This window comes from Serratia sp. CY81684 (assembly GCF_052166595.1).
Classification (GTDB): domain Bacteria; phylum Pseudomonadota; class Gammaproteobacteria; order Enterobacterales; family Enterobacteriaceae; genus Serratia; species Serratia nematodiphila.
This window is the reverse complement of sequence record NZ_JBJNOO010000009.1, coordinates 1-55,642: the sequence shown is the minus strand read 5'-3', so window position 1 is coordinate 55,642 and position 55,642 is coordinate 1. Positions and strand designations below refer to the sequence as shown.

At 59.0% G+C, this 55,642-nt stretch carries 54 protein-coding genes (1 of these 54 cut by a window edge); 30 read left to right on the top strand and 24 right to left on the bottom strand.

What is annotated here, in order from left to right:
* The 3 genes in view from ACJ8QF_RS23395 to ACJ8QF_RS23385 are tightly spaced (at most 28 nt apart) and all read left to right on the top strand, a layout consistent with a single transcriptional unit that may run on beyond the window.
* Positions 1-1,047 carry the 3' portion of a glycosyltransferase gene (locus ACJ8QF_RS23395; RefSeq protein ID WP_004931162.1) on the top strand. It extends 120 nt beyond the left edge of the window, so the window shows 1,047 of its 1,167 coding nt (coding positions 121-1,167); the start codon falls outside the window, past its left edge; it ends in the stop codon at positions 1,045-1,047.
* Positions 1,048-1,075: 28 nt separating this feature from the next.
* Complete coding sequence (locus ACJ8QF_RS23390; protein WP_004931164.1) at positions 1,076-2,317, top strand: O-antigen ligase family protein; 1,242 nt, start codon at positions 1,076-1,078, stop codon at positions 2,315-2,317.
* Positions 2,314-3,291, top strand: a complete 978-nt coding sequence (locus ACJ8QF_RS23385) for a glycosyltransferase (protein ID WP_442537893.1) — start codon at positions 2,314-2,316, stop codon at positions 3,289-3,291. Before ACJ8QF_RS23390 ends, ACJ8QF_RS23385 begins: the two co-directional genes overlap by 4 nt.
* Before the next feature lie 36 nt (positions 3,292-3,327).
* Here the strand turns inward: ACJ8QF_RS23385 and ACJ8QF_RS23380 are convergent, their stop codons facing one another.
* Together ACJ8QF_RS23380 and ACJ8QF_RS23375 are read right to left on the bottom strand one after the other, a co-directional pair.
* The gene (locus tag ACJ8QF_RS23380) at positions 3,328-4,422 is read right to left on the bottom strand and encodes a glycosyltransferase family 9 protein (RefSeq protein WP_154871568.1); all 1,095 of its coding nucleotides are present in this window, start codon (positions 4,420-4,422) and stop codon (positions 3,328-3,330) included.
* Between the two features lie 8 nt (positions 4,423-4,430).
* Positions 4,431-5,387 carry a polysaccharide deacetylase family protein gene (locus tag ACJ8QF_RS23375; RefSeq protein ID WP_442537892.1) on the bottom strand — a complete coding sequence of 319 codons (957 nt, stop codon included), beginning with the start codon at positions 5,385-5,387 and terminating at the stop codon, positions 4,431-4,433.
* Positions 5,388-5,597: 210 nt separating this feature from the next.
* Between ACJ8QF_RS23375 and rfaQ the strand changes: the two genes are divergently transcribed.
* Genes rfaQ through ACJ8QF_RS23360 form a run of 3 tightly spaced genes read left to right on the top strand, consistent with a single transcriptional unit; the run spans position 5,598 to position 8,910 of the window.
* Entirely contained in the window at positions 5,598-6,680 is a 1,083-nt protein-coding gene (rfaQ, locus tag ACJ8QF_RS23370) for a putative lipopolysaccharide heptosyltransferase III (protein ID WP_325962838.1), read from the top strand.
* Complete coding sequence (locus tag ACJ8QF_RS23365) at positions 6,677-7,804, top strand: glycosyltransferase family 4 protein (protein WP_325962839.1); 1,128 nt, start codon at positions 6,677-6,679, stop codon at positions 7,802-7,804. The genes rfaQ and ACJ8QF_RS23365 overlap by 4 nt, the downstream gene beginning before the upstream one ends.
* Positions 7,805-7,806: 2 nt before the next feature.
* The gene (locus ACJ8QF_RS23360; RefSeq protein ID WP_325962840.1) at positions 7,807-8,910 is read left to right on the top strand and encodes a glycosyltransferase; all 1,104 of its coding nucleotides are present in this window, start codon (positions 7,807-7,809) and stop codon (positions 8,908-8,910) included.
* 41 nt (positions 8,911-8,951) lie between these two features.
* Here the strand turns inward: ACJ8QF_RS23360 and ACJ8QF_RS23355 are convergent, their stop codons facing one another.
* Positions 8,952-9,965 (bottom strand): glycosyltransferase family 9 protein, encoded by a 1,014-nt coding sequence (locus ACJ8QF_RS23355; RefSeq protein ID WP_060557971.1) that lies wholly within the window; start codon positions 9,963-9,965, stop codon positions 8,952-8,954.
* A gap of 125 nt (positions 9,966-10,090) precedes the next feature.
* On the opposite strand from ACJ8QF_RS23355, the gene waaA reads away from it, so the two are divergent.
* Genes waaA through coaD form a run of 3 tightly spaced genes read left to right on the top strand, consistent with a single transcriptional unit; the run spans position 10,091 to position 12,631 of the window.
* The gene (waaA, locus tag ACJ8QF_RS23350; RefSeq protein ID WP_325962841.1) at positions 10,091-11,368 is read left to right on the top strand and encodes a lipid IV(A) 3-deoxy-D-manno-octulosonic acid transferase; all 1,278 of its coding nucleotides are present in this window, start codon (positions 10,091-10,093) and stop codon (positions 11,366-11,368) included.
* Complete coding sequence (locus tag ACJ8QF_RS23345; RefSeq protein ID WP_015379437.1) at positions 11,369-12,142, top strand: glycosyltransferase family 2 protein; 774 nt, start codon at positions 11,369-11,371, stop codon at positions 12,140-12,142.
* Positions 12,143-12,145: 3 nt separating this feature from the next.
* Positions 12,146-12,631, top strand: a complete 486-nt coding sequence (gene coaD, locus ACJ8QF_RS23340; RefSeq protein ID WP_004931181.1) for a pantetheine-phosphate adenylyltransferase — start codon at positions 12,146-12,148, stop codon at positions 12,629-12,631.
* A gap of 3 nt (positions 12,632-12,634) precedes the next feature.
* On the opposite strand, the gene mutM is transcribed toward coaD, so the two are convergent.
* The 4 genes from mutM to radC all read right to left on the bottom strand — a co-directional run bounded on the left by mutM (position 12,635) and on the right by radC (position 14,893).
* The gene (mutM, locus tag ACJ8QF_RS23335) at positions 12,635-13,450 is read right to left on the bottom strand and encodes a bifunctional DNA-formamidopyrimidine glycosylase/DNA-(apurinic or apyrimidinic site) lyase (protein WP_015379438.1); all 816 of its coding nucleotides are present in this window, start codon (positions 13,448-13,450) and stop codon (positions 12,635-12,637) included.
* A gap of 81 nt (positions 13,451-13,531) precedes the next feature.
* Positions 13,532-13,699, bottom strand: a complete 168-nt coding sequence (rpmG, locus tag ACJ8QF_RS23330) for a 50S ribosomal protein L33 (RefSeq protein ID WP_002442576.1) — start codon at positions 13,697-13,699, stop codon at positions 13,532-13,534.
* Positions 13,700-13,710: 11 nt separating this feature from the next.
* Positions 13,711-13,947 (bottom strand): 50S ribosomal protein L28, encoded by a 237-nt coding sequence (gene rpmB / locus ACJ8QF_RS23325; protein ID WP_004931195.1) that lies wholly within the window; start codon positions 13,945-13,947, stop codon positions 13,711-13,713.
* A 262-nt stretch (positions 13,948-14,209) separates the two neighbouring features.
* Entirely contained in the window at positions 14,210-14,893 is a 684-nt protein-coding gene (radC, locus tag ACJ8QF_RS23320; RefSeq protein ID WP_004931197.1) for a RadC family protein, read from the bottom strand.
* A 183-nt stretch (positions 14,894-15,076) separates the two neighbouring features.
* Between radC and coaBC the strand changes: the two genes are divergently transcribed.
* From coaBC to slmA, 3 genes are all read left to right on the top strand, one after another.
* On the top strand, positions 15,077-16,294 hold the full coding sequence (coaBC, locus tag ACJ8QF_RS23315; protein WP_043129414.1) for a bifunctional phosphopantothenoylcysteine decarboxylase/phosphopantothenate--cysteine ligase CoaBC: 1,218 nt from the start codon (positions 15,077-15,079) through the stop codon (positions 16,292-16,294).
* The gene (gene dut, locus ACJ8QF_RS23310) at positions 16,272-16,730 is read left to right on the top strand and encodes a dUTP diphosphatase (RefSeq protein ID WP_015379440.1); all 459 of its coding nucleotides are present in this window, start codon (positions 16,272-16,274) and stop codon (positions 16,728-16,730) included. Before coaBC ends, dut begins: the two co-directional genes overlap by 23 nt.
* Positions 16,731-16,981: 251 nt before the next feature.
* Positions 16,982-17,578, top strand: coding sequence for a nucleoid occlusion factor SlmA (gene slmA / locus ACJ8QF_RS23305; protein ID WP_004931203.1), 597 nt, complete (start codon positions 16,982-16,984; stop codon positions 17,576-17,578).
* Between the two features lie 31 nt (positions 17,579-17,609).
* Here slmA and pyrE read toward each other — a convergent pair whose 3' ends face one another.
* Complete coding sequence (pyrE, locus tag ACJ8QF_RS23300) at positions 17,610-18,251, bottom strand: orotate phosphoribosyltransferase (RefSeq protein WP_004931204.1); 642 nt, start codon at positions 18,249-18,251, stop codon at positions 17,610-17,612.
* A gap of 96 nt (positions 18,252-18,347) precedes the next feature.
* On the bottom strand, positions 18,348-19,064 hold the full coding sequence (rph, locus tag ACJ8QF_RS23295; protein WP_025160305.1) for a ribonuclease PH: 717 nt from the start codon (positions 19,062-19,064) through the stop codon (positions 18,348-18,350).
* A gap of 126 nt (positions 19,065-19,190) precedes the next feature.
* Between rph and ACJ8QF_RS23290 the strand changes: the two genes are divergently transcribed.
* On the top strand, positions 19,191-20,054 hold the full coding sequence (locus tag ACJ8QF_RS23290; protein WP_015379441.1) for a YicC/YloC family endoribonuclease: 864 nt from the start codon (positions 19,191-19,193) through the stop codon (positions 20,052-20,054).
* A gap of 55 nt (positions 20,055-20,109) precedes the next feature.
* Here ACJ8QF_RS23290 and ACJ8QF_RS23285 read toward each other — a convergent pair whose 3' ends face one another.
* Complete coding sequence (locus ACJ8QF_RS23285; RefSeq protein WP_325962843.1) at positions 20,110-20,499, bottom strand: hypothetical protein; 390 nt, start codon at positions 20,497-20,499, stop codon at positions 20,110-20,112.
* A 371-nt stretch (positions 20,500-20,870) separates the two neighbouring features.
* Between ACJ8QF_RS23285 and ACJ8QF_RS23280 the strand changes: the two genes are divergently transcribed.
* Positions 20,871-22,055: a NupC/NupG family nucleoside CNT transporter gene (locus tag ACJ8QF_RS23280; RefSeq protein WP_004931212.1), complete on the top strand. Its 1,185-nt coding sequence runs from the start codon at positions 20,871-20,873 to the stop codon at positions 22,053-22,055.
* A gap of 34 nt (positions 22,056-22,089) precedes the next feature.
* On the opposite strand, the gene ACJ8QF_RS23275 is transcribed toward ACJ8QF_RS23280, so the two are convergent.
* Positions 22,090-22,527 carry a DUF3574 domain-containing protein gene (locus tag ACJ8QF_RS23275; RefSeq protein ID WP_004931215.1) on the bottom strand — a complete coding sequence of 146 codons (438 nt, stop codon included), beginning with the start codon at positions 22,525-22,527 and terminating at the stop codon, positions 22,090-22,092.
* Between the two features lie 253 nt (positions 22,528-22,780).
* Between ACJ8QF_RS23275 and ACJ8QF_RS23270 the strand changes: the two genes are divergently transcribed.
* From ACJ8QF_RS23270 to recG, 6 genes are all read left to right on the top strand, one after another.
* Positions 22,781-23,398 carry a trimeric intracellular cation channel family protein gene (locus tag ACJ8QF_RS23270; protein ID WP_025304704.1) on the top strand — a complete coding sequence of 206 codons (618 nt, stop codon included), beginning with the start codon at positions 22,781-22,783 and terminating at the stop codon, positions 23,396-23,398.
* Between the two features lie 210 nt (positions 23,399-23,608).
* Positions 23,609-24,232: a guanylate kinase gene (gmk, locus tag ACJ8QF_RS23265; RefSeq protein WP_004931218.1), complete on the top strand. Its 624-nt coding sequence runs from the start codon at positions 23,609-23,611 to the stop codon at positions 24,230-24,232.
* 54 nt (positions 24,233-24,286) lie between these two features.
* Positions 24,287-24,562, top strand: a complete 276-nt coding sequence (gene rpoZ, locus ACJ8QF_RS23260; protein ID WP_004931221.1) for a DNA-directed RNA polymerase subunit omega — start codon at positions 24,287-24,289, stop codon at positions 24,560-24,562.
* Positions 24,563-24,580: 18 nt separating this feature from the next.
* Complete coding sequence (gene spoT, locus ACJ8QF_RS23255; protein ID WP_004931224.1) at positions 24,581-26,692, top strand: bifunctional GTP diphosphokinase/guanosine-3',5'-bis pyrophosphate 3'-pyrophosphohydrolase; 2,112 nt, start codon at positions 24,581-24,583, stop codon at positions 26,690-26,692.
* 5 nt (positions 26,693-26,697) lie between these two features.
* The gene (gene trmH, locus ACJ8QF_RS23250) at positions 26,698-27,393 is read left to right on the top strand and encodes a tRNA (guanosine(18)-2'-O)-methyltransferase TrmH (protein WP_041037384.1); all 696 of its coding nucleotides are present in this window, start codon (positions 26,698-26,700) and stop codon (positions 27,391-27,393) included.
* A complete protein-coding gene (gene recG, locus ACJ8QF_RS23245) occupies positions 27,390-29,471 on the top strand; it encodes an ATP-dependent DNA helicase RecG (RefSeq protein WP_015379447.1) in 2,082 nt (693 codons plus the stop codon). The genes trmH and recG overlap by 4 nt, the downstream gene beginning before the upstream one ends.
* A gap of 46 nt (positions 29,472-29,517) precedes the next feature.
* Here the strand turns inward: recG and gltS are convergent, their stop codons facing one another.
* Complete coding sequence (gltS, locus tag ACJ8QF_RS23240) at positions 29,518-30,729, bottom strand: sodium/glutamate symporter (protein WP_442537891.1); 1,212 nt, start codon at positions 30,727-30,729, stop codon at positions 29,518-29,520.
* Between the two features lie 240 nt (positions 30,730-30,969).
* Between gltS and ACJ8QF_RS23235 the strand changes: the two genes are divergently transcribed.
* Positions 30,970-32,370 carry a nucleobase:cation symporter-2 family protein gene (locus ACJ8QF_RS23235; protein ID WP_049278597.1) on the top strand — a complete coding sequence of 467 codons (1,401 nt, stop codon included), beginning with the start codon at positions 30,970-30,972 and terminating at the stop codon, positions 32,368-32,370.
* A gap of 128 nt (positions 32,371-32,498) precedes the next feature.
* Positions 32,499-34,160 (top strand): AsmA family protein, encoded by a 1,662-nt coding sequence (locus ACJ8QF_RS23230; protein WP_442537890.1) that lies wholly within the window; start codon positions 32,499-32,501, stop codon positions 34,158-34,160.
* Positions 34,161-34,197: 37 nt separating this feature from the next.
* On the opposite strand, the gene fabY is transcribed toward ACJ8QF_RS23230, so the two are convergent.
* The 5 genes from fabY to typA form a co-directional block, all read right to left on the bottom strand.
* Entirely contained in the window at positions 34,198-35,145 is a 948-nt protein-coding gene (fabY, locus tag ACJ8QF_RS23225) for a fatty acid biosynthesis protein FabY (RefSeq protein ID WP_004931235.1), read from the bottom strand.
* A 21-nt stretch (positions 35,146-35,166) separates the two neighbouring features.
* A complete protein-coding gene (gene dtd / locus ACJ8QF_RS23220) occupies positions 35,167-35,604 on the bottom strand; it encodes a D-aminoacyl-tRNA deacylase (protein WP_015379450.1) in 438 nt (145 codons plus the stop codon).
* Entirely contained in the window at positions 35,601-36,494 is an 894-nt protein-coding gene (locus ACJ8QF_RS23215) for a virulence factor BrkB family protein (protein ID WP_021504485.1), read from the bottom strand. Before ACJ8QF_RS23215 ends, dtd begins: the two co-directional genes overlap by 4 nt.
* Before the next feature lie 51 nt (positions 36,495-36,545).
* Positions 36,546-37,136, bottom strand: a complete 591-nt coding sequence (gene yihX / locus ACJ8QF_RS23210; RefSeq protein ID WP_004931242.1) for a glucose-1-phosphatase — start codon at positions 37,134-37,136, stop codon at positions 36,546-36,548.
* A 166-nt stretch (positions 37,137-37,302) separates the two neighbouring features.
* Positions 37,303-39,126 (bottom strand): ribosome-dependent GTPase TypA, encoded by a 1,824-nt coding sequence (typA, locus tag ACJ8QF_RS23205; RefSeq protein WP_004931243.1) that lies wholly within the window; start codon positions 39,124-39,126, stop codon positions 37,303-37,305.
* Positions 39,127-39,496: 370 nt separating this feature from the next.
* On the opposite strand from typA, the gene glnA reads away from it, so the two are divergent.
* From glnA to ACJ8QF_RS23185, 4 genes are all read left to right on the top strand, one after another.
* Positions 39,497-40,906 carry a glutamate--ammonia ligase gene (gene glnA, locus ACJ8QF_RS23200; RefSeq protein WP_025304715.1) on the top strand — a complete coding sequence of 470 codons (1,410 nt, stop codon included), beginning with the start codon at positions 39,497-39,499 and terminating at the stop codon, positions 40,904-40,906.
* Positions 40,907-41,100: 194 nt separating this feature from the next.
* On the top strand, positions 41,101-42,150 hold the full coding sequence (glnL, locus tag ACJ8QF_RS23195) for a nitrogen regulation protein NR(II) (RefSeq protein WP_004931246.1): 1,050 nt from the start codon (positions 41,101-41,103) through the stop codon (positions 42,148-42,150).
* Between the two features lie 8 nt (positions 42,151-42,158).
* The gene (glnG, locus tag ACJ8QF_RS23190) at positions 42,159-43,571 is read left to right on the top strand and encodes a nitrogen regulation protein NR(I) (RefSeq protein WP_015379452.1); all 1,413 of its coding nucleotides are present in this window, start codon (positions 42,159-42,161) and stop codon (positions 43,569-43,571) included.
* 112 nt (positions 43,572-43,683) lie between these two features.
* Positions 43,684-43,806 (top strand): YshB family small membrane protein, encoded by a 123-nt coding sequence (locus ACJ8QF_RS23185; RefSeq protein WP_015379453.1) that lies wholly within the window; start codon positions 43,684-43,686, stop codon positions 43,804-43,806.
* A 34-nt stretch (positions 43,807-43,840) separates the two neighbouring features.
* On the opposite strand, the gene hemN is transcribed toward ACJ8QF_RS23185, so the two are convergent.
* Both hemN and yihI read right to left on the bottom strand, forming a co-directional pair.
* Positions 43,841-45,214, bottom strand: a complete 1,374-nt coding sequence (gene hemN, locus ACJ8QF_RS23180; protein WP_280631092.1) for an oxygen-independent coproporphyrinogen III oxidase — start codon at positions 45,212-45,214, stop codon at positions 43,841-43,843.
* 182 nt (positions 45,215-45,396) lie between these two features.
* The gene (gene yihI / locus ACJ8QF_RS23175) at positions 45,397-45,939 is read right to left on the bottom strand and encodes a Der GTPase-activating protein YihI (protein ID WP_015379455.1); all 543 of its coding nucleotides are present in this window, start codon (positions 45,937-45,939) and stop codon (positions 45,397-45,399) included.
* 734 nt (positions 45,940-46,673) lie between these two features.
* On the opposite strand from yihI, the gene yihA reads away from it, so the two are divergent.
* Complete coding sequence (gene yihA / locus ACJ8QF_RS23170; protein WP_004931258.1) at positions 46,674-47,318, top strand: ribosome biogenesis GTP-binding protein YihA/YsxC; 645 nt, start codon at positions 46,674-46,676, stop codon at positions 47,316-47,318.
* A gap of 278 nt (positions 47,319-47,596) precedes the next feature.
* Here the strand turns inward: yihA and ACJ8QF_RS23165 are convergent, their stop codons facing one another.
* Together ACJ8QF_RS23165 and polA are read right to left on the bottom strand one after the other, a co-directional pair.
* A complete protein-coding gene (locus ACJ8QF_RS23165) occupies positions 47,597-47,644 on the bottom strand; it encodes a spot 42 RNA, inhibition of DNA synthesis (RefSeq protein ID WP_071892919.1) in 48 nt (15 codons plus the stop codon).
* Between the two features lie 191 nt (positions 47,645-47,835).
* On the bottom strand, positions 47,836-50,634 hold the full coding sequence (gene polA, locus ACJ8QF_RS23160) for a DNA polymerase I (RefSeq protein ID WP_442537889.1): 2,799 nt from the start codon (positions 50,632-50,634) through the stop codon (positions 47,836-47,838).
* A 497-nt stretch (positions 50,635-51,131) separates the two neighbouring features.
* Between polA and ACJ8QF_RS23155 the strand changes: the two genes are divergently transcribed.
* Positions 51,132-52,028, top strand: a complete 897-nt coding sequence (locus tag ACJ8QF_RS23155) for an acyltransferase (RefSeq protein ID WP_015379457.1) — start codon at positions 51,132-51,134, stop codon at positions 52,026-52,028.
* A 42-nt stretch (positions 52,029-52,070) separates the two neighbouring features.
* On the opposite strand, the gene dsbA is transcribed toward ACJ8QF_RS23155, so the two are convergent.
* The 3 genes from dsbA to ACJ8QF_RS23140 form a co-directional block, all read right to left on the bottom strand.
* Positions 52,071-52,694, bottom strand: coding sequence for a thiol:disulfide interchange protein DsbA (gene dsbA, locus ACJ8QF_RS23150; RefSeq protein WP_004931264.1), 624 nt, complete (start codon positions 52,692-52,694; stop codon positions 52,071-52,073).
* Between the two features lie 29 nt (positions 52,695-52,723).
* Positions 52,724-53,710 (bottom strand): serine/threonine protein kinase, encoded by a 987-nt coding sequence (locus tag ACJ8QF_RS23145; RefSeq protein ID WP_265261681.1) that lies wholly within the window; start codon positions 53,708-53,710, stop codon positions 52,724-52,726.
* A gap of 98 nt (positions 53,711-53,808) precedes the next feature.
* Positions 53,809-54,078 carry a YihD family protein gene (locus ACJ8QF_RS23140; RefSeq protein ID WP_004931268.1) on the bottom strand — a complete coding sequence of 90 codons (270 nt, stop codon included), beginning with the start codon at positions 54,076-54,078 and terminating at the stop codon, positions 53,809-53,811.
* A gap of 148 nt (positions 54,079-54,226) precedes the next feature.
* Here ACJ8QF_RS23140 and mobA point away from each other — a divergent pair, with 148 nt between their 5' ends.
* Both mobA and mobB read left to right on the top strand, forming a co-directional pair.
* A complete protein-coding gene (gene mobA, locus ACJ8QF_RS23135; protein WP_004931270.1) occupies positions 54,227-54,817 on the top strand; it encodes a molybdenum cofactor guanylyltransferase MobA in 591 nt (196 codons plus the stop codon).
* Positions 54,814-55,332: a molybdopterin-guanine dinucleotide biosynthesis protein MobB gene (gene mobB, locus ACJ8QF_RS23130; RefSeq protein WP_033645632.1), complete on the top strand. Its 519-nt coding sequence runs from the start codon at positions 54,814-54,816 to the stop codon at positions 55,330-55,332. Before mobA ends, mobB begins: the two co-directional genes overlap by 4 nt.
* Positions 55,333-55,642: the final 310 nt, after the last annotated feature.

The window sequence follows — 55,642 nt, the reverse complement described above, 5'->3', positions numbered from 1 at the left end:
GGCGAAGAGATCCGCCGCCAGTTGCCGGCGCATCAGCCCGTCACCTTCGCCAACCGCCTGATCAATGCGCTGCCGTTGCGTTGCCCGCAGTTCCTGCGCAAATTTTTGCTGAAATGGAAAATTGAACGGGCGAACGCCGACGTGGTGATCGTCTGGGACCTGGTGCCGGGGCTGGCGGCCAAACCCAAGCGCGGCAAGCTGGTTTACTACGATCACGGCTGCTCCTGGCGTTACCCCAAGAATAAAAAGACGCTGCGTTTCTTCGCCATGCTGGACGGCGTCATTTCCGCCTCACACGCGTCGAAGCGGGTGATGGAGCTGCGCTTTAATCTGCCTTGCCCAAATCACGTGGTGATCAACCGCATCAAGACGCCGGCGGGGATCGACGCTGCGCCGAAAACGCTGTCGCAGCCTGTCAGGATCGGCACTGCCTCACGCCTGGTCAGCCTGAAAGGCATCAGCGTTTCATTATTGATGATGCAGGAACTGCTGCGGCGCGGGCATGACGTCACGCTGGAAGTGGCCGGCAAAGGGCCGGATCGCGCGGCGTTCGAGGCGCTGGCGGCACGGCTGCAGCTCGGCGATCGCGTCACCTTCAGCGGTTATCAGGATGACGTCGCCGGTTTCTTCAATCGCACGCACATCTACATGAGCACGCCGATTACCGAGCCGTTCGGCTTGTCCTGCATGGAATCGCTCTATTTCGGCGTGCCGGTCATCTTCCCGCAGGTCGACGGCCAGCCGGAAGCGGTCAGGGACGGCGTCTGCGGCCTTGGCCTGACGCCGTCGGTCACCATCGAACAACACCGGCAACTCACCGATATCGAGGTCGACTTCCCGCATGAGGTCTACGATCCGCAGACCGACAGCCTGGTAGCGCCCAAGCTGCTGTCGCATATCGACTGTGCGGATGCCGTTGAGAAATTGCTGGAGCGAGAAACCTACCAGGCTTTGAGCCGAAATGCGCAGCGCTATCCTGCGGAACATTTCAACTATGCTCAGTTCAAAGTTGAATTCGACGACACGCTGCGATCCTTTATCGCTTAATTGAAACGTGAGCCGGAAAACACGCCCGATGCTAAAACTCAGAACGCCGCACCCTGCCTTCAGCTATTTAATCTATCTGGGGTGCGCCATCGCTTTTTGCACCATTCCTTTCGGTTCCGCGACCGGACGCAATCTGTTTTACGTTTCCAGCTACATCGCCTTTATCGCCGTTTGCCTGTACCCGCGCTACTACTTCAGCAACGTTAGAAATCTGCTGCTGCCCGCGCTGATGTTCAGCGTAGGCATGGGAACCATCCTCTGGATGCATCACTTCAAACAGCCGGGTGACTACATCAATATTTATCGCTCTTATATGTCGACCGGCAAACTGCAGCTCGCAACCGCTTTCATCTTACTGATTGCGCTCAATGAGCGGTTGTGCGTACAGCGCCTGCTGATCGTTGTGGCTCTCGTCACCGGTCTGGCGATCAACGGTTATTCTCTCTATCAGGGGCTGCGCCTGGATATTCCGCGCGTGGAGCTCAACTTCGATCGCGCTACGGTCGCCGCCTACCTGATGACCGCCATCGATCTGGTGATGATGCAAGCCATCCTGATGCTGCGCACCCGCTACCGCCTGGTGTTGTACATCGCGGCGTTCCTGCTGTCCTTTTCTGCGCTGGTGCTCACCGGCACGCGCGCGGCCATGTTGGTCTACCCGGTAGCGGTCTGCCTGTCGCTGCTGGCGACCAAGCAGTTGGTTTCCAGGAAACACAAGCTCGCATTGGTGGCCTCGGTACCGCTGCTGCTCGTCGCCTGCGGCCTGGTGTTTAAACCGCAGATAGAAGAGCGCATTCAGGCTTTTGAGACCGACATGCGCCTGATGGACCAGCCGCAGACTGAAAACTCGATCATTTCCCGGCTGTCGATGCAAACGCTGGCATGGCGTACCGGTTCACAAGCCCCTTGGGGCCAATCCGCCGAACAGCGCGGCGAGGAGATCCGTGCGATGGTCGCGCAGCAACCTCGCCTGTCTGGCGTCATGCCCTACATCAACGTGCACCTGCACAACGAGCTGCTGGAAACCTACTCGCTCAAGGGGGTCTGGGGGACGTTGCTGTTGCTGGCGCTGTATATCGGCCTGTTCTGCTCTTCATTCCGGCCGCAGCGCAACGCGCTGTTGCTGAGCGTCAGCGCCAGCCTGTTCGTTTACGGTCTTAGCGACGTCATCTTCTTCAGCACGGAAGGCACCGTCATGTTCTGTCTGGCGCTGATCGCCGCCGTGCTCTCCGTGGCGAAACAGCCTTCCGCTCAGGAGCAAACCGCGTGAAGACACAGCCACCGCTGCTCAGCGTTATCGTGCCGTTTTATAATAATGAAGCGTTCGTTATCGCTGCGCTGGATTCGTTATTTGTACAGATTAGCGACGATATCGAGGTGGTGATCATCGACGATGGCTCTACCGATGCGTCAGGGGCGCTGGTCAGCCACTATCTGGCGCAGCGGCGGCATCCGCGCGCGGTCCTTACTTCGCAGGCCAACGGCGGCATTGCGCACGCCCGCAACGTCGGCCTACAGCGGGCCACCGGGCGCTATATCACCTTTCTCGACGGAGACGATCTGCTGAGCGACGACTATCTGGCGATCCTGCGGCCCCTGCTGATCGCCGGTGAATATGACCTGATCGATTTTAATTATCAGAAGTTCACCGAACATCCGTCGACAGCGGATAACCGCGCGGCGCAGCCCGCAGCCTACGACTTTTCACAGTTGGGGCTCGGCTGCCTGCAACCGCTGTTTGCACGCTCGATGTGGCATCTCTGGAGCCGGGTATATAAACGCACGCTGCTGGAAGGGGAGGCGTTCGAAGACGGCAGGCGCTACGAAGACGTGATTTTCACGCCTTTTCAGTATTTCAAAACTCGCCGCATCGCCCATCTTGACTGCGAGCTCTACTTCTATCGGGACAACAGCCAGGGCATCACCCGCAATATCAAACCCAAAGATATTGAAGATCTGCTGTTCGCCATGGAGAAGATGCTGCGTTTTGTGGCGCAGCATCCCGGGGATGAGCCGCTGCGCCGGTTAGCCGCCCTGATGCTGGCCAACTGCTTTTCCGAGGTGAAAAGCATGTCGAAGGCGGTATACGGCTATTACCATTACGCGCCGGCAACGCTGCATATCCTGCGCCGCACCGCCGCTGTCTGCCGCAACAGCGACGTGCCGGGCAAAAAAGTCCGCCAGATGCGCTATGCGCGAGTGGATACCTTTCTTTCGAAGCTGCGCGGGCGCAGGCTGCACTAATCGCATCGGCCGGGCGGCCGATGCGTCGTCTCGCCTTTAGCGCGCTAAAGGCACGTGCGCGACCAGCTCGTCATAAATCCGCTGCGGCTGGATAACCCCCATCGGGCTTTCCGCCTCCAGCGGCATCGTATAGCCGGTACGAGACACCTGAATGATGCGATGCAGTTCAGGATCCTGAATCGGCCCGGTGGAGCGTGAGTCGGCGGTCACGAACAGACTGATGGTTTTCACCTTCAACGCCACCGCCAGATGCAACGGCCCGGTATCGCCGGTAACCAGAACATGGAAACTGTCGAGCAACGTCAGCAAACCTTGCAGCCCCGTTTTACCGATCTGGTTATCCACGCAGGCCTGCGTTTGCGGGCCGATCAGACTCAAAAACTGTTTGGCCTTGCCGTCGTCAAACGGTGCGCCAATCAGCACGATGCGTACATTTGGGTGCTTCGCCACCAGCTCATCTGCCAGCCGCGCATAGTGCGCAACCGGCCAGCAACGCGACTCCGTTGACGCCCCCAGCTGAAAACCGATGGTGGGATGCTCGCTGCTTTTGACGCCGCGCTGATAGTCCACGGGAATTTCCATCGTCGGATCGTCGCTGCGGCAGCCCAAAATGGAAATCAGCTCCAGCTTGCGGCGCACGAAGTGGCCGTAATAATGGAAGACGTAGTTGGTTAGCCAAGGCTCCAGCCCGCAAATGCCTGAACTGTAGTTATCCCTGATAATGTACTTCGCCCCGGCCAGTACGGCGCTGATGATGTCATAAGGCAGATGGGAATGCAGGATCAGCGCCAAATCCGGCTGATGTTCGCGCAGCGATTTCAGCAACGGGCGTATCGTCTTGATCTTGCTGTCCCAATACACCACGCGATCGTAATAGCGGCCGTTTTCCACCAGCTCGCGGTTTTTCTTGTGCACCACCAGCGTGATGTGCGCGTTGGGGTAGCGTTCCCGCATCGCCCGCAGTGCCGGCGTGTTGAACATGAAGTCGCCCAACGCCGTGGTGGAATAGATGACGATATTGTCAAACTGCTGGGCGCCGTCGAACGTCGCCTTGTCCTGAAAACGGCCGTACTTCGCCGTATAGCGCCGCAAGAACCAGTCGGCAACCTTGATTTTCCATTTCTTCGACATGTGCGTGCTTAATTCGCTTTAAGTTGATAATACTCGGCCAGCGTCATGCCCACCGTGCGCTGCTGCAGCCAGTCAAACAGCTGCTCCAGATCGCGGTACAGCCCTTCAATATCCTGCTCGGTTTTGAACGTCGGGCTGCCGCCCGGCATAAACTCGGAGGAGTGCAGCATAAACTCGACGTAGTCATGCCCCTGCGCCAACGACGTCTCGGCCACGCTTATCATCTTGGCCACGTTGCCGCCACTCGGCCGCAGCCAGTTGACGGACGGCGAACGCCGCTTGCCACGCAGCCGGTCATAGCCCTGCTTGCAGGCATTCATCAGCGCCGAGTGCTTGTACTGGATACTCATCGGCACTTCCAGCAGCGACGAAGCGCCCGGTTTGGCGATGTTCTGCGGATCGATGAAATAGGCCTGCGACGGGAACCGGCTGTAATCTGTGCCGCCGTTGCCCTGTGGATTGCCCGGCGAAAACTGCCAGTTGACCCGCGGCGTCACCGAACAGTCCACCTGATAGCCGTATTCCAGCAGCAGCGAGGCATAGTATTCGTTGAACGCCCAACGGCCGGCGCGATGGCTGAGCATTTTGGTCTGGAAGGCGTCTTCCAGCAGCTTGGTCATGTGATCGACCTTGGCGCGGATCTGATCGGCGGGATACTCGATCAAATAAGGCTTGTGGCGCCAGTCGTCGTCGGTGAGCGGCGTCAGCGGCGGGCTGTTCCAGGCATGCAGGTGCATGCCCACTTCACCCGTGCCGCGAGCGATCACGTCGCGCGCGAACTCGACATAAGCCGGGTCCACCGCCATTTCATAGTTGGTGAGATAAACCGGTTTGAAGGCGTATTTTTCGCACAATGCCTGAAAGCGCGGCAAGAAACGCGTGTTTTCGGTCGCGATGCGATCGTGGTTTTGCCACAGATTATCGCCTTCGGTATCAATGGTGATGAGAAACGCCGGTTTAGTCATGAATATCGAGCCTGATATCAACAGAATGCACTATGTTACGCAGGCCGTTTCGCCAGGGCAAACGACTTTGCTGCCTGGTTTGGACAACGTTGAAGCGCATTCGTCCCCGGCTCGGCGATTTTTTTACGGCCAGGCAAGAAAACCTTGCAACAGTAGCCACATGCGATCGTGTCATTTAGAATCAAAGATTGGTTTCCCAGAAAGCGACTCATGATGAACGACGCGCCAGCCCCAACTTCCGCCCCATCCGTACAGCGTATTCTGATCATAAAACTGCGCCATCACGGCGATATGCTGCTGGTCACGCCGGTCATCAGCAGCCTGCGGCAAAACTACCCGCAGGCGCAGATCGATGTGCTGCTGTATCAGGAAACGCAGGAGATGCTGGCCAGCAATCCGGAACTGTCGACGCTTTTCGCCATCGACCGTCAATGGAAAAAACAGGGCGCCCGCGCGCACCTGGGGCACGAACTGGCGCTGCTGCGCCGCCTGAAGGCGCAACGCTACGATCTGGTGGTCAACCTGGCCGATCAGTGGCGCAGCGCCATCCTCACGCGCCTGACCGGTGCGCGTATCCGTCTGGGCTTCGATTTCCCCAAACGCCGCGGCTTGCTGTGGCGCCATTGCCACACCCAGCTGGTGCCGGTAGACAATCACACCCACTTGCATACCGTCGAACAGAATCTTTCGCTGCTGGCACCGCTGAACCTGCCCGCGCTCAATGAACATGTGACCATGAGTTACGATCCGCAGGATTGGCAGGCTTGTGAGCAACGGTTGCAGAAACAGGGCGTCGCCGGCAGTTATATTGTGGTGCAGCCCACCTCGCGCTGGTTCTTCAAATGCTGGAGCGAAGAGAAAATGGCCGCCACCCTCACCGCCTTGCAGGCCGACGGCCACCAGCTGGTGATCACCTCCGGCCCCGACGCCAGAGAACAAGCCATGGTCGAGCGCATTTTGGCGCTCTGCCCGCCACAGGGCGTGATCTCGTTGGCCGGCCAGCTGACGCTGCGCCAACTGGCCGCCCTGATCGACCACGCCAAGCTGTTTATCGGCGTGGATTCGGTGCCGATGCACATGGCCGCCGCGCTGCAAACGCCGTGCGTGGCGCTGTTCGGCCCTTCCAAGCTGACTTTCTGGCGGCCATGGCAAGCTACCGGCGCCGTGATCTGGGCCGGCGACTTCGGCGAACTGCCCGACCCGGACGCCATCGATACCGGCACCGACGAACGGTATCTCGACCTTATTCCTACAGACGCGGTGATTGCAGCCGCGCGGAGCACGCTGGCATGAAAGCATTTCGTTTGGCGATCGTTCGCCAAAAATATCGCCCGGACGGCGGAGCCGAACGTTTCGTTTCCCGCGCCCTGGAAGCGCTGGAGCAACAGGATCTCGATCTGAACGTCATCACTCGCGAATGGCAGGGCGACGCCAATCCCAACTGGCATATCCACCTGTGTAACCCGTTAAAGCTCGGCCGCATCAGCCGCGAGCGAGGCTTCGCCGTGGCAGCCAGGGCGCTGTGGCAGAAAGAGCGCTTCGATCTGGTGCAAAGCCACGAGCGCATTCCCGGCTGCGACATCTATCGCGCCGGCGACGGCGTACACCGCCGCTGGCTGCTGCAACGCGCGCGTCTGCTGCCGGAATGGCGCCGCAAGTGGCTGTTCTCCAATCGCTATCACCGCTATGTGATGTGCGCCGAACGCGCCATGTACGCCGCGCCCGAGCTGAAAGCCGTCATCTGCAACGCCGAGATGATCAAGCAGGAAATCATCGCCGACTTTGGCATGCCCGCCGACAAGATCACGGTGATCTATAACGCCATCGACAATCAAAAGTTCCCGCCCGCCGACGAGGCCCTGCGTCAACGTCTGCGCGAGCAATATCAGATCCCGCAACAGGCGCACTGCCTGATCTTCGTCGGCTCCGGTTTCGAGCGCAAAGGGCTGGCCGCCGCCATCCGCGCCGTGGCGGCGACCGACAGCCACCTCCTGGTGATCGGTAAAGACAAAGCCGAAAAACGCTACCGGGCGCTGGCGCAGTCGCTGGGCTGCGGCGATCGCATTCACTTTATGGGCGTGCAGAAGCAGACCCTGCCGTTCTATCAGGCCGCGGACGCGCTGCTGCTGCCGACGCTGTACGATCCGTTCCCGAATGTGATTCTGGAAGCGATGTCGTGCGGCCTGCCGGTTATCACCAGCACCACCTGCGGCGGCGCCGAGTTTATCACCCCAGGCCAGAACGGCTTCGTGACCGACGCGCTCGATGTACCGGCCATCACGGAGGCTATTCGGGCACTGCCGCGCCAGGCGCTGGGATCATCCATGGGCGAAGCGGCGAGATTGCGCATTATGACGGCTACGCCGGCGCATCTGTCCGAACAGCTGATTTCCCTCTATAACCGGTTACTGGATTAGCTATGCGTATTCTGATGATCATCGATGGCCTGCCGGGAGGCGGCGCGGAAAAAGTGGTGCTGACCCTGTGTCAGGGCATGCAGCAACAAGGACACGACGTCAGTCTGATCTCGCTGCGCGACGTCTGCAATTACCCTATTCCACCGGGCATTGATTATCAGGTGCTGGCCGATCGCAGCCGTGCCCCCTGGCGCAAGCTGACCGAGCTGTCGCGCCGCGCCGCCGCGCTGGATCGCGCGATAGCCGAACACGAGCGCCAACACGGCGCGTTCGATCTGGTGTTCTCCAACCTGCATAAAACCGATCGCATCGTCAGCCGCAGCAAGCGGTTGGCCGCGGATCGCCTGTGGTTCTGCATTCACGGCATCCTCTCCACTTCCTACCTCGGTCACCGCAAGGGTCTGGACCGCTGGCTGAAGCAACGCAAAATCGCCAACGTTTACCAGGGAAGAAATATCGTCGCCGTTTCACAGGCGGTCGGCAGCGATCTGCAGCAGAATTTGCCGATCCGCCCGCGCCGGTTGGCGGTCATCAACAACCCGTTCGACATCGACGCCATTCAGCAACAGGCGGCGGCGCCTTGCGAACTGGCCGGCCAGGACTATCTGGTGCACGTCGGCCGCTTTCACACCACCAAGCGGCATGACCGCCTGTTGAAAGCCTATGCGCTCTCCGGCATTCAGGCACCGCTGGCCTTGATCGGGTCCGGTGACGACGCCAAAGTCGACAAGGTCAAACGTCTGGCGACAGACTTGGGCATCGCAGAGCGCGTGTTGTTCCTCGGTTTCCAGAGCAATCCCTACCCGTTTATTCGCCATGCCTCGCAGCTGGTGCTCAGCTCCGACAGCGAAGGGTTTGGCAACGTACTGGTAGAATCGCTGCTGTGCGGCACACCGGTGGTCAGCACTCGCTGCCCGGGCGGCCCTGCGGAAATTCTGGAAAAAGCCGGCATGGCTAACGCGCTGGCGGAATTAAACGAAGCGTCGCTGGCAGAAAAAATGGCGGAGGTTTACGCCAACCCGCCGCAGATAAATCAACAGCAATTGCTGAGCTATGGGCTTGAGCCTATTTGCCATCAATATATTGAGCTGAAAGAAGAACAATAAAAAAATAAATAAGGCAGGGGATGCCTGCCTTATTTTCTTCGTCAGTTGAGCGCCTGCATTTTCTGCCAAACCTCATCGACAGAAACATCTTCACAGTGCCCCGATTCACTTTGCAAAATATGATGGCGGCCAGTCCATGGATGCCAGGACACTTTATCGGTATCGCCAAAGAACACCACCATGTCCTTATTCAACGCAGCGGCAAGATGCATCTGCCCACCATCGCTGCACAGCACCCGGTCGCATAAATCAAACCCGCCCAACAGCTCACGCACCGACGCCGTCGGATAAAGCGCGACGCGTTCGTTTTGACACAGCGCCAGCAGCTGTTCGGCGCGCTGCTGATCGCCGATGTCGTCCGGTGCCAACGTGCCCTGAGGCGACCAAAAGATCAGCACGCCGGTGTGGGGATCGGCAACCAGACGGTTGATGATTTCGGCATAGCGCTCAACCGGCCAGCGCCTTTTCGGGCTGCGGCTGCTGATATGCACGGCGCAGACTCGTTCGACCGGCGGCAGACGTTCCTGCCGCCGCTGCGCCGCCAATTGCCGCTCTTCAGGCGCCAGAAACACCCGCACCGGCGGGATAGGAATGGATTGATCGGTTATCGCCGATAAATAGCTGTAGGTGTGTTCGACCTGATGGAGGCCGCGGAAATCGTCCTTGCGGAACGGGCGATGAATATCTTTCGTGCCCAAATCGGCGCCGATGATATGGGTGGCGCCGGCCATTTTCGCTAAACGCAGGCTGTATTTGCAAGGCACCGGGTTGGCCAGAATGACCGCATCGAACTTTATTTTGCGCAGCTTCAGGAAGATCATCATGCGTTCGAAATAAACGCCCAACGTGGTCTCATTTTTCGCCTTGTGCTTGGCCTTTTTATAGACAAAGACTTTCTCAAGATGAGGATTGTTTTTAACAACATCCTGGCTAACTTTATTGATCAGCAGATAAACTTTTGCGTCCGGATAGGCAATTTTCACCCCCTCAATCAAGGGCGTGGTGCAAACAAGATCGCCGATGTTATCGCGGCGAATAATTAAAATATTCTTCATTCCGAGCCTGTCGGCGAAATCGCTCGCCGGTTGTCTGAAACTGACACCCAAGGTTACCAAATTAGCGCCTTTCCCTTCCAGTTATGGTACTATTCCGAATAACCCATATAAATGAAATTGATAGAATGTTGCTGCGTTTATATCAGGTACTACTCTACCTCATCCAACCCCTGATCTGGCTCCGCTTACTGCTGCGCAGCCGCAAAGCTCCAGCCTACCGTAAACGCTGGGCGGAACGCTATGGCTTCTGCGCCGGGAAAGTCGTGCCAGGCGGCATCATGCTGCATTCCGTCTCCGTCGGCGAAACGCTGGCGGCCATCCCGTTGGTGCGGGCGCTGCGCCACCGTTACCCCGCTTTGCCGATAACTGTGACCACAATGACCCCGACAGGTTCAGAACGCGTCCAGTCCGCTTTCGGCAAAGACGTGCATCATGTCTATCTGCCCTACGATCTGCCCGGTTCCATGAACCGCTTCCTCGACCAGGTGAATCCCAAGCTGGTGATCATCATGGAAACCGAGCTATGGCCTAACCTGATCAACTCGCTGCATCAGCGGCAAATCCCTCTGGTGATCGCCAATGCGCGCCTGTCGGCGCGATCCGCCGCCGGCTATAAGAAAATTGGCGGATTCATGCGCGATATGCTGCGCCGCATCACGCTGATCGCCGCACAGAACCAGGAAGATGGCGATCGATTTATCGAACTGGGCCTGAAACGCTCACAGCTAGCCGTCACCGGCAGCCTGAAATTCGATATCTCCGTCACCCCGGAGCTGGCCGCCCGCGCCGTTACATTGCGCCGCCAATGGGCGCCGCGCCGCCCGGTGTGGATCGCCACCAGCACCCATGAAGGCGAAGAAACCATCCTGCTGGAAGCGCACCGCAAACTGCTGGAAAAACACCCTGACCTGCTGCTGATCCTGGTGCCGCGTCACCCGGAACGCTTCCCGACCGCCAAAGAGCTGGTGCAGAAGGCCGGCTTCAGTTACACCCTGCGCAGCAGCGGCGAAATCCCGTCCGGCAGCACCCAGGTGGTGATCGGCGATACCATGGGCGAACTGATGCTGCTGTACGGCATCGCCGATCTGGCCTTTGTCGGCGGCAGCCTGGTGGAACGCGGCGGGCACAACCCGCTGGAAGCCGCCGCGCACGCCATCCCGGTGTTGATGGGCCCGCATACTTTCAACTTTAAAGACATCTGCGCCAAGCTCTCGCAGGCCGAAGGCCTGATCACCGTGACCGATGTCGATTCGCTGGTGAAGGAAGTGGCAACCCTACTGACCGACGAAGACTACCGGCGCTACTACGGCCGCCATGCGGTGGAAGTGTTGTATCAGAATCAGGGAGCGTTGCAGCGCCTGCTGCAGCTGCTGGAACCGCACCTGCCGCCCCGGAGTCACTGAATGAGCAGCCGCAAAAGCCTGTCGGTGGTGATGATCGCCAAAAACGAAGCCGGGCTGTTGCCGGACTGTCTGCGCTCGGTCGAGTGGGCCGATGAAATCATCGTGCTGGACTCCGGCAGCGAAGACGACAGCGTCGCCGTCGCCGAAAGCCTGGGTGCCAAAGTCTTCACCCACACCGACTGGCAAGGGTTTGGCAAGCAGCGTCAGCTGGCGCAAAGCTACGCCAGCCATGACTACGTTTTGATGATCGACGCCGACGAACGCGTCACGCCCGAGCTGCGGCAATCCATCGAACAGGTGTTGAACGCGCCGGACGACGGCGCCGTCTACAGCTGCGCGCGCCGCAACCTGTTCCTTGGCCGCTTCATGCGCCACAGCGGCTGGTATCCCGACCGCGTCAACCGCCTGTACGCCAACCAACGCTATCGCTATAACGACGATCTGGTGCACGAATCGCTGAACATCGGCGGCGCCAAAGTCATCCCTCTCAGCGGCGATATGCTGCACCTGACCTGCCGCGATTTCTTCGCCTTCCAGCGCAAACAGCTGCGCTATGCCGAAGAGTGGGCCACCCAGCGCCACCGGGCCGGCAAGCGCTGCGGCTACCTGTCCATCCTGACCCACACGCTCGGCGCCTTCGTCAAAACCTGGCTGCTGCGCGCCGGCTTCCTGGACGGTAAACAGGGGTTGCTGTTAGCGGTGGTCAACGCGCAATATACCTTCAATAAATATGCCGCATTATGGGCATTGGGCCGCAACTACTCAGAGAAGTGAATCATGACCAGCAAAGCCATCTATCCCGGGACCTTCGATCCCATGACCAACGGCCACCTGGATTTAGTAACGCGCGCATCACTGATGTTCGATCACGTGATTCTGGCCATCGCCGCCAGCCCGAGCAAAAAACCGCTGTTCAGCCTGGATGAGCGCGTGGCGTTGGCGACGCAGGTCACCTCGCATCTGGACAATGTGGAAGTGCTGGGCTTCAGTGAGCTGATGGCGCACTTCGCCGCCCACCAGAACGCCAATATCCTGGTGCGCGGGCTGCGTGCGGTGTCTGACTTTGAATACGAATTGCAGCTGGCGAACATGAACCGTCACTTGATGCCAACGCTGGAAAGCGTATTTCTGATGCCTTCCGAAGAGTGGTCGTTCATCTCCTCCTCACTGGTGAAGGAGGTCGCCCGCCACGGCGGCGATATCGCGCCTTTCCTGCCCGATGTGGTCACCCAGGCGCTGATGGCGAAACTCGCCGCCGAGTGATGCTCAGCGCTGGCAGCGGCGGCAAAAGAAGGTGCTGCGCTGCCCGTGCTTGGCGGATTCAATCGGCGTGCCGCATGCGCGGCACGGTTCTCCCGCCCGCCCGTAAACCTGCAGCTCCTGCGCGAAATACCCCGGTTTGCCGTCCGACTGCAAAAAGTCGCGCAATGTCGTGCCGCCCTGCTCGATAGAGCGCTGCAACACCGCCTTGATGGTCTTCGTCAGCAGTTCCGCTTCGGCTTTGCTCAACGATCCCGCCGGACGATCGGGCAGGATCCCGGCGCTGAACAGCGATTCGCTGGCGTAAATGTTACCAACGCCAACCACCAACTTGTTATCCATCAGCCACGGTTTGATCAGCGTGCGCTTATTGCGTGATTTTTCATACAGGTAGTCGCCGTTGAACGCTTCGCTCAGCGGTTCCGGCCCCAGATGCGCCAACACGCTGCTGGTCGCCAGGTCTTCGCACCACAGCCAGGCGCCGAAACGGCGCGGATCGGTATAGCGCAGGATCATGCCGTTGCTGATCACCAGATCGACGTGGTCGTGTTTGCCGGCTTCGTCTTCGTTTTCCTCGCGCAGCATGCGCAGGCTGCCCGACATGCCCAGGTGCACGATAATCCAACCGTTCTCCAGCTCGATCAGCAGGTATTTGGCCCGGCGCTGCACGCTGAGCACCGGCCGATCGCTCAGCGTCAGGATCTGCTCGGAAACCGGCCAGCGCAGGCGCGCATTGCGCACCACCGCATACTGAATGCTGTGGCCGACAAGATAAGGCTCTATACCGCGTCTGCTCGTCTCAACTTCCGGTAATTCAGGCATCTGGCTTCCCCTCCGACGTTTTCTACCCTTTATAAAACAAAAAACCCGGCCAAGGCCGGGTTTTTCATTAATCCACTAAAATTATTTAATTTTAGCTTCTTTGTATACTACGTGCTGACGGACAACTGGATCGAATTTCTTCAGTTCCAATTTTTCCGGCTTAGTACGCTTGTTCTTCGTGGTGGTATAGAAGTGACCAGTACCAGCAGAAGAAACCAGCTTGATCTTCTCGCGAACACCTTTAGCCATGATTCAGTTCCTTAATACTTCTCACCACGGGCACGCAGATCGGCCAGAACCGTCTCAATACCCTTCTTATCGATAACACGCATACCTTTAGCAGATACACGCAGAGTTACAAAGCGCTTCTCAGCCTCAACCCAAAAACGGTGTGAGTGCAGGTTAGGCAGAAAACGGCGTTTGGTCGCGTTCATTGCGTGGGAACGGTTGTTACCGCTCACCGGGCGCTTGCCAGTAACTTGGCAGACTCGGGACATGTCTATTCTCCAAAAATCAAATCAGCTCGAGCTTCGTATAGGGTATGGCCGCCTCGTCAGGCTTTTAGAGCCCATCTCAGCAAACTTCATACTGAGGAGACTCTCGTCATCAGGTAGAAACCACACATCAGGTCAGAAACCTGCTGAGATAGGCTCTTGCGCCAAACCCAAGATTCTCAAAGGTGGCGTAGTATACGCTCTGAAGCGTAAGTGCTCAAGTCCCGAACAGCTAAAGATCCCACAAGGATCGCGAAAAAATCGCTTAAAGCCATCCGCGCTCGGCAAAAGAGACGCATTCACCCCGACCGATCACCAAATGATCAAGCACTCGGATCTCCAATAACTGACAGGCTTTCACCACCTGTTCCGTTATTAAACGGTCGGCATGACTGGGTTCAGCCTTACCCGAAGGGTGATTATGCGCGAGAATCAGCGCGGCGGCATTAGCCTTCAACGCTTCGCGCACAATTTCTCTCGGGTAGACGACGACGCTGCTGATGGTACCAGCAAACATCTCCTGATGGCGAATAACCCGATGCTGATTGTCTAAAAACAATACCAAAAAGACCTCTCGCTCGCGATGCGCCAGCAGGCTTTGCAGATAATGCTGGGTAACGCGCGGGTTGAGCATGGCATTTTCCTGCGACAAGTGGCTGGAAAAGAAGCGCAGCGCCAGCTCGGCAATCGCCTGCAGTTGGGTATAGCTGGCGTCGCCCAGGCCTTTTTGGCTGCAAAAAGCCTGATGATCGGCCGACATCAGGTGATAAAGCGAGCCGAATCGGCGCAGCAGTTGCTCCGCCAGCTGCATCACGTGCACGCCGGGCAATCCGGTGCGCAAGAAAATGGCCAACAGCTCTGCGTCGGACAACGACGCCGCCCCTTGCATCAACAGCTTTTCACGCGGCGCCAACGCGCCCGGCCAGCACGCCACAATCGGGTTGCTCATCGTGTTCCTCCCTGAAAGGGCTACAGCATGCCATGCGCCACCCGACGCGTTCGACAGGTGTTTGATAACATTGCGAAGTGTTTCGCAAAGCACAATGTAACGCCCTGCAGCCATTGCGGAATCGCTCACCTGAACGGCGGATATGCTAAAATGGCGCATCTTTCGGCTTTCAATCGGACAATGATGATGACGGGACTTTCCGGCAAACATATTGTGCTTGGCATCAGCGGCGGCATCGCCGCCTACAAATGCCCAGAGCTGGTGCGCCGCCTGCGCGACAGGGGCGCAGAAGTGCGCGTGGTGATGACCCACGCCGCCAAGGCGTTCATTACGCCGCTGACGCTGCAGGCCGTTTCCGGCTATCCGGTGTCCGACGATCTGTTGGATCCCGCCGCCGAAGCCGCCATGGGCCACATCGAGCTCGGCAAATGGGCGGATCTGGTGATTCTGGCGCCGGCGACCGCCGATCTGCTGGCGCGCGTCGCCGCCGGCATGGCCAACGATCTGCTGACCACCGTCTGCCTGGCGACCGACGCCCCTATCGCAGCCGCGCCCGCCATGAACCAGCAGATGTATCGCGCCGCCGCCACGCAGGCCAACCTGCAAACGCTGCAGGCGCGCGGCATGCTGCTCTGGGGGCCGGACAGCGGCAGCCAGGCCTGCGGCGACGTCGGCCCGGGCCGCATGCTGGATCCGCTGGACATCGTCGAGCTGGCGAACGGCCATTTCTCTGTCACGCAGGATCTGCAACATTTGCAGGTTATGATCACCGCCGGCCCGACGCGTGAAGCGCTGGATCCGGTACGTTTCATCAGCAATCACAGCTCCGGCAAAATGGGCTTCGCCATTGCCCGCGCAGCCGCCGCTCGCGGCGCGCAGGTGACGCTGATCGCCGGGCCGGTCAATTTGCCGACGCCGCCATCAGTCACCCGAGTCGACGTTACCAGCGCACTGGAGATGGAGCAGGCGGTGCAGCAACGCGCCGCGCAGCAGCAGATTTTCATCTCCTGCGCCGCCGTGGCCGACTATCGCCCCGAGCGGATCGCCGATGAAAAAATAAAAAAACAGGGTGATGAAATCGTCCTCAAGATGGTAAAAAACCCCGATATCGTCGCCGGCGTGGCGGCGATGACCAAAAATCGACCCTTTGTCGTGGGGTTTGCCGCCGAAACCCAGAATGTGGAAGAATACGCGCGGCAAAAACTGGCGCGTAAGAAGCTGGATTTAATTTGCGCTAACGATGTTTCGCTTGCAGAGCACGGGTTCAACAGCGACACCAATGCCCTGCACCTTTTTTGGCAGGATGGAGAAAAGCGCCTGGCGCTGAGCGACAAGGCACTCCTTGGCCAACGTTTAATAGACGAGATAGTCAGCCGTTATGATGAAAAAAATCGACGTTAAGATCCTCGACCCACGCATCGGTCAGGATTTCCCGCTACCGACCTACGCCACTCCGGGCTCTGCCGGTCTCGACCTGCGCGCCTGCCTGGACAGCGCGGTGGAGCTGGCGCCGGGTGAAACCACGCTGCTGCCTACCGGCCTCGCGATCCACATCGCCGACGCCAGCCTGGCGGCGGTGATCCTGCCGCGCTCGGGCCTGGGCCATAAACACGGCGTCGTGCTGGGCAACCTGGTCGGCCTGATCGACTCCGATTACCAGGGCCAGCTGATGGTGTCCGTGTGGAACCGCGGCCAGAAGCACTTCACCATCGAGCCGGGCGAACGTATCGCGCAGATGGTCTTCGTGCCGGTGGTGCAGGCCGAATTCAACCTGGTGGAAGAGTTCGACAGCAGCGAACGCGGCGAAGGCGGCTTCGGCCACTCGGGGCGCCACTAAGCGCCACCCAATGCACGATGGCCGGCAGGGAAACGTCGCCTGAACCTTGCCTTTCCGGGGAGAAGGATGTCTCTGCGGCAAGGTTTTACCGCGACAATTGCAGCGCACACCAGGCAGCGCGGAAAAAGGCCGTTAAGGCCGCTGACCCCAGCATCGTAAAAAAGCTATCACATAAGCCGCACAGAGCCTGCTCTGCAGCGGCCGGTGCGCGGGTTTCCGTCAGTTAAGTTTTAGCAAGGGTCTAATCAGACATGGCAGAAAAAGAAAAGACGAAAAGGAATCGGCGCGAGGAAATATTGCAGGCGTTAGCCCAGATGCTGGAATCCAGCGACGGCAGCCAACGCATCACCACCGCCAAGCTCGCCGCGAACGTGGGTGTTTCTGAAGCTGCGCTGTACCGGCATTTCCCCAGCAAGACACGGATGTTCGACAGTCTGATCGAGTTTATCGAAGACAGCCTGATCACCCGCATCAACCTGATCTTGCAGGACGAGAAAGAGACGTTTAATCGTCTGCGCCTGATTTTGCTGCTGATTCTGGGCTTTGCGGAGCGCAACCCAGGGCTGACGCGCATCATGACCGGCCACGCGCTGATGTTTGAACAGGATCGCCTGCAGGGCCGCATCAACCAGCTGTTCGAGCGCATCGAGGCGCAGCTGCGTCAGGTGCTGAAAGAGCGCAAATTGCGCGAAGGCAAAGGCTTTATCGTCGATGAAACGCTGCTGGCCAGCCAACTGCTGGCCTTCTGCGAAGGCATGTTGTCGCGCTATGTGCGTTCGGAATTCCGCTATCGCCCCACGCAGGAATTCGACGCCCGCTGGCCGCTATTAGCGGCACAGCTGCAATAACGAAAACGCCGGGCATGCCCGGCGTTGTTATTTACACTCCATACTGCTCGCGGTAAGCGCGCACCGCCGCCAGGTGGTCCGCCATCTCCGGTTTCTCTTCCAGGTAGGCAATCAGGTCTTTCAGCGTCACGATCGAAATCACCTTGCAGTGATAGTCGCGTTCCACTTCCTGGATGGCGGAGATATCCGCGCGGCCGCGTTCCTGGCGGTCGAGAGAGATCAGCACACCCGCCAACGAAGCGCCGCTGGCGCCGATGATTTCCATCGACTCACGGATCGCGGTGCCGGCGGTGATCACATCGTCCACCAGCATCACGCGGCCCTGCAGCGGGCTGCCCACCAGCGAACCGCCCTCGCCGTGGGTTTTGGCTTCCTTGCGGTTAAAGCAGTAAGGCACGTCGCGCTCATGGTGTTCCGCCAGCGCCACCGCCGTGGTGGTGGCGATAGGAATGCCTTTATAGGCCGGGCCAAACAGCAGGTCGAAATCGATGCCGGAATCCATCAGGGCTTCGGCGTAGAAGCGCCCCAACAGCGCAAGATCGCGCCCGGTATTAAACAGGCCGGCGTTGAAGAAATACGGGCTGGTGCGGCCGGATTTCAGGGTGAACTCGCCGAACTTCAATACCTGCTTGTTAAGCGCGAACTCGATAAACTGGCGCTGATAGGCTTTCATTACTGCTTCTCCTCGTCTGAATCTGCTTGGGTCTTGTCATTACTACCGCCCGATCGCCGGGCATAAAAAAGGCGACTTCTCAGTCGCCTTGAAAAATCAGTCCGCCAGCGCCGCTTTCTGCGCCTGGAAGATGGTTTCGATGCCCCCTCGGGCCAGCGCCAATAGCGCCAACAGCTCATCGTGGCTGAACGGCTCGCCTTCGGCGGTGCCCTGCACTTCAATCATGCGGCCGTCTTCCATCATCACCACGTTCATGTCGGTTTCCGCCGCGGAATCTTCCACATACTCCAGATCGCACAGCGCTTCGCCATTGACGATGCCGACGGAAACCGCCGCCACCATCCCCTTCATCGGGTTGGCTTTCAGCTTGCCGTTAGCCACCAGGGTGTTCAGCGCATCGGCCAGCGCCACGCAGGCGCCGGAGATGGAGGCAGTGCGGGTACCGCCGTCGGCCTGCAGTACGTCGCAGTCGAGAGTGATGGTGAATTCACCGAGCTTTTTCAGATCCACCGCGGCGCGCAGCGAGCGGGCGATCAGACGCTGGATTTCCAGCGTGCGGCCACCCTGTTTGCCTTTGGCGGCTTCACGGGCGTTGCGGCTGTGGGTGGAGCGCGGCAGCATGCCGTACTCGGCGGTGATCCAACCTTGCCCCTGGCCTTTCAGGAAGCGCGGAACGCCCTCTTCTACCGTGGCGGTGCACAAGACTTTGGTATCGCCAAACTCAACCAGCACTGAACCTTCAGCGTGTTTGGTATAGTGACGAGTCAGTGTCAGGGGGCGAACTTGCTGTGGTGCTCTGCCTGCAGGACGCATGGGCTCTCTCCGGCTTCAAATCAACTATTGGCTGCGCATTATACGGGCTTCGTGACGTAATGCCTATCCTGCCCGCAGCCGCGACGCTATAATCGCCCCATCTTTTCCTATTACGGGTACGCATCAATGATCCGCAGCATGACCGCCTACGCCCGGCGTGAAATCAAGGGTGAATGGGGCAGCGCAGCCTGGGAGCTGCGTTCCGTTAACCAGCGCTACTTAGAAACCTACATCCGCCTGCCGGAACAATTCCGCAGCCTGGAGCCGGTGATCCGTGAACGTATCCGTGGCCGCCTGACCCGCGGCAAAGTCGAATGCAACCTGCGTTTCGAACTGGATCCAAGCGCGCAAAGCTCGCTGATCCTGAACGAAAAACTGGCCAAACAGCTGGTCGAAGCCGCCAACTGGGTGAAAATGCAGAGCGACGAAGGGGAAATCAACCCGATCGACGTGCTGCGCTGGCCGGGCGTAATGTCCGCGCAGGAGCAGGATCTGGACGCCATCAGCGCCGAGCTGATGCAGGCGCTGGACGGCGCGCTGGATGACTTTATCGTCGCACGCGAAAGCGAAGGCGCCGCGCTGAAAACGCTGATCGAACAGCGCCTCGACGGCGTCAGCGCCGAAGTGGTCAAAGTGCGCGCCCAGATGCCGAACATCCTGCAATGGCAGCGCGAGCGTCTGGTCAGCAAGCTGGAAGAGGCGCAGGTGCAGCTGGAAAACACCCGCCTGGAGCAGGAGCTGGTGCTGATGGCGCAGCGCATCGACGTCGCCGAAGAGCTGGACCGCCTGGAAGCGCACGTGAAAGAGACGCACAACATCCTGAAGAAGAAAGAAGCCGTCGGCCGCCGCCTCGACTTTATGATGCAGGAGTTCAACCGCGAATCGAACACCCTGGCCTCCAAGTCGATCAATGCCGACGTCACCGCCTCCGCCATCGAGCTGAAGGTGCTGATCGAACAGATGCGCGAGCAGATCCAGAACATCGAGTGATCCCGCTCTGCACGCCATCAAGCCCGCGCCACGCGGGCTTTTTTATGGTTGCAGATCAGCGATAGGCGGCCGCCTGCTCCTCACCGATCAACCCCATTTTCTGCAGCTGCACCGCAATGCTCCAGGTTGAGCGCTCGAACTCATCGCTCAGCACTTCCAGCGTCGCCCCGGCCGCATGGCTCTCGCGCAGCCGCAGCTTTTCCTCTTCCGGCCAGGGGAAGTAGGCATTGGCCGGCCGCCCCTCGGCCAGATTCTTCTGCCGCTTTTCTTCCGGCGTCAGCCTCGTTTTTTTCTGCAGTTCGGCTTCACCGTCGAACTCATTGGCCAACGCGAACAGCAGCCGGATAGCCTCCGGCGCGCAGGCTGCCGAAGCCGGTTTCAACAGCTCGCCGGTGTCGGGATTAACGCCGTTGGCCAGCGCCCTGAGCAACATGCCGGTATTCATCGTTCGCCTCCTGGTTTGAGAAAATGCGCGCCAGTCGCGGCGCCTTGCCCAAACATGTTTCTCCGCCTTAGCCGAGAAAACCACATTTTGCGCCGGGAAAAATCGCCCATTGCGATCCAGATTCCAGGCGCCTGAACGTGCGGGACGGTGGTTGCATCAGGCTGCGAGCCGGCAGGCATCATGGAAGACGGCTCACTAAGGCACTTCGGGGGCTTATGAAAAACTGCCGAGCAGCGCGTGTGGATGACATTCGGCAAGATATCCCGCACGCCATAAGTATTTTGTTCTAATTATCACGCAAGGTAATGAAAGGACGGCGATGCTGTGGCTAAATGTGTTTTTTTCCTGCCCGTGAACCGTACGGACCGTTTATGCCACAAATTCTGCAATTTATTATGGCCCTGGTGGTGATCATCGCCCTGGCGCTGCTGGTCAGCAATAATCGCAAGAAAATCCGCCTGCGCTATATCATCCAGCTGTTGGTGATCGAAGGCGCGCTGGCCTACTTCTTCCTGCACTCCGCCAGCGGGCTCAGCGTGATCAAACACGTCGCCGGCTTCTTCGACACCCTGCTCGCCTACGCCGCCCAAGGATCGGAGTTCGTATTCGGCGGCATGAGCAAGGATGGCCTGGCGTTTATCTTCCTCGGCGTTTTGTGTCCTATCATCTTTATTTCCGCCCTGATCGGCATTTTGCAGCATTTCCGCATTCTGCCGCTGATCATCCGCCTGGTGGGCACCCTGCTGTCCAAGGTCAACGGCATGGGCAAGCTGGAATCGTTCAACGCCGTCAGCACGCTGGTGCTGGGGCAGTCAGAGAACTTCATCGCCTACAAGGGCATCATCGGCGACATCTCGCCGCGCCGCATGTACACCATGGCCGCAACCGCCATGTCGACGGTATCGCTCTCCATCGTCGGCGCCTACATGTCGATGATCGACGCGCAGTACGTGGTGGCGGCGTTGATCCTTAATATGTTCAGCACCTTCATCATCCTGTCGATCATCAACCCGTATCAGGTCGAAGACGAGCCGGAGCTGAAGCTGAACAAGCTGCACGAAGATCAGAGCTTCTTCGAAATGCTGGGCGAGTACATTCTGGCCGGCTTCAAGATTGCGATGATCATCGCGGCGATGCTGATCGGCTTTATCGCGCTGATCTCCGCCGTCAACGCGCTGTTCTCGGCGGTGCTCGGCATCAGCTTCCAGCAGATCCTCGGCTACGTGTTCTATCCGCTGGCCTGGCTGATCGGCATCCCGGCGGAAGAGGCCCTGAAGGCGGGCAGCATCATGGCGACCAAACTGGTGGCCAACGAATTCGTGGCGATGATTGAACTGAAGAAGATCGCGGCGGAGCTGTCGCCGCGCGGGCTGGGCATTCTGTCGGTGTTCCTGGTATCGTTCGCCAACTTCGCCTCCATCGGCATCGTCGCCGGCGCCATCAAAGGACTGAACGAGCAGCAAGGCAACGTGGTTTCCCGTTTTGGCCTGAAGCTGGTTTACGGCTCGACGCTGGTGAGCCTGCTGTCGGCGGCCATCGCCGGCCTGGTGCTGTAATCCCCACTCCCGGCCAGGCGGCCGGGAGTGCGTTTTAAAACGCCACGCACACCGGCGCATCCACCCGCATCACCGAATCCTGCGCAAACTGCTGCTTATAGCCGCTGCGCAGCGCCTCGATATTCGCCTCGCTCTCTTTGCCCGGCGCATGGATCAGCAGCAGCGCCTTGCTGTTCTCGCGCGCCAGTTTGCCGTCGTGGCCCAGCCACTGCCCTTTGGCATCAAACACCGTCAGCCCGTCTTTAAAACGTGGCGTCACCAGGCTGTCGACGAAGGTTTGCCACTCGGCGGCGGTGATCGCCGGCCCCGCCGGCCGGTTCAGGCCGAAGTAGAGCGTTGTCTGCACCAGCGGATCGCCGGTGCGGCAAGCCGGGGCGGGTGACGTTGTCTGGTGGCCTGGCGCCACGCAGCCGCTCAGCAGCAGGGCGGCAGCCATCACGGCGCAGACGGCCAGTTTCGGGGAGTTTTTCATCTGCAGTCTCGATTTTTCGGTTGAAGGATTCGCTGCAAAAATCATAGTCAGCGATGGAAATTAGCGCGAAATTTCTAATGCATTCATTAACAACAAGATGTTAAAAAAGGCTGGTTATCGGCAATAAAAATGGCGTTTGGATTAGCTATATTAATCCGAAATGCCATCAGTGAAAAAAACTCAGTGGCGCGCGTCCTCGGCGGCGATTACCCTGCCGGCCATCATTCTGACGCAAGTACGCTGTGAATCCCTTATGTTACTGAGCATCCTTTATATCATCGGCATCACCGCCGAAGCCATGACCGGCGCGCTGGCGGCCGGCCGCCGCCAAATGGACATGTTCGGCGTGATCATCATCGCCTCGGTCACCGCGATCGGCGGCGGGTCGGTGCGCGATATGTTGCTCGGGCATTTTCCATTGGGCTGGGTCAAACACCCGGAATACATCGTCATCGTCGCAATAGCGGCAATCGTCACCACCTGGGTGGCTCCTCTGATGCGCCATCTGCGCCGCCTGTTCCTGGTGCTCGACGCCGTCGGCCTGATTGTCTTCTCGATCATCGGCGCGCAGGTGGCGCTGGATATGGGGCACAGCGCCATTATCGCCGCCATCGCCGCGGTGATCACCGGCGTCTTCGGCGGGGTGCTGCGCGATATGTTCTGCAACCGTATCCCGCTGGTTTTCCAGAAAGAGATCTACGCCGGCATCTCCTTCAGCGCCGCCTGGCTGTATATCGGCCTGCAGCACCTCAGCCTGCCGCACAATCTGGTGGTGATCCTCACGCTGGTCGCCGGCCTGAGCGCGCGTCTGATCGCCCTGCGCTTCCGCCTCGGTCTGCCAGTGTTCAACTACCAACATCCGGATCACTGATCCCGGGGCGGCAGCGCGCCGCCGCTGGGCCAAAACTGCCAAAATATCGCTCTTCAGCGCGCATATTCGCGCATTCGACGCTTTTTCCGCGCAAAGCCACGGGCAAAATGCGAGCTAACGCTGCACCCGGCGCGTTAGCCGTGTATACTGTGCGGAGAAAATACACATCCGCTGTTTTTGGCATATCAACCGTTATCAACGAACATCATCATGGCTCAAGGCACGCTTTATATTGTCTCTGCTCCCAGTGGCGCAGGTAAATCAAGTCTGATTCAGGCTTTGTTAAAGACGCAACCGCTGTACGACACGCAGGTTTCGGTTTCGCACACCACGCGCGACAGCCGCCCGGGTGAAAATCACGGCGAGCATTATTTCTTCGTCTCGAAAGACGAATTCCGCCGGATGATCGAGCAGGATGCGTTTCTTGAGCATGCCGAAGTGTTCGGCAACTATTATGGCACCTCGCGCGCCGCCATCGAACAAGTGTTGGCGACCGGCGTAGACGTGTTTCTGGATATCGACTGGCAGGGCGCGCAGCAAATCCGCGCCAAAATGCCGCAGGCGCGCAGCATCTTCATTCTGCCGCCATCGAAGGAAGAACTGGGCCGCCGCCTGCGCGGGCGCGGGCAGGATTCCGAAGAGGTGATCGCCAAACGCATGGCCCAGGCCGTGGCGGAAATGACGCATTACGCGGAGTACGATTACCTGATCGTGAACGATGATTTCGATTTGGCGCTGTCCGATCTGAAGACCATCATTCGCGCCGAACGCCTGCGTTTGGGCCGCCAGTTGCTGCGGCATGACGCTTTAATCAGCAAACTATTGGCAGACTGAAGGCAGTTTCAGTATCATGCCCAGTCTTTTCGTCACCTGTGGAGTAGCACAAATATGGCACGCGTAACTGTTCAAGACGCTGTAGAGAAAATTGGTAACCGTTTTGACCTGGTGTTGGTCGCTGCTCGTCGGGCGCGTCAGATCCAGACCGGCGGCAAAGATGCACTGGTTCCGGAAGAGAACGACAAGTACACCGTTATCGCCCTGCGCGAAATCGAAGAAGGCCTGATCACCAGCCAGATCCTCGACGTGCGTGAGCGCCAGGAACAGCAAGAGCAGGAAGCCGCAGAGATTCAAGCGGTTACCGCGATTGCTGAAGGTCGTCGTTAATTAGACAGCGAGTCCGCCTTGTACCTGTTTGAAAGCCTGAATCTGCTGATTCAACGTTACCTGCCCGAGGAGCAGATTAAGCGCCTCAAACAGGCATACCTCGTCGCGCGCGACGCGCACGAGGGCCAGACACGCTCCAGCGGTGAGCCCTACATTACTCACCCGGTCGCCGTGGCCTGCATCCTGGCGGAAATGCGTCTCGACCACGAGACGCTGATGGCGGCGTTGCTGCACGACGTCATCGAAGACACCCCGGCCACCTATCAAGATATGGAACAGCTGTTCGGCAAGAGCGTCGCCGAACTGGTCGAGGGCGTCTCCAAGCTCGACAAGCTGAAGTTCCAGGACAAGAAAGAAGCGCAGGCGGAAAACTTCCGCAAGATGATCATGGCGATGGTGCAGGATATCCGCGTCGTGCTGATCAAGCTGGCCGATCGTACGCACAACATGCGCACCCTCGGTTCGCTGCGCCCCGACAAACGCCGGCGCATCGCGCGTGAAACCCTGGAAATCTACAGCCCCCTCGCCCACCGCCTGGGTATTCATCACCTGAAAACCGAGCTGGAAGAGCTGGGCTTCGAGGCGCTGTACCCAAACCGTTATCGCGTGATCAAGGAAGTGGTGAAAGCCGCGCGCGGCAACCGCAAAGAGATGATTCAAAAAATCCTCTCCGAGATCGAAGGGCGGCTGACCGAGGCCGGCATCGCCTGCCGCGTCAGCGGAAGGGAAAAACACCTTTACTCCATCTACCTCAAGATGCACCTGAAAGAACAGCGTTTCCATTCCATCATGGATATCTACGCGTTCCGGGTGATCGTCAAAGAGGTCGATACCTGCTACCGCGTGCTCGGCCAGGTGCACAGCCTGTATAAACCGCGCCCGGGGCGGGTGAAAGATTACATCGCCATTCCCAAGGCCAACGGCTATCAATCGCTGCATACCTCGCTGATCGGCCCGCACGGCGTGCCGGTCGAAGTGCAGATCCGCACCGAAGACATGGATCAGATGGCTGAGATGGGGGTGGCCGCGCACTGGGCTTACAAGGAAAGAGAACAGGGCGAAACCGGCACCACGGCGCAGATCCGCGCCCAGCGCTGGATGCAAAGCCTGCTGGAGCTGCAGCAAAGTGCCGGCAGTTCGTTTGAATTTATCGAGAGCGTCAAATCCGATCTGTTCCCGGATGAGATTTACGTTTTCACCCCGGAAGGCCGCATCGTCGAGCTGCCCGCCGGCGCCACGCCGGTCGACTTCGCCTATGCGGTGCATACCGATATCGGCCATGCCTGCGTCGGCGCGCGCGTCGATCGTCAGCCGTACCCGCTGTCGCAGTCGCTGACCAGCGGCCAGACCGTCGAGATCATCACCGCGCCGGGCGCGCGGCCCAACGCCGCCTGGTTGAACTTCGTGGTGAGCTCGAAAGCGCGCGCCAAGATTCGCCAGATGCTGAAGAACCTCAAGCGCGACGACTCCGTCGGCCTCGGCCGCCGTCTGCTCAACCATGCGCTGGGCGGCAGCCGCAAACTGGCCGAAATCCCGCAGGAAAATATTCAGCACGAGCTGGATCGCATGAAGCTGGCGACGCTGGACGATCTGCTGGCGGAAATCGGCCTCGGCAACGCCATGAGCGTGGTGGTGGCGAAGAACCTGCAGGGCGATCAGTCCAGCCTGGGCACCTCTTCCGGCGTGCGCAACCTGGCCATCAAGGGCGCCGACGGCGTATTGATCACCTTCGCCAAGTGCTGCCGTCCGATTCCGGGCGACCCGATTATCGCTCACGTCAGCCCGGGCAAAGGGCTGGTGATCCACCATGAATCCTGCCGCAATATTCGCGGCTATCAGAAAGAGCCTGAGAAGTTCATGGCGGTCGAGTGGGATAAAGAGACCGAGCAGGAGTTCATCGCCGAAATCAAGGTGGATATGTTTAACCACCAGGGCGCACTGGCCAACCTGACGGCGGCGATCAACGCGGCCGAGTCCAATATTCAGAGCCTGAACACCGAAGAGAAAGACGGTCGGGTTTATAGCGCCTTTATCCGCTTGACCACCCGCGATCGCATCCATTTGGCAAACATTATGCGTAAAATCCGTATCATGCCGGATGTGATCAAAGTTAACCGCAACCGAAACTAGCGCTTATGAGTCCTGAACGCTATGCGCGGATTTGTGAAATGCTCGCGACCCGGCAGCCGGATCTGACGGTCTGCCTGGAGCAGGTGCACAAGCCGCATAACGTCTCCGCCATTATCCGTACCGCCGACGCCGTCGGCGTGCATCAGGTCCACGCCGTGTGGCCCACCACCCGCATGCGCACCCTGGTCTCCTCCGCCGCCGGCAGCAACAGCTGGGTCAGCGTCAAAACCCATCGTTCCATCGGCGACGCGGTCGGTCACCTGAAAGCGCAGGGCATGCAAATTCTGGCTACCAACCTGTCTGCGCGCGCGGTCGATTTCCGCGAGGTGGACTACACCCGGCCAACCTGCGTGCTGCTCGGCCAGGAAAAAACCGGCATCACCGAAGAAGCGCTGGCGCTGGCCGATCAGGACATCGTCATTCCGATGATCGGCATGGTGCAATCGCTCAACGTCTCCGTGGCTTCGGCGCTGATCCTGTATGAGGCGCAGCGCCAGCGGCAGAACGCCGGCCTGTACCGTCGCGACAACAGCATGCTGGACGAAGAAGAGCAGCAGCGTCTGCTGTTCGAAGGCGGTTACCCGGTGCTGGCCAACGTGGCCAAGCGCAAAGGGCTGCCGCGCCCGCAGATCGATGAACAGGGCCAGGTGGTCGCCAGCGCCGAATGGTGGGCGGCCATGCAGGCGACGGTGCGCAAATGAAAGGCCGCCTGCTGGATGCTGTCCCACTCACCACGCTTTCCGGGGTTGGCGCCAGCCAGGCGGGCAAATTGGCCAAACTCGGCCTCGACACCATTCAGGATCTGCTGCTGCACCTGCCGCTGCGCTACGAAGATCGCACCCGCCTCTATCCGATCAACGATCTGCTGCCGGGCATCTACGCCACGGTAGAGGGGGAAGTGCTGCGCAGCGACATCAGTTTCGGCCGCCGCCGCATGCTGACCTGCCAGATCAGCGACGGCACCGGCATCCTCACCATGCGGTTCTTCAACTTCAACGCCGCAATGAAAAACAGCCTGGCCACCGGCCGCCGCGTGACCGCCTACGGCGAGATCAAACGCGGCAACCACGGCGCGGAGATCATCCATCCGGAATACCGCATTCAGGGCGAAGCCAGCGAGGTTGAGCTGCAGGAGTCGCTGACGCCGGTTTACCCCACCACCGAGGGGGTGCGGCAGGCCACGCTGCGCAAGCTGACCGACCAGGCGCTGGCGCTGCTGGATACCTGCGCCATCGCCGAACTGCTGCCGCCGGAGCTGAGCGGCGGCCTGATGAGCCTGCCGCAGGCGCTGCACACCCTGCATCGCCCGCCGCCGGACATCCAGCTGGCGGATCTGGAGCTGGGCAAACACCCGGCGCAAAAACGCCTGATCCTCGAAGAGCTGTTGGCGCATAACCTCAGCATGCTGGCGGTACGCGCCGGCGCCCAGAGTTATCAGGCGCAGCCGCTGCTGCCGGACGATCGGCTGAAAAACCGTTTTCTCGCCCAGCTGCCGTTCTCGCCGACCGGCGCGCAAACGCGCGTGGTGGCCGACATCGAAGCCGATATGCAAAAAGACTTCCCGATGATGCGGCTGGTGCAGGGCGACGTCGGCTCCGGCAAAACGCTGGTGGCGGCGCTGGCGGCGCTGCGCGCTATCGCGCACGGCAAACAGGTGGCGCTGATGGCGCCGACCGAGCTGCTGGCCGAGCAGCACGCCAACAATTTCCGCCAGTGGTTTGAACCGCTGGGGCTGGAGGTCGGCTGGCTGGCCGGCAAACAGAAAGGCAAGGCGCGCATCGCGCAGCAGGAAGCCATCGCCAGCGGCCAGGTGTCAATGGTGGTCGGCACCCACGCCATCTTCCAGGAACAGGTACAGTTCAACGGCCTGGCGCTGGTGATCATCGATGAGCAGCACCGCTTCGGGGTGCATCAGCGGCTGGCGCTGTGGGAGAAAGGCGAAGAACAAGGCTTCCACGCCCATCAGCTGATCATGACCGCCACGCCGATCCCGCGCACGCTGGCGATGACCGCCTATGCCGATCTCGACACCTCGGTCATCGACGAGCTGCCGCCGGGCCGCACGCCGGTGACCACCGTCGCCATTCCCGATACCCGCCGCGCCGACATCATTCAACGGGTGAAAAGCGCCTGCCTGGAAGAGGGGCGGCAGGCTTACTGGGTGTGTACGCTGATCGAGGAATCTGAGCTGCTGGAAGCGCAGGCGGCGGAAGCCACCTGGGAAGAATTGAAAGCCGCATTGCCGGAGCTGAAGGTGGCGCTGGTGCACGGCCGCATGAAAGCGCAGGAGAAGCAGGCGGTGATGCAGGCGTTTAAACAGGGCGAGCTGCAGCTGCTGGTCGCCACCACGGTGATCGAAGTCGGCGTCGACGTACCGAACGCCAGCCTGATGATCATCGAAAACCCGGAACGGCTGGGCCTGGCGCAGCTGCACCAGCTGCGCGGCCGCGTAGGGCGCGGCGCGGTGGCCTCACACTGTGTGCTGCTGTACAAAACGCCGCTGAGCAAAACCGCGCAAACGCGCCTGCAGGTGCTGCGCGACAGCAACGACGGCTTCGTCATCGCCCAGCGCGATCTGGAGATCCGCGGCCCGGGCGAGCTGCTCGGCACCCGCCAGACCGGCAGCGCCGAATTCAAAGTGGCGGACCTGCTGCGCGACCAGGCGATGATCCCCGAAGTGCAGCGCGTCGCTCGCCACCTCCACCAGCACTACCCGGAACACGCCCAGGCGCTGATTGAACGCTGGCTGCCGGAGAAGGCGCGCTACTCCAACGCATAAAAAAGGGCGCCGACGGCGCCCTCTTCTTTTTTTCTGGCTCGCGATATCACCCCACCGCCGGGAACACCGGCAGCAGCAGATACAGCTTGATGACGATGGCATTGGCGATATCGATAAAGAACGCCCCCACCATCGGCACCACCAAAAACGCCACGTGCGACGGGCCGAAACGATCGGTGATCGCTTGCATGTTGGCGATCGCCGTCGGCGTGGCGCCCATGCCGAAGCCGCAGTGGCCGGCGGCCAGCACCGCCGCGTCGTAGTTCTTGCCCATCACCCGGTAGGTGACGAATATCGCGTACAGCGCCATCACCAGCGTCTGCACCGCCAGGATCGCCAGCATCGGCAGCGCCAGCGAGGCCAGCTCCCACAGGCGCAGGCTCATCAACGCCATCGCCAGGAATAGCGACAGGCTGACGTTGCCCAACACCGACACCGCCCGCTCGAACACGGTATAGAAGCCGGTGAAGGCCAGCGTGTTGCTGAGGATCACCCCGACGAACAGCACGCAAACGAAGTTCGGCAGTTCAAACACCGTGCCGCTCAGCAGGCCGGCAATCAACTGCCCCAGGCTCAGACAGATGGCGATCATGGCGATGGTTTCGATCATCACCAGCGAGGTGATGAGACGGCCGCTTTCCGGCTTCTCGAAGCCGCTCGGCTGCACGCTGTCATCCGGGGTGCCTTCCGGCGTGGAGGAGTGTTTGACCAGATAGCGCGCCACCGGGCCGCCGATCAGACCGCCCAGCACCAGGCCGAAGGTGGCACAGGCCATGGCGACTTCCGTCGCGTTTTCAAAACCGTAGCGCTCGATGAACAGCTTGCTCCAGGCCGCCCCGGTGCCGTGGCCACCCGACAGGGTGATCGATCCGGCAATCAGGCCCATCAGCGGATCCAGCCCCAGCATTTTCGCCATGCCGATGCCGATGGCGTTCTGCACGATAAGCAGCCCCAGCACCACGAACAGGAACACTACCAGCACTTTGCCGCCGGCGCGCAAACGCGCCAGGTTGGCGTTCAGGCCGATGGTGGCGAAGAAGGCCAGCATCAGCGGATCCTTCAGCGACATGTCAAAACTGACTTCCCAGTTGGCGAGCTTTTTCAGGGCTAACAGCAGAAGGGCCACCAGCAAACCGCCGGCGACGGGAGCGGGAATGGTATATTTTCGCAGCAGGGGAATGGTTCTGACGCACTTGCCCCCGAGGAGCAAAACCAGCGTCGCCGCGACTAACGTGCCATAAGTATCAAGATGAAACATCCAGGTACTCCATGTAAGGGAAAAGATCCAAATAAAAATAATAAGTTATAGAAAACCACTTAGTTTTTAAACTTGATGAGTGCAGGATTAGAAGTAAAAAACGCTGAGATGACAAGAAAAAATGAATGAAAATGCGACATAAACGGGAAAGTCAGCAACATAATATTTACGCGCAACCGTTTGCTTTTGCGGGGCGGGGCATTAAAATGCCTGCTTTGCCGTATCTGGAAACGCCACACCATGAGCATGTCATCCTCCGAGCTTGATGCCGCGCGCCAAGCCGCCTCAGAACCCCGCGCCAGTGAACTGATTTATCGCCTGGAAGATCGCCCGCCGCTGCCGCAAACGCTGTTTGCCGCCGGCCAGCATCTGCTGGCGATGTTCGTCGCGGTGATCACACCGGCTCTGCTGATCTGCCAGGCGCTGGGCCTGCCGGCACAGGATACCCAGCACATCATCAGCATGTCGCTGTTCGCCTCCGGTCTGGCTTCCATTCTGCAAATCAAAACCTGGGGACCGGTGGGTTCCGGGCTGTTGTCGATTCAGGGCACCAGCTTCAATTTCGTTTCGCCGCTGATCATGGGCGGTCTGGCGCTGAAAAACGGCGGCGCCGACGTGCCGACCATGATGGCCGCGCTGTTCGGCACGCTGATGGTCGCTTCCTGCACCGAAATTTTGCTGTCGCGCGTGCTGCATCTGGCGCGCCGCATCATCACCCCGCTGGTTTCCGGCATCGTGGTGATGATTATTGGCCTGTCGCTGATTCAGGTCGGTCTGACCTCGATCGGCGGCGGCTACGCCGCGATGAACGATCACAGCTTCGGCTCACCGAAAAACCTGCTGCTGGCCGGCGCGGTACTGGCGGTCATCATCCTGCTGAACCGCCAGCGTAACCCTTACCTGCGCGTCGCTTCGCTGGTGATCGCCATGGCGGTCGGCTATCTGTTGGCCTGGGCGATGGACATGCTGCCCGCCGACGCATCGGCAGCCCCCACGGCGGCGATCACTATCCCCACGCCGCTCTATTACGGCCTGGGCTTCGACTGGAACCTGCTGCTGCCGCTGATGCTGATCTTTATGGTCACCTCGCTGGAAACCATCGGCGACATCACCGCCACCTCTGACGTCTCCGAACAGCCGGTCAGCGGGCCGCTGTACATGAAGCGCCTGAAGGGCGGCGTACTGGCCAACGGCCTGAACTCGATGCTGTCGGCGGTGTTCAACACCTTCCCCAACTCCTGCTTCGGCCAGAACAACGGCGTGATCCAGCTGACCGGCGTCGCCAGCCGTTACGTCGGCTTCGTGGTGGCGCTGATGCTGATCGCGCTGGGGCTGTTCCCGGCGGTGGCCGGCTTCGTGCAGCACATTCCCGAGCCGGTACTGGGCGGCGCGACCATCGTGATGTTCGGCACCATCGCCGCCTCCGGCGTGCGCATCGTGTCGCGCGAGCGCCTGAACCGCCGCGCCATCATGATCATGGCACTGTCGCTGGCCGTCGGCATGGGCGTCTCTCAGCAGCCGCTGATCCTGCAGTTCGCGCCGGACTGGCTGAAAACCCTGCTCTCTTCCGGCATCGCCGCCGGCGGCATTACCGCCATCGTGCTGAACCTGGTGTTCCCGCAGGAACACGAGAAAAAGTAACCCGTCCATTGGCGTTCAAACGGCCGCTTGCGGCCGTTTTTTATTGTCTATCAGACCATTGCCCTTGAGATGCCCGGCCAATTGCGGCATAAACAGGGTATCTTTTTTGACCGATGCGGATGTAGACGATGAAATTTATCGGAAAGCTGTTGCTGACGTTGCTGCTGCTGACCGTGCTGGCGGCGGTGGTGCTGTATCTGGTGGGGCAAACCCGCTGGGCGGCAGGCCGCCTGAGCGCCTGGATCAGCGACAACAGCGAATACCGCCTGTCGATAGGAAAAATCACCCATTCGTGGCGCCAACTGGACCAGATCGCTCTGGAAGAAGTGCAGCTGGCCCGCAATGGCCAGCCGCAGGCGCTGGCCGCCAAACGCGTCGATCTCGGCCTCAGCCTGCGCCAAATCACCGAACCGCGCTATTTCCACAGCGTCACGCTGCGTGACGGCACGCTGAACGTGCAGCCGCAGACTGCTGCGCTGCCTGTACAGGCCGACGTGCTGCAGCTGAGCAACATGGCGCTGCAATCCAACGATAACGAGTGGCAGCTCAACGCGCAGCGGGTCAATGCCGGCATCACGCCGTGGCGCCCGCTGGCCGGCCATCTGCTGGGGGACAACAATCAGTTCCAGTTCAGCGCCGGTTCGATGACGCTGAACGGCATTCCCGCTTCGAAGGTGTTGGTGCAGGGGGAGCAAAAACAGGGCCAGCTGCTGTTGAACAATTTCGGCGCCGATCTGGCGCAGGGCGACCTGACCGGCGTGGCCAGCCGCGCCGCCGACGGCAGTTGGCAAGTGGATCGCCTGCGGCTGAGCGGCGTGCGCATGCAGACCCCGTTGACGCTGGCGGAATTCATGCAGCGCTTTACCACCCTGCCGCCGGTCACCCTCAAGCGTTTCGATCTGATCGATGCGCGCCTGGAAGGCAAGGCGTGGGCGTTTAACGATCTCGATCTGTCGCTGCAAAACGTCAGCATCGAAAAAGGCGACTGGCGCAGCGAAGACGGCTCGCTCAACGTCAATGCCAGCGATGTGATCAACGGCGGTTTCCACCTGATCGACCCGATCGCCACCCTGCGCCTCTCCTCCGCCGGCATCGCCATTCAGCAATTCACCACCCGCTGGGAAGGCGGGCTGCTGCGCACCTCCGGCAATTGGCTGCGCGCCGGCAAACGCCTGCAGCTGGATGAAGTGGCCATGGCGGCGCTGGAGTACACCCTGCCAATCGACTGGCGCGAGCTGTGGCTGAAACCGCTGCCGGACTGGCTGGCGGAGGTGTACGTCACCAAGCTGACCACCAACCGCAATCTGATTATCGATATCAACCCGGCATTCCCGTTCCAGATCACCGCGCTGGACGGTTACGGCAGCAACCTGCTGCTGGCGCGCGACCACCAGTGGGGCATTTGGTCCGGTTCGTTAAACCTGAACGGCAGCGAGGCCACCTTCAACAAAATCGACGTGCGGCGCCCTTCGCTGGCGCTGAACGCCGACGCCAACCAGATCGCCGTCACCGAACTCAGCGCCTTTATGCCCAATGGGCTGCTTGAGGCCAACGCGACCGTCGATCAGCTGCCGGGCAAGCCGTTCCAGCTGACGCTGCACGGCCGTTCGGTACCGCTCAATACCTTGCAGCAATGGGGATGGCAGCCGGTGCCGCTGACGGGCGACGGCAACCTTGAGCTGCAGTTGAAAGGGCTGTTGAACAGCGACGGGCCGTTCAAAGCTTCATTGAAGGGGACTCTGCAAGCCACCGCCGGCGACGGCCAGACGGTGAACCAACAGCTGCCGTAATCTATCGCGCGGCCCACCGCCAGGCAGGGCCGCCGTTTTACTCTTCCAGCGCTTCGGAACCGCCCTGATCCAGCGGCACATCCGGCTCGGCCGGCAACACCATGTAAGTGCCTTCGAACACCGCGCCCTTATCCTCATCGCCGAACAGATGCACTTCGGCGTGCACGCGCGCGCGGCGGCCTCGCGCCAGACGCGCCAAATCACCGCTTAGCGAACCGAGATCCGCCACCGCCCGCGGCCTGCCGGTGATCGGTTTGCTGTAGCGAATGTGCGCGTCCGCCAGAATGATAGTGCCACCGAGATGGCGCTCGCGCAGCAGCAGCCAAATCAGCCCCCAGGCGGTCAGCGTCGCCAGCGAGAACAGGCTGCCGGCAAACAGCGTATGGTGCGGGTTCTGGTTGCCGATCTCCGGCATGGTGGTGACGAAGCGCTGGCCGGTGTACTGGCTGATACGCACGCCCATCTTTTCGCTCAGGGGGATATGTTCATACCAGGCCTGCTGCAATTGGCCGCACCAATCGGGGCGATGCAGGATATCGTCCAGCGTCGCTACCGGTTTGATCATCAAAAAGTGGCGGATCGGGGTGGTCTGCGGCGCAGTGATCTCGCCCTGATTGACGAACCCCAGCTTGGCAAAGAAATCCACCGCATCTTCACGGGCGCTGCACACCACCCGCTTCACGCCTTCCTGCCGCGCGACGGACTCCAGCGTCATCGCCACCAACGTCCCCAGCCCTTTATCCTGCAGCGTCGGGTCTACCGCCAGAAAACGGATCGCCGCCTCGTTGTCGGCATTGATGTACAGCCGCCCGATGGCGACGATTTTACCGGCCTCGTCCACCACCATTTGGTGATGGGCCATGGCGTCATAGGCATCCTTTTCCGAACCCACCGGCTGGTGCAGCGGCTTGCGCAGCATTTCCCAGCGAAACTGGTAATACTCTTTCAGTTCTTGCTCTGTTACGGGTACTCGTAGGTGATACATAGACGCCTGTTCTCCGAATGCTTAGACCTGTAGCCAGAATGTCACCGGACCATCGTTGACCAGCGCCACCTGCATGTCGGCGGCGAACTCGCCGGTCTGGGTCTCTACGCCGCGTTCGCGGCACTGGCCAACAAAATATTGATACAACCGATCGGCTTCTTGCGGCGCGGCGCCGCGCGAGAAGCTGGGCCGCATGCCTTTGTGGGTGTCCGCCGCCAGGGTGAACTGCGAAACGACCAGCACGCTGCCCCCGGCCTGCTGGACGTTGAGGTTCATCTTGTCGTTCTCGTCGCCGAAAATGCGGTATCCCAACACGCGTTCGCACAGGCGCTGCGCTTTTTGCTCGTTATCGCCCTGCTCCACGCCCAATAACACTAACAAACCGGGGCCAATTTTGCCTACCGTCTCGCCACCCACCGTGACGCTGGCGTTTAACACCCGTTGAATCAACGCAATCATTCCTGCTGCCCTTCTGCTTTTGGTTCCTGTTGCTCCGCCTTCTGCCGGCGGTAGTCGCGATATTCGCCGATGGTCACGGTGATTTCCGCGCCAAGTAACACGATACACCAGCTCCAGTAGACCCACAGGAATAAAATCGGGATCACCGCCAGCACGCCGTAAATCAGCTGATAGGAAGGGAACATGGTGACGTACAGCGCGAATCCCTTCTTGCCCAGCTCGAACAGCAATCCGGCCACCACCGCGCCAATCAGCGCGTCTTTGGGCGGCACGCGCACCGTCGGCACGATGCAATACAGCAGCCAGAAGGAGATGCACGACAAAATCAACGGGAAGATGCGCAGCACCTGATCCACCAGGCCATTGACGCCGGTCTGCGCCAGCCAGTTGAGCGACAGCAGGTAAGAACTGATGGCCATGCTGGCACCCACCAGCAGCGGCCCCAGCGTCAGCACCATCCAGTACACGGCGAAGGAGAAGACGATCGGCCGTTTGTTCTTGCTGCGCCAGATGGTGTTCAGCACGCTGTCCACCGAGGAAATCAGCAACAGCGCAGTGACGATCAGCCCGCAGGTGCCGACGGCGGTCATCTTGTTGGAATTGGCGACGAACTGTTCCAGGTAGTTCTGGATCACGTTGCCGGCGGCCGGCACGAAATTGGAAAAGATAAAGCTCTTCAGCTGCTCGCTGATGTCGGAAAACATCGGGAAAGCCGCGAACAGCGCGAACACCACGGTGACCAGCGGCACCAGCGACAGCAGGGAAACATAGGCGAGATGGCCCGCCAACATCGTCAGGCCATCATGATCGATACGCTGATACAGCAGCCGTCCGAAGGTGACGCCGGGCTTAATCGCAGAGGGCAGCTTCTTGCGGCGGAAAAACGACATGGTCACTCCTTGATGTCCGTTGATACGCCTTAAGCTTAACGCGCCCTGCGCTCATTGAGCAAAATAGGCCGGCACCACGTCGCGATCGGTGACGTGCACCGTCTTGATCCCCAGCGCCTGCGCGGCGAGGACGTTCGCCGGGTGATCGTCGAAGAACACCGCGTCGGCGGCGGCGGTGTTTTCCGCGGCCAGCACATGTTGATAGATATCGGCCTCCGGTTTGCGCATGCCGAGATCTTGCGACAAATAGAGATGATCGGCGGCGGCGGCCACTTCAGGATAGTGCTGCGGCCAGTAGTTGCAGTGCAGACGGTTGGTGTTCGACAGCACCACCACCCGGTGGCCTTCGTTGCGCAGGCGCTGCATGATGTCGATCACTTCCGGGCGCAGCGCGACAAATACCGCCTGCCAGCCGGTGGCGAATTGTTCGAAGCTGAGCGCAATGCCCATTTCATCGCACAGCTTGCCGGCGAAGTCTTCATCGCTGATTTCACCGCGCTCATGTTGCTGGAACACCTCACCCATGGCGAAACGATCGGACAGCACCGCCAACGGCGTGCCGCTCAAATTGCTCCACACGCCCAGCACACGCTTGAAATCGATATCGACGATCACATTACCTAAATCAAAGATATACAGCATAGTCCTCTCCTGATGGGCCGGTGAGATTTCACTGTAGCGGGAAAAGGAACAGCTGAACAGGGAGCGAACGGAAAAGCGCATAGCGCGCCGCACAAACGGGGAACAACAGAGGAAAAAACTCAGGGCGCGAGAACCGCGCCCTAAGCATGAGACACTCAATCAGCGATTAAGCGTCTTTAGGACCGCGGCTGGCACGCTTACGATCGTTTTCCGTCAGGTGACGCTTACGGATACGGATCGAGGTTGGCGTCACTTCTACCAGTTCGTCGTCATCGATGAACTCCAGAGCTTGCTCCAGGGTCATTTTGATGGCCGGAACCAGGGTAGTCGCTTCGTCAGTACCGGAAGCACGCATGTTGGTCAGCTTCTTACCGGTCAGGCAGTTTACGGTCAGGTCGTTGGAACGTGAGTGAATACCGATGATCTGGCCTTCATACACTTCCGCACCGTGGCCCAGGAACAGCTTGCCGCGATCCTGCAGGCCGAACAGCGCGAACGCGACCGCTTTGCCTTGGCCGTTGGAGATCAGCACGCCGTTCTGACGCTGGCCCACTTCGCCCGGACGCACGTCGTCGTAGTGGCTGAAGGTGGAGTACAGCAGGCCGGTACCCGAAGTCATGGTCATGAATTCGTTACGGAAGCCGATCAGACCGCGGCTTGGGATCACGTAGTCGAGACGCACGCGACCCTTACCGTCCGGATCCATGTTTTTCAGGTCAGCTTTACGCTCACCCATCGCCTGCATCACGGAACCCTGATGCTGCTCTTCGATATCCAGCGTTACGTTCTCGAATGGCTCCTGCTTACGGCCATCGATTTCGCGGAAGATAACTTTCGGACGGGAAACCGCCAGCTCGAAACCTTCACGGCGCATGTTTTCGATCAGCACCGACAGGTGCAGCTCGCCACGACCGGATACGCGGAAGGCGTCCGCATCGTCGGTTTCTTCAACGCGCAGCGCCACGTTGTGCACCAGCTCTTTGTTCAGACGGTCAAGGATCTGACGCGACGTCACGTACTTACCTTCTTTACCGCAGAACGGCGAGGTGTTGACGTTGAAGAACATGGTTACGGTCGGTTCGTCGACGGACAGCGCCGGCAGCGCTTCTACGGCGTTGGTGTCGCAGATGGTGTCGGAGATGTTCAGCTCGCCCAGGCCGGTGATGGCGATGATGTCGCCCGCTTCCGCCAGGGTGCTGTCGATACGCTCCAGACCCAGATGACCCAACACTTTACCCACTTTACCGTTGCGAGTTTTGCCTTCGCTGTCGATGATGGTGACCTGCTGGTTCGGCTTCACTTTACCGCGCTTGATGCGGCCGATGCCGATAACGCCCAGGTAGTTGTTGTAGTCCAACTGGGAGATCTGCATCTGGAATGGCGCTTCCAGCTCAACCTGCGGCGCAGACACGTGGTCGACGATCGCCTGATACAGCGGGGTCATGTCTTCCGCCATGTCGGTGTGGTCGACACCGGCGATGCCGTTCAACGCAGAAGCGTAGATGATCGGGAAGTCGAGCTGCTCGTCGGTCGCGTCGAGGTTCACGAACAGGTCGAACACCTGATCCACAACCCAGTCAGGGCGCGCGCCAGGACGGTCAACCTTGTTGATGACCACGATCGGCTTCAGACCGTTGGCGAAAGCCTTCTTGGTCACGAAGCGGGTTTGCGGCATAGGGCCATCCATTGCATCCACAACCAGCAGCACCGAGTCAACCATCGACATCACGCGCTCTACCTCACCGCCGAAGTCGGCGTGTCCAGGGGTATCCACGATGTTGATACGGTAACCGTTCCAATTAATGGCGGTGTTTTTTGCGAGGATGGTAATCCCACGCTCTTTCTCCAAATCGTTGGAGTCCATTACGCGTTCGGTGGCTTCCGCACGCTCTCCGAAAGTACCGGATTGTTGCAGCAGCTTATCAACCAGGGTGGTTTTACCATGGTCAACGTGGGCAATAATGGCGATGTTACGCAAATTTTCGATCACAGCTTTGCCTCGGGCATTAGAAATAGCGCGCTATTGTACACGTATTAAGCGAGGGACTAAACAAGATCACAACCATCTCTTATAAACAACCGCGTACCGGTCAGTTTGTGATCCCTTTCACGGTGCAAAAAGCCGCAATCGTTGCACTTTTGCACCATTTCAGTGCCCACGCCCACCCCAATTGCACCATTTCGGTGCAATTTATCACTGATGGTGCATACTGTGGTTGGGTAAAACCCGCGCAGAAAGGCGATGAAAGCCTTTTTTAAAAGTTGGCACGCTTTTCGCTTTAGTCTTTTCAAGGCGAAAAAAAGCCAGTTCCACAGATTCGTTCCACGACGACGACAATGATAAACCGGGAGAGTTAAGTATGTCCGCTGAACACGTTTTGACGATGCTGAATGAGCATGAAGTGAAATTCGTAGACCTGCGTTTCACTGACACCAAGGGTAAGGAACAGCACGTGACTATCCCGGCTCACCAGGTAAACGCCGACTTCTTCGAAGAAGGTAAAATGTTTGACGGCTCCTCTATCGGTGGTTGGAAGGGCATCAACGAATCTGACATGGTGCTGATGCCGGACGCCAGCACGGCGGTTCTGGATCCGTTCTTCGAAGAACCTACGCTGATCATTCGCTGTGACATTCTCGAGCCGGGCACCATGCAAGGCTACGATCGCGACCCGCGCTCCATCTCCAAACGCGCCGAAGACTTCCTGCGCTCCTCCGGCATCGCGGACACCGTGCTGTTCGGGCCAGAGCCTGAGTTCTTCCTGTTCGACGACATCCGCTTCGGCAGCAGCATCCGCGGTTCCCACGTGGCCATCGACGACATCGAAGGCGCCTGGAACTCCGGCACAAAATACGACGGCGGCAACAAAGGCCACCGTCCGGCGGTGAAAGGCGGTTACTTCCCGGTTCCACCGGTCGACTCTTCGCAGGATCTGCGTTCCACCATGTGTCTGACCATGGAAGAGATGGGCCTGGTGGTTGAAGCGCACCACCACGAAGTGGCGACCGCCGGTCAGAACGAAGTGGCAACCCGCTTCAACACCATGACCAAGAAAGCCGACGAAATTCAGATCTACAAATACGTGGTGCACAACGTGGCGCACGCCTTCGGTAAAACCGCGACCTTCATGCCGAAGCCCATGTTCGGCGACAACGGTTCCGGCATGCACTGCCACATGTCGCTGTCCAAGAACGGCACCAACCTGTTCGCCGGCGACAAATACGGCGGCCTGTCTGAAACCGCACTGTTCTACATCGGCGGCATCATCAAGCACGCCAAGGCGATCAACGCGCTGGCCAACCCGACCACCAACTCGTACAAACGTCTGGTGCCAGGCTACGAAGCGCCGGTGATGCTGGCTTACTCCGCCCGTAACCGCTCCGCGTCCATCCGTATCCCGGTGGTCGCCAGCCCGAAAGCGCGCCGCATCGAAGCCCGCTTCCCGGATCCGGCGGCTAACCCATACCTGTGCTTCGCCGCGCTGCTGATGGCCGGCCTGGACGGCATCATCAACAAGATCCACCCTGGCGATGCCATGGACAAGAACCTGTACGACCTGCCGCCGGAAGAAGAAGCCGAGATCCCAAAAGTGGCCGGCTCGCTGGACGAGGCGATGGCCGCACTGAACGAAGACCGCGAGTTCCTGACCCGCGGCGGCGTGTTCACCGACGATGCGATCGATGCCTACATCGAACTGCGCAAAGAAGAGATGGACCGCGTTCGCATGACGCCACACCCGGTCGAGTTCGAACTGTACTACAGCGTCTAAGCCCTACCCGCGCCGTCTGCAAAGGCGGACGGTGCCCACAATTTTTGTTATCGCTTTTTTGTTGCCGTGGAAACTTTCAGCCCATCTTCGGATGGGTTTTTTTCTCCACCGTATTTTCTGCAAAACTATTCCATACCGCGTCGATCCCGGATGGAGTAGGATAGATGCACTAAAAAGGTGCAGGAGTCTGCTGTATGGCAACTGGCAAGCTGCCCGATGCTGGGCAGATCCTCAATTCACTCATCAACAGCATCCTGCTGTTGGATGACTCACTGGCGGTTCACTACGCCAACCCGGCGGCACAGCAGCTGCTGGCGCAAAGCTCCCGCAAGCTGTTCGGCACGCCGCTGCCCGATTTGCTCGGTTATTTTTCGCTGAACGTCTCTTTGATGCGCGAAAGCCTGCGCGCCGGGCAGGGCTTCACCGACAACGAAGTGACTCTGGTGGTCGACGGCCGCGCGCATATCCTTTCCCTGACCGCTCAGGCGCTGCCGGAAGGCTATATCCTGGTCGAACTGGCGCCGATGGACAATCAGCGCCGCCTGAGCCAGGAACAGCTGCAGCATGCCCAACAGGTGGCGGCCCGCGATCTGGTGCGCGGTTTGGCGCACGAGATTAAAAACCCGCTGGGCGGCCTGCGCGGCGCGGCGCAGCTGCTGGCCAAGGCGCTGCCCGATCCGGCGCTGACCGAATACACCAAGGTGATCATTGAGCAGGCCGATCGGCTGCGCAATCTGGTGGATCGCCTGCTCGGACCGCAGCGGCCCGGCCAGCACATCACCCAGAGCATCCATCAGGTCGCGGAGCGCGTCTGCCAGCTGGTGTCGCTGGAAATGCCGGATAACGTCACGCTGGTGCGCGACTACGATCCGAGCCTGCCGGAAATGGCCCACGACCCGGATCAGATAGAACAGGTGCTGCTGAACATCACCCGCAATGCGCTGCAGGCGCTGGGTGAGGCGGGCGGCACCATCACGCTGCGCACCCGCACCGCGTTTCAGATTACGTTGCACGGCACCCGCTACCGCCTGGCGGCGCGCATCGATGTCGAAGACGACGGCCCCGGCGTGCCGGCGCAGCTGCAGGACACGCTGTTTTACCCGATGGTCAGCGGCCGTGAAGGCGGTACCGGCCTGGGATTATCCATCGCCCGCAATCTGATCGATCAGCATTGCGGAAAAATTGAGTTCAACAGTTGGCCAGGTCATACCGAATTCTCGGTCTACCTGCCCATTCGTCAGTGAGGTTTGCAATGCAACGAGGGATAGTCTGGATCGTCGATGACGATAGCTCCATCCGCTGGGTGCTTGAGCGCGCGCTCACCGGCGCGGGCCTGAGCTGCGCCACCTTCGAAGGCGGCAATGACGTGCTGGAAGCCTTGGCCACGCAAACCCCCGACGTGCTGCTGTCCGATATCCGCATGCCGGGCATTGATGGTCTGGCGCTGCTCAAGCAGATCAAACAGCGCCACCCGATGCTGCCGGTGATCATCATGACCGCGCATTCGGATTTGGACGCCGCCGTCAGCGCCTATCAACAAGGGGCCTTCGACTACCTGCCGAAGCCGTTCGACATCGACGAAGCGGTGGCGCTGGTCGAGCGCGCCATCAGCCATTATCAGGAACAGCAGCAGCCGGTGCGCAGCCAGCCGGCCAGCGATCCGGCGGCGGACATCATCGGCGAAGCGCCGGCGATGCAGGACGTGTTTCGCATCATCGGCCGGCTCTCGCGTTCGTCGATCAGCGTGCTGATCAACGGCGAATCCGGCACCGGTAAAGAGCTGGTGGCACATGCGCTGCACCGCCACAGCCCGCGCGCCAAATCACCGTTCATCGCCCTGAATATGGCCGCTATTCCCAAGGATCTGATCGAGTCCGAGCTGTTCGGCCACGAGAAAGGCGCCTTCACCGGCGCTAACCAAATCCGTCAGGGGCGCTTTGAACAGGCCGACGGCGGCACGCTGTTCCTCGACGAGATCGGCGATATGCCGCTCGACGTGCAAACGCGCCTGCTGCGGGTGCTGGCGGACGGCCAGTTCTACCGGGTCGGCGGCTATGCGCCGGTGAAGGTCGACGTACGCATCATCGCCGCCACGCACCAGAACCTGGAGCTGCGGGTACAAGAAGGCAAGTTCCGCGAGGATCTGTTCCACCGCCTGAACGTGATCCGCGTACACCTGCCGCCGCTGCGCGAACGTCGTGAAGACATCCCGCGGCTGGCGCGCCACTTCCTGCAGATCGCCGCCAAGGAGCTGGGCGTCGAGGCCAAGAACCTGCATCCGGAAACCGAAACCGCGCTGACCCGCCTGCCCTGGCCGGGCAACGTGCGCCAGCTGGAGAACACCTGCCGCTGGCTGACGGTGATGGCCGCCGGGCAAGAGGTGCTGATTCAGGATCTGCCGGGCGAACTGTTCGAAACCGCCGCGCCGGAAAGCCCCAGCCACAGTCTGCCGGACAGCTGGGCCACGCTGCTGGCGCAGTGGGCCGATCGCGCGCTGCGTTCCGGTCATCAAAATCTGCTGTCGGAAGCGCAGCCGGAAATGGAGCGCACGCTGCTCACCACCGCCCTGCGCCACACCCAAGGGCACAAACAGGAAGCCGCGCGCCTGCTGGGCTGGGGGCGCAATACCCTCACCCGCAAGCTTAAAGAGCTGGGCATGGAATAGGAACGGGGTGGATGATGAAAAACGCAGTCCGGCGCACAAAAAAACGCCAACCACAGACTTTACAGCCGGCGCGGGCGCAGTATGATCGTGTCGCACACTCTGGAGGTTGACGATGCTGGACTCATTCATCGTATTCATTTCTCAGGGCGCGGAGCTGGGCTCCGCCGCCAGCCACACCCCGCAGGCGGCGGTCGCCGCGGTGTTGTGCGCCGCGCTGATTAACTTCTTCAGTTAAAAAAACAGCCGCATCAGCGGCTGTTTTTTCATCCTCAGATCACCCGAGAGAACTGCTGGCTGCGCGCCTGTTGCCGCAGATAGCGGTCGAAGCACATGCAAATATTGCGGATCAGCAAGCGCCCGCGCGGCGTGACGCGAATGCCCTGCTCGTCGCGCTCCACCAGCCCATCGCGTTCAAACGGCGCCAGCAGTTGCAGGTCTTCGGCGAAGTAAGCGGTGAAATCGATGCCGTATTGCCGTTCGAGCGGCTGATACGCCAACCGGAAGTTGCAGATCAGGGTTTTGATCAGATCGCGCCGCAGACAATCGTCGTCCGTCAGCGCCAGCCCGCGCCACAGGGCGTTGCCCTGCGCCGGTACGCTCTCATAGTAATGCTTCAGCTCTTTCTGATTCTGCGCATAGCTGTCGCCGAGCATGCTGATGGCCGACACGCCCAACCCCAGCAGATCGCTGTCGCCCTGGGTGGTGTAGCCCTGGAAATTGCGGTGCAGCTTGCCTTCGCGTTGCGCAATCGCCAGCTCATCGTCCGGGCGTGCAAAGTGATCCATACCGATGAACTGATAGCCGGCGTCAGTCAGGAACGCGATGCTCTGCTGCAGGATATCCAGCTTCTGCTGCGCGCTGGGCAGATCGGCGTCTTTGATTTTGCGCTGGGCGGCGAATAAATTCGGCATATGCGCGTAGTTGAACACGCTGAGGCGATCGGGATTCAGTTCAGCCACCCGCTGCAGGGTGAAGGCGAAACTTTCCGGCGTCTGTTTCGGCAGGCCGTAGATCAGATCGATATTGGTCGAGCGGAAGCCCAGCGCTTTGGCCCGCTCGATCAGGGCGAAAATGAAGGCTTCATCCTGCTCGCGGTTGACCAACTGCTGCACCTGCTTGTTGAAATCCTGCACCCCCATGCTCAAACGGTTAAAGCCTTCGGCGCGTAAATGATCGAGCACATCCAGCGCTATCTCGCGCGGATCGACTTCGATCGACATCTCCGCATCGGGCAGAAAATCAAAATGTTCGCGCAGCAGCGCCACCAGCCGGCTGATTTGCGCTTTATCCAGATAGGTTGGCGTACCGCCGCCCCAGTGCATCTGACCGACCTTGCGGCCGGCGAACAGCGGCGCACGGCTGGCGATCTCTTGCGCCAAGACATTCAGGTATTCGTCGGCCTTGTGCGTCTGACGCGTCACCAGTTTGTTGCAGCCGCAGAAATAGCACAGCTTATGGCAGAAAGGGATATGCACATACAGCGACAGCGGGCGCTCAGGGTAGCGCGCCGCGGCGCGTTGAAACGCCGCTTCGTCGTAGCGCTGGTTAAATTCCAGCGCCGTGGGGTATGAGGTATAACGCGGCCCTGAGTAGTTATATTTTTGGATCAGGGCCAAATCCCAGACAATCGTCTGCTCTGACATGCTCACTCCTTCCGATATCTTTTTCTACCGGGCCGGGAGAGGGGCGGTTGTCTGCGCTGTCTGGCCACGGAAGCGCTGCGAAAACGCGCTTTGCGCTTAGACAGCCCCCATAGTTTACCGAATAACCACAGCAGATAACACATCAAGAGTAGGGCTATTGTCGGGATCAGCCACATGGCGCGTTAAAAAGCGTCCTTCGGGTTGCCGCCTTTCAGCAGCTTCAGAATATCTTCCTGCTTCTCTTCTTCTTCCTCATCGTCTTCATCGCCCAGCTCGATGCCCAGCACGTCCATCAGCACATCGATGCGATCCAACGTCTTGTCGACATACGCCTGCTCTTGCGCGTTCAGCGTTTCGCCATCGTCGATGCGATCCAGCAGCGCGTTCAGGCGTTCGTCATTTTCCAGCTTCGCCAGCTCTTCTTCCGGCGACAGGCGCGGTTTCGCTTCGGCCTTTGGCTTCGGTTGCGGTTTAGCCTTCACTTTGGTTTCATCGACCACCAGCGCAACCGGCACTTTACTACCGATACGCGGATCTTTGGCTTCCGCCGCCGATTTGTTTTTCTGGCTGCCGGACTCGACCTGAGTGCGTGAACCGGAAGCGTGGCCGCGGCGTTTTTTCAGGCGTTTGCGCTCGCGCGCTTCCTGATCGAGCTCCATACGGCTTTTCTTTTTCGTTTTTGACTTCGCCGCGCTGCCGCGAGGTGCTTTTGATGGCTGGTTCATAGCGTGTGCTCTTAGGTATGTAGATTCAGTATAGAATTGCGGCGGAATCTAGCAGAAAGCGGACAAAGAAAAAAGGCGGCAGGTTAAACCTGCCGCCTATTTCGCACCTTCTTGCGAAGGGTATTCCTGTTACGCGCTCCTTGCGTACATGCAACATCCCGGTTTTTCCTTCTGCTATAACCGCATTCCCTGCCACTACGTCCTTCATCCTGAAAGGAAAATCGTCCATGGCGCAATCCATTCGCATCCGCTCTTCCCAAGCGCGCTTCCTGCGGGCATCCAAACTGCCGATACTTCACCATCCGATGTGCCTGCCGCCTATTCCGGTGCGAAAGGGTCACTTCCTTTTGCGTTCATCCTGGCACTCATTGCACACCCTGTGCATTCCCTGAGATTTGTCATCCTTCCCGGATGTTCCCTAATCCTGCGCAACCCTGCGTTAACGAGTACTTTACGTTATTGTTGCGAAGGCTCAAGGCACCTGACGCCGATTTGACTGACATTTCCACACAACGAAAAAACAACATGTTGTTTTTAAAATAAAAACAGAAATATTACTTTCGAATAAAGCGACATTACCCGCGATTCGAATGGCAAATGTCTCACAACGTATGGTCGGCTTAACTGTCGTTTTATCGCGCCCCGCCGCTTAAAAACGGAGAAACACGCCATTTTTACCGCTGATGCAGTTATAATCGCCAACCAGTTAGCCATCCTCACGGAGACGAAAAATTTTGACCAGCAAGAACTACAACTATCATGTGACCCATTTCGTCACCAGCGCACCCGATATTCGCCATCTGCCGGGGGATGCAGGAATTGAAGTCGCCTTTGCCGGCCGTTCCAACGCCGGTAAATCCAGCGCGCTGAATACGCTGACCAACCAAAAAAGCCTGGCGCGCACCAGTAAGACGCCGGGGCGCACCCAGCTGATCAACCTGTTCGAAGTGGAAGACGGCATTCGTCTGGTCGACCTGCCAGGTTATGGCTACGCCGAAGTGCCGGAAGAAATGAAGCGCAAATGGCAACGCGCGCTGGGCGAATATCTGCAGATGCGTAACAGCCTGAAAGGACTGGTGGTGCTGATGGATATCCGCCATCCGCTGAAAGATCTCGACCAGCAGATGATCCAGTGGGCGGTCGACGTCGGCACGCCGGTGCTGGTGTTGCTGACCAAGGCCGACAAGCTGGCCTCCGGCGCACGCAAGGCGCAGCTCAACATGGTGCGTGAAGCGGTGCTGCCGTTTATGGGGGATATCCAGGTCGAAGCCTTCTCATCGCTGAAAAAGATCGGCGTCGACAAGCTGCGCCAAAAGCTGGACACCTGGTTTAACGAGATCCCGCCGGAAGTGCTGCCGGAAGAGGACATCGGCGAATAAGCCCCGATCGCACGCTTGAGCCGATGCCTTACCGCATCGGCTTTTTTATGCCCGCAGATCGGCCGCAGGCGGGATTTTTTGTTATCTAATTACACTTTTGAAATAAAGCCATCATAAAGACTTATCGCCAAAACGGGCTTGTTTCGCCGAATTACGCGGATTGAGGGAGCGGAAGCTGAAATGAAAAGCGGGGCCGAGCGATAGGAAAAACGTATGGCTTTCTGCTGTTTTTACAATAAAAAACGCCCCAGTCAATACTGACTGGGGCGGCTAAATATTCAGCCAAATCCGATTACGTGAAGTAAAAGGTCTGAAAGATAGAACATCTTACCTCTGTACCCTACGCCTGTAACTCTACATCATTTTTTCGCAGGGAAAAAGAATTTTTTGTAGTTTACTTACACAATTTGCGGCGCAAGAACGGCGAAGTTGGGGAAACTATCGCCGCATCTTGTAGCTTAATTACGAAAAGTGCTTAGCTTCTCGCCAGTTAGCGCATACGGCGATAACCCGGCGATCAGTGCGCTTCATCCCAGTTCATGCCGACGCCCACATCGACCTTCAGCGGCACCGCCAGGGCCATGCTGCCTTCCATCAGTTGGCGGATGCGCTGGCTGGCTTCTTCGATCACCGATTCATGCACCTCGAACACCAATTCATCGTGTACCTGCATGATCGCGCGCACCAACGGCTTCTCCTGCCCTTGCAGCCAGGCGTCGACCTCGATCATCGCACGCTTGATGATATCGGCTGCCGTGCCCTGCATCGGGGCGTTGATGGCGGCGCGCTCGGCCGCCTTGCGGCGCATGGCGTTGCTGGAGCGGACGTCCGGCAGATACAGACGGCGGCCGTCCAGCGTGCTGACATAGCCCTGCTCGGAAGCCTGCTGACGGGTGCGCTCCATGTAATCCAGCACGCCCGGGTAACGCTCGAAGTAGAGATCCATATAGCGCTGGGCTTCCCCACGCGGGATCCCCAACTGACGCGCCAGGCCGAAGGCGCTCATGCCGTAAATCAAACCGAAGTTAATCGCCTTGGCGCTGCGGCGCTGCTCGCCGGTCACTTTATCCAACGGCACACCGAAAACTTCCGACGCCGTGGCGCGGTGAATGTCTTTCCCTTCGGCGAAGGCCTTCAGCAGCCCCTCATCCTGTGACAGATGCGCCATGATGCGCAGCTCGATCTGCGAGTAGTCGGCCGCGACGATGCGGTAGCCTTCCGGCGCAATAAAGGCCTGGCGAATGCGCCGCCCTTCTTCGTTGCGCACCGGGATATTCTGCAGGTTCGGATCGCTCGAGGAGAGGCGGCCGGTGGCAGTCACCGCCTGATGGTACGAGGTATGCACCCGGCCGCTGACCGGATTGATCATCAACGGCAGCTTGTCGGTATAGGTGGTCTTCAGTTTCGCCAGGCCGCGGTATTCCAGGATCACCTTCGGCAGCGGGTAGTCCAGCGCCAGCTCGGCCAGCACCTCTTCGTTGGTGGACGGCGCCCCGCCCGGGGTTTTCTTCAGCACCGGCAGCTTTTGTTTTTCGTATAGGATCGCCTGCAGCTGCTTGGTCGACGCCAGGTTGAACGGCTCTTCCGCCAGCTCGTGGGCCTGCGCCTCCAACTCTGCCAGACGCTTGGCCAACTCCTGGGAGTGGGCCGACAAAATGGCCGGATCGATCAGCACCCCGGTGCGTTCGATATGCGACAGCACCGGCAGCAGCGGCATTTCAATCTCATTGAATACCGTCAGCAGTTCCGCGCTCTGTTTCAGCTGCGGCCACATCGCCAGGTGCAGCTGCAGCGTGACATCGGCGTCTTCGGCGGCGTAAGGCGCCGCCTGCTCCAGCGCGATCTGATTGAACGTCAGCTGGTTTTTGCCCTTGCCGGCGATCTCTTCGAAGGTGATGGTTTTGTGGCCAAGATAACGATCGGCCAGGCTGTCCATATCGTGACGGCCGCCGACGCTGTCCAGCACATAGGACTCCAACATGGTGTCGTAGGCGATGCCGCGCATCTCGATGCCGTAGCGCGCCAGCAGGCTCATGTCGAACTTCAGGTTTTGCCCGACCTTGAGCGCCTTCTCGTCTTCCAGCAGCGGCTTGAGCGCCTCCAGCACATAAGCGCGATCCAGCTGCGCCGGCGCATCCAGATAATCGTGCGCCACCGGCAAATAGGCCGCTTCGCCCGGCGCGATCGCGAAGGACAGGCCGATCAGGTTGGCGGTCAGGGTATCCAGACCGTCGGTTTCGGTATCGAAGGCAAACACGTCGGCCTTTTTCAGCCGCGCCAGCCAGTCGGTAAAGGTCGCTTCATCCAGGATAGTGACATACCCGTCCTGGGACAGCTTGCCTTCCGCCAAGGCTTTCGGCGCTTCCACGGCGGCTGCCGGTTTGGCGACACCGGCAGCTTTCGCGCCCGCGCCTTTCTTGTTTTCCAGCCAGACGCCGGCTTCCACGTCCGCCAGCCAGCGTTTGAACTCGTACTGTTTGAACAGCTGTTGCAGCGTATCGACATCCGGCTCGGAGACCGTCAGGTCCGCGCAGGTCAGATCCAGTTCGACGTCGGTTTTGATCGTCGCCAGCTTATAGGAGAGGTACGCGACCTCTTTGTTCTGCTCCAGCTTGGCCGCCATGGTTTTGGCGCCGCGGAAGCTCAGCGTGGCGATGTTCTCCAGATTGCCGTACAGCGCATCCAGCCCGCCGATCCCCTGCAGCAACGCCTGGGCGGTTTTCTCGCCCACGCCCGGCACGCCGGGAATGTTGTCCGATGAATCGCCCATCAGCGCCAGGAAGTCGATGATCAACTCCGGCGGAATGCCGTACTTGTCGCACACTTCCTGCGGGCCGAGGATCGTGTTGTTCATGGTGTTGATCAGGGTGACGTTCGGCGTCACCAGCTGCGCCATGTCTTTGTCGCCGGTGCTGATCAGCACCGCATGGCCGGCCTTTTCGGCCTCCAGCGCCAGCGTACCGATAACGTCGTCCGCCTCAACGCCGGGTGTCACCAGCAGCGGCAGGCCCATCGCTTTGACCATGCTGTGCAGCGGCTCGATCTGCGCGCGCAGATCGTCCGGCATCGGCGGCCGGTGTGATTTGTATTCAGCGAAGAGATCATCGCGGAAGGTTTTCCCTTTGGCATCAAACACCACGGCAACGTGGCTCGGTTGATACTGCAGCAGCAGGCTGCGCAGCATATTCAGCACGCCGTACATCGCGCCGGTCGGCTCGCCCGCCGAGTTGGTCAGCGGCGGGAAGGCGTGATAAGCGCGGTAGAGGTAGGAGGAACCGTCAACCAGGATTAGTGGGTTTTCTGCAATCTGGGCCATAGCGTTTCTTTATCGTGATCGGACATAGAGGTAAGCATGCCATAGCTGGCCGCCGGAGACGAACCTTAGCGTGCATTGCGGACGAAAATGATGTGATTGTGTGCGAGGATCCGCAAGATCTTACCTGTGGATAACTTTGTGCATAGAAAAGAGACCGAATTATAACGCTGCGATTATCGTTATAACGGCGAATAAAATTCCTATTTAAATCACCGCGTTAAAAGAACGAATTCCGGCGACGCTTTATTACTGGCATTTATTGAATTTGTGGATATAACTTTCGCCGGATTTTAATCGCACTATTAATCAAATTCGGCGCCTCAATTACCATAGCACAAGCTGGACAAGTTGCACGAAAACTCAGCAAATGGTTATCCATCGAGACGAAAAACAGTGATTTTTAGCGGCGCTTTACCCCGGCGATTTCTGTTAAAATGCGTTTTTGTTCATGCGCTTTGGCATGCAACGATGTTCCCAACAACCGTCAGCCCATAATCATGCCAAGATTGTTAACGCCTGTTATCTTTATCATTTCCGTCATACTTACCATTCTGGTGACGGTGTTGTGCTCCATCCCCATCACGCTGGCCGGCATCGTGAAACTCCTGGTGCCCATTCCCGCCGTCTGGCGATATATCTCGGCTTTCGCCGATTTCATGATGTGGTGTTGGTGCCAAGGGCTGGCGCTGTTATTGCGCATTAACGGGCAATTGCGTTGGGATATTGAAGGGCTGGAAGGGTTGGATCGCAAAAACTGGTATCTGCTGATCAGCAACCACGAAAGCTGGTCGGACATTGTCGTGTTATGCGTGCTGTTCAGAAATCATATTCCAATGAATAAGTATTTCCTCAAGCAACAGCTCGCCTGGGTGCCTTTTGTCGGCCTGGCCTGCTGGGCGCTGGATATGCCATTCATGAAGCGTTATTCCCGCGCCTATTTGCTCAAGCACCCGGAAAAACGCGGCAAGGATATCGAAACGACGCGCCGTTCCTGCGAAAAATTCCGCCAGCGTCCAACCACCATCGTCAATTTCGTCGAGGGTTCGCGCTTCACTGAAGCCAAGAAAATTAAAAGCAATTCGCCGTATCGCAATTTGCTGGCGCCCAAAGCCGCCGGCATCGCGTTTACGCTCAGCGCGCTGGGTAATCAGTTCGACAAAGTGTTGAACGTTACTCTGCTCTATCCGGAAAATAACCAGCGGCCTTTTATGGATATGCTGTGTGGGCGGCTGACGCGTATCGTGGTGAGAATAGAGACGCTGCCGATCGATGAAACCCTGCACGGCGACTACTTCAACGACAAACAGTTCAAGCGGCGCTTCCAGCTGTGGCTGAATACGCTGTGGCAGGAAAAAGACCGGTTGCTGGATAAATTGAAGCGGCAATACGGATAAAAAAACGCCGGCGATGCCGGCGTTTTTCATGTTGAATCAGGCTTATTTCTGCTGGCTGAGGAATTTAACCACATCGGCGAACTGCTTCACGTAAGCGTCCATCGAGCTGGTGTCCAGGCCATCGTTTTTAACCATGTATTTGCCGTTGACGAATACCGCCGGCACGCCGCGCAGCTGCAGATCTTCTGCGGCTTTCTCCTGTTGAACCACCAGAGATTTCACCACGAAGCTGTTCCAGGCCGCGTCATAATCTGCGGCGGTCACGCCCGCTTTCACGAAGACGTTGCGGATATCGTCCGGCGTTTGCACGGTCTGGGTTTTCTGCACCGCTTCAAACATCAGCGGGCTCACCTTGTCTTCCACGCCCAGCGCCATCGCCACCGCCCACGCCTGAGTCAGCTGTTTGCCCAACGGCCCCAGGAACTCCACGTGGTACTTGGTCATTTTGGTGCCGGCAGGCAGCGCTTTCTTTACGTTCTCAGACACATGATAGACCTGCTCGAACTGGTAGCAGTGCGGGCAGTAGAAGGAGAAGAACTCCAACACCTGCGGCTCGCCGGTCACCGGTTTGTCCAGAGTCACATACTGAGCGCCATCGCTAAACTGTGCCGCCGAGGCACTGAATGCCATCACCATGCCAACGAGCGCCAACCATATTTTTTTCATAAGACTAAACTCTCCATTGTGTTAAAGCTTCAATACATTGGCGTCAGCTGCAGAGGGGGCTCCTGCAACAGCTTAACCTGTTCGGTGAAGGCCGCAGTCTGAGACAACCAGAAATCAGACTCCGCCATCCACGGAAAACTCTTAGGGAAGGCCGGATCCTGCCAGCGGCGAGCGACCCAGGCCAGGTAATACACCATGCGCATCGCCCGCAGTGGTTCAATCAACGCCAGCTCGCGCTGATCGAACTCGGCAAATTCGCTATACGCTTCCAGCAAGACATCCAGCTGCATCAGTTGATCGCGACGTTCGCCGTGCAGCAACATCCACAGATCCTGCACTGCCGGGCCGTTGCGCGCGTCATCAAGATCGACGAACAGCGGGCCATCGCGCCACAGAATATTGCCCGGATGGCAATCACCGTGCAAACGGCGCGGCTGCCAGTTCAGATGCCAGTGCGACTTGATCGCCGCAATCAGATTATCCGTCGCCTGCAGGAACGCGTCACGCTGCGTTGCCGGTAGCAGCTCGCAATCGGCCAGCACCTGACGCGGGACGGTGAGGTACTCTTCAATCCCCATCGTTGGCCGCTCAGCGAACAAACGCTCACCGCCGACCTGGTGGATACGCCCCAGAAAACGGCCCACCCATTCCAACTGATCCAGATTGTCTATCTCGTATTGCCGGCCCCCCACGCTGGGGAACAGGGCAAAGAAAAAGCCGCCGTGCGTATGCAGCGTAGCGCCTTGCAGCGCCAACGGCGCCACCGCCGGGATCTCTGCGCCGGCCAGATCCAGAGCGAACTGATGTTCCTCACCGATCTGTGCGGCGCTCCAGCGCTCCGGGCGGTAAAACTTCACCACGTAGCGCCGGCGATCTTCGTCCATAAACTGATAGACGCGGTTCTCGTAGCTGTTCAGTGCCGTCAGGCCGGAATCGACGCGCAGGCCAACTCCTTCTAGCGCGTCCATAATCAAATCGGGCGACAGGGTTTCGAAATTAAAAGCAGAGTTATTCATAACGTTCGTTTGATCGCTGACAGCACGGTGCCGGGAATGAGAAATAGTAGCATTAATGGCGCATTTCACGCGCTATGCTTTCTCGCACCGCACGAGGATCAGTCCTTGATAACGCCGCGAGCGCGCAGCAGCGCCGTTTTAAAATCTTCTTCGTAATCTTTCTTCAGACCCGGGATCTGATCCGTGCCGGCGCTACCGCGCATTTTCAGGTGATAAATGAGAATATCGTCGCTCAGTTCGGACAACTCGCCCTGGAAGCCCGCTTCCTTCGCCAGCTTTTGCAAAAACTGCATCAAATTGAGATCGGGATCTTCCTGCCAGGCCGGGTGCAACAGCTCGATCAACTCGTTTACGCGATGCGTTTTCATCTCAATATCGTCCAATAGCATGAATAAACTCACAAAGTAACAGGCTTACCCACACAGTGAAAGAACCGGCTTGTCAATAAAGGTAAATCCTGATGTCACGCCTGCTTTAGCGCTACAATCAGCCCATCGACAAGGCGGGATAAACGAGATGCATAAAGAAATCAGCGGCGTCATTTTGGCCGGTGGACGGGCCACGCGTATGGGCGGTGAAGACAAAGGCCTGGTGTCGATTGGTGGTATCGCACTCTATCAACACATATTGGCTCGGTTACGGCCGCAGGTGGCTTCCATCGTCATCAGCGCCAATCGCAATCAGGCATGTTACCAGGCGAGCGGTTTGCCGGTGATTGGCGATCTGACGCCCGATTTCGCCGGGCCGTTGGCCGGTATGCTGGCCGGACTCAAGCAATCTTCCAGCGAATGGGTGGCCTTCGTCCCTTGTGACGTCCCCGACTTTCCCGCTGACTTAGTGGCACAACTCTGGCGGCAAAAAGGCGCAGCGCCGGCTGCCTTTGCCAGCGATGGCGAGCGAGATCACCCTACGCTGGCGTTACTGCATACCCAAATAGCGCCGCAGCTGGCTGACTATCTGGCGCGCGGTGAACGCAAGCTGATGCTGTTCTTGCATCAGATTAACGCACAACGCGTGGTGTTCAGCGGACAACAAGCGGCATTTCATAACCTGAATACGCCGGAAGACTGCCGACATTGGCAGCAAACACGAGAGTTAAAGAAATGAATCGTTCATTGCCCCCCTTGCTGGCCATCGGCGCCTACAGCGGTACGGGAAAAACCACCCTGCTCAAACAGCTGATCCCGTTGCTGAAACAACGCCAGGTAAGGATTGGACTGATCAAACATACGCATCACGATATGGATGTGGATACGCCGGGTAAAGACAGCTATGAGTTGCGTAAAGCGGGCGCCGAGCAAACGCTGGTCGCCAGCGATCGCCGCTGGGCATTAATGACCGAAACGCCGGAGCAACAACCTTTGGATCTACGCTACCTGGCAGAGCGTTTTGATGCCGATAAGATCGATTTGATTCTTGTTGAAGGGTTTAAACATGAGCCGGTCAGCAAAATCCTGCTTTATCGGGCCGAGATCGGCAAACCGTTGGAAGACATGTTGGATCAGTTTGTCATGGCGGTAGCCAGCGACCGACCACTATCCATCTCAGCTAAGCAGCTGGATCTCAATCAACCGGAAAGCATCGCCGACTTTATTGTCGAGTGGTTGAAAGGCGCAGCGTAGCTGCGCTTTTTTACGTTTTACGCACAGCAAAAAGCCCTGAACGTCAGTTCAGGGCTTTCGGCTTTATTTGATGCCTGGCAGTGTCCTACACAATTCGTCTCATCCTGAGACTCTCCCCTCCGGGGCCGCCGCACGCGGCGTTAAGGCCCGTTCCCGACGGGCCTTTCGCATGCCCATGCTCGAGCAGAACGCCAGATAACAGACAAAACAAAAAGCCCCATGCTTTCGCATGAGGCTTGTTGTTTTATTTGATGCCTGGCAGTGTCCTACTCTCGCATGGGGAGACCCCACACTACCATCGGCGCTACGG

What these genes read in the sequence shown, in the direction of transcription:
- ACJ8QF_RS23390 (WP_004931164.1), top strand. Translation starts at nt 1,076, where the DNA reads ATGCTAAAACTCAGAACGCCGCACCCTGCCTTCAGCTATTTAATCTAT.
- ACJ8QF_RS23380 (WP_154871568.1), bottom strand. Translation starts at nt 4,422, where the DNA reads ATGTCGAAGAAATGGAAAATCAAGGTTGCCGACTGGTTCTTGCGGCGC.
- ACJ8QF_RS23375 (WP_442537892.1), bottom strand. Translation starts at nt 5,387, where the DNA reads ATGACTAAACCGGCGTTTCTCATCACCATTGATACCGAAGGCGATAAT.
- rfaQ (WP_325962838.1), top strand. Translation starts at nt 5,598, where the DNA reads ATGATGAACGACGCGCCAGCCCCAACTTCCGCCCCATCCGTACAGCGT.
- ACJ8QF_RS23365 (WP_325962839.1), top strand. Translation starts at nt 6,677, where the DNA reads ATGAAAGCATTTCGTTTGGCGATCGTTCGCCAAAAATATCGCCCGGAC.
- ACJ8QF_RS23360 (WP_325962840.1), top strand. Translation starts at nt 7,807, where the DNA reads ATGCGTATTCTGATGATCATCGATGGCCTGCCGGGAGGCGGCGCGGAA.
- ACJ8QF_RS23355 (WP_060557971.1), bottom strand. Translation starts at nt 9,965, where the DNA reads ATGAAGAATATTTTAATTATTCGCCGCGATAACATCGGCGATCTTGTT.
- waaA (WP_325962841.1), top strand. Translation starts at nt 10,091, where the DNA reads ATGTTGCTGCGTTTATATCAGGTACTACTCTACCTCATCCAACCCCTG.
- ACJ8QF_RS23345 (WP_015379437.1), top strand. Translation starts at nt 11,369, where the DNA reads ATGAGCAGCCGCAAAAGCCTGTCGGTGGTGATGATCGCCAAAAACGAA.
- coaD (WP_004931181.1), top strand. Translation starts at nt 12,146, where the DNA reads ATGACCAGCAAAGCCATCTATCCCGGGACCTTCGATCCCATGACCAAC.
- mutM (WP_015379438.1), bottom strand. Translation starts at nt 13,450, where the DNA reads ATGCCTGAATTACCGGAAGTTGAGACGAGCAGACGCGGTATAGAGCCT.
- rpmG (WP_002442576.1), bottom strand. Translation starts at nt 13,699, where the DNA reads ATGGCTAAAGGTGTTCGCGAGAAGATCAAGCTGGTTTCTTCTGCTGGT.
- rpmB (WP_004931195.1), bottom strand. Translation starts at nt 13,947, where the DNA reads ATGTCCCGAGTCTGCCAAGTTACTGGCAAGCGCCCGGTGAGCGGTAAC.
- radC (WP_004931197.1), bottom strand. Translation starts at nt 14,893, where the DNA reads ATGAGCAACCCGATTGTGGCGTGCTGGCCGGGCGCGTTGGCGCCGCGT.
- coaBC (WP_043129414.1), top strand. Translation starts at nt 15,077, where the DNA reads ATGATGACGGGACTTTCCGGCAAACATATTGTGCTTGGCATCAGCGGC.
- dut (WP_015379440.1), top strand. Translation starts at nt 16,272, where the DNA reads ATGATGAAAAAAATCGACGTTAAGATCCTCGACCCACGCATCGGTCAG.
- slmA (WP_004931203.1), top strand. Translation starts at nt 16,982, where the DNA reads ATGGCAGAAAAAGAAAAGACGAAAAGGAATCGGCGCGAGGAAATATTG.
- pyrE (WP_004931204.1), bottom strand. Translation starts at nt 18,251, where the DNA reads ATGAAAGCCTATCAGCGCCAGTTTATCGAGTTCGCGCTTAACAAGCAG.
- rph (WP_025160305.1), bottom strand. Translation starts at nt 19,064, where the DNA reads ATGCGTCCTGCAGGCAGAGCACCACAGCAAGTTCGCCCCCTGACACTG.
- ACJ8QF_RS23290 (WP_015379441.1), top strand. Translation starts at nt 19,191, where the DNA reads ATGATCCGCAGCATGACCGCCTACGCCCGGCGTGAAATCAAGGGTGAA.
- ACJ8QF_RS23285 (WP_325962843.1), bottom strand. Translation starts at nt 20,499, where the DNA reads ATGAATACCGGCATGTTGCTCAGGGCGCTGGCCAACGGCGTTAATCCC.
- ACJ8QF_RS23280 (WP_004931212.1), top strand. Translation starts at nt 20,871, where the DNA reads ATGCCACAAATTCTGCAATTTATTATGGCCCTGGTGGTGATCATCGCC.
- ACJ8QF_RS23275 (WP_004931215.1), bottom strand. Translation starts at nt 22,527, where the DNA reads ATGAAAAACTCCCCGAAACTGGCCGTCTGCGCCGTGATGGCTGCCGCC.
- ACJ8QF_RS23270 (WP_025304704.1), top strand. Translation starts at nt 22,781, where the DNA reads ATGTTACTGAGCATCCTTTATATCATCGGCATCACCGCCGAAGCCATG.
- gmk (WP_004931218.1), top strand. Translation starts at nt 23,609, where the DNA reads ATGGCTCAAGGCACGCTTTATATTGTCTCTGCTCCCAGTGGCGCAGGT.
- rpoZ (WP_004931221.1), top strand. Translation starts at nt 24,287, where the DNA reads ATGGCACGCGTAACTGTTCAAGACGCTGTAGAGAAAATTGGTAACCGT.
- trmH (WP_041037384.1), top strand. Translation starts at nt 26,698, where the DNA reads ATGAGTCCTGAACGCTATGCGCGGATTTGTGAAATGCTCGCGACCCGG.
- recG (WP_015379447.1), top strand. Translation starts at nt 27,390, where the DNA reads ATGAAAGGCCGCCTGCTGGATGCTGTCCCACTCACCACGCTTTCCGGG.
- gltS (WP_442537891.1), bottom strand. Translation starts at nt 30,729, where the DNA reads ATGTTTCATCTTGATACTTATGGCACGTTAGTCGCGGCGACGCTGGTT.
- ACJ8QF_RS23235 (WP_049278597.1), top strand. Translation starts at nt 30,970, where the DNA reads ATGAGCATGTCATCCTCCGAGCTTGATGCCGCGCGCCAAGCCGCCTCA.
- ACJ8QF_RS23230 (WP_442537890.1), top strand. Translation starts at nt 32,499, where the DNA reads ATGAAATTTATCGGAAAGCTGTTGCTGACGTTGCTGCTGCTGACCGTG.
- fabY (WP_004931235.1), bottom strand. Translation starts at nt 35,145, where the DNA reads ATGTATCACCTACGAGTACCCGTAACAGAGCAAGAACTGAAAGAGTAT.
- dtd (WP_015379450.1), bottom strand. Translation starts at nt 35,604, where the DNA reads ATGATTGCGTTGATTCAACGGGTGTTAAACGCCAGCGTCACGGTGGGT.
- ACJ8QF_RS23215 (WP_021504485.1), bottom strand. Translation starts at nt 36,494, where the DNA reads ATGTCGTTTTTCCGCCGCAAGAAGCTGCCCTCTGCGATTAAGCCCGGC.
- yihX (WP_004931242.1), bottom strand. Translation starts at nt 37,136, where the DNA reads ATGCTGTATATCTTTGATTTAGGTAATGTGATCGTCGATATCGATTTC.
- glnA (WP_025304715.1), top strand. Translation starts at nt 39,497, where the DNA reads ATGTCCGCTGAACACGTTTTGACGATGCTGAATGAGCATGAAGTGAAA.
- glnL (WP_004931246.1), top strand. Translation starts at nt 41,101, where the DNA reads ATGGCAACTGGCAAGCTGCCCGATGCTGGGCAGATCCTCAATTCACTC.
- glnG (WP_015379452.1), top strand. Translation starts at nt 42,159, where the DNA reads ATGCAACGAGGGATAGTCTGGATCGTCGATGACGATAGCTCCATCCGC.
- ACJ8QF_RS23185 (WP_015379453.1), top strand. Translation starts at nt 43,684, where the DNA reads ATGCTGGACTCATTCATCGTATTCATTTCTCAGGGCGCGGAGCTGGGC.
- hemN (WP_280631092.1), bottom strand. Translation starts at nt 45,214, where the DNA reads ATGTCAGAGCAGACGATTGTCTGGGATTTGGCCCTGATCCAAAAATAT.
- yihI (WP_015379455.1), bottom strand. Translation starts at nt 45,939, where the DNA reads ATGAACCAGCCATCAAAAGCACCTCGCGGCAGCGCGGCGAAGTCAAAA.
- polA (WP_442537889.1), bottom strand. Translation starts at nt 50,634, where the DNA reads ATGGCCCAGATTGCAGAAAACCCACTAATCCTGGTTGACGGTTCCTCC.
- ACJ8QF_RS23155 (WP_015379457.1), top strand. Translation starts at nt 51,132, where the DNA reads ATGCCAAGATTGTTAACGCCTGTTATCTTTATCATTTCCGTCATACTT.
- dsbA (WP_004931264.1), bottom strand. Translation starts at nt 52,694, where the DNA reads ATGAAAAAAATATGGTTGGCGCTCGTTGGCATGGTGATGGCATTCAGT.
- ACJ8QF_RS23145 (WP_265261681.1), bottom strand. Translation starts at nt 53,710, where the DNA reads ATGAATAACTCTGCTTTTAATTTCGAAACCCTGTCGCCCGATTTGATT.
- ACJ8QF_RS23140 (WP_004931268.1), bottom strand. Translation starts at nt 54,078, where the DNA reads ATGAAAACGCATCGCGTAAACGAGTTGATCGAGCTGTTGCACCCGGCC.
- mobA (WP_004931270.1), top strand. Translation starts at nt 54,227, where the DNA reads ATGCATAAAGAAATCAGCGGCGTCATTTTGGCCGGTGGACGGGCCACG.
- mobB (WP_033645632.1), top strand. Translation starts at nt 54,814, where the DNA reads ATGAATCGTTCATTGCCCCCCTTGCTGGCCATCGGCGCCTACAGCGGT.